The following is a 54255-nucleotide window of genomic DNA, read 5'->3' on the forward strand; positions in this document are numbered from 1 at the left end:
GCTCGGCCGCCACCGATATGACGGGGCGGGTGCGGCAGTCGGCTCAGGACCTGTTCCAGCGCGAACCTCTGGCAATGGCCGCGGTAGGCCTTGCCGTGGGCACCGCCATTGGCGTGATGCTGCCTCACACCGCCGCTGAGGACGCGCAACTCGGCCCCTACCGCGACAAGCTTCGTGACAGTGCCGAGGAAGTCTTTGAAGAAGGCGTGGAGCAAGCCAAGCAGGTCGCCGCCGAAGCATATGAGACTGTAAAGGAAGAGGCTGACCGACAGGGTTCCAGCGGCGACGCCGAGACGTTGGTCGACCGCGTCGAGAAAGTCGTGAAAAAGACGGCAAGCAAAACCGAGGAAGCCATTCGCGATCGTTTGCCGGAGACCGACGAGGCTCCCAAATCGAACGAGTCTCCCGAAACGACGTGATTTCGCTGCGGTCGTTCGTGGCGACTCCGACCGCGGTCGCCTCGCGGTTGGAACATCGAAGTCGGCTAGGAGCCCGCAACCTTCGGCTGACAAATGTGATCGCGGCGCTCAAGTCATTAGCCGAGGCGCTCCGGTCCGTTCCGATTCTTCGCTCTAAATCCGTTCGGTTCTTCGGCTCCATGAGGCGTGTCTGCCCACGGCGTGGCACGCAATTCTCAGCAGCACTGTCCAATTCTGAAAAAAACAACCACCCCGTCAATTCGACTGGGACGACGACGTCGAGATTGCACTCGGCCCACTCGCCAAAGAAGCTGATATCCGAGATGCCCGCGAAACAATCCGCACAGCAGATTACCGGCATAGCGGCGCTCGGCGATGTCCGACGTGATCGCGGGCAGCCTCGCCGATGCGGGCCGGTTCCGAAAGGTTCGTCGGCAACTAAGGCATCGAGCCGAAGGCGGTGACGATTGCCGGTCCCGGCAAACCGGCATCGGTAGACCGCTGGGAGGGTTTGATCTCGACTAGGCGAGCAACGATGTCATTTCATCGAATAGAGATAGGCGGCGATATCTCGCGCCTCCTGCTCGGAAATTCTGGTCGAAGGCATTGCCGTGTGCGGATTGATCTCTCTTGCGGCGCGTATCCAACGGACCATGTTTCGCGGGTTGTTGGACAATACGCCGCCGATATAGACCCGGGTGGCCAAGCTGGCGTCGAGGCGTGGACCGACCAGTCCCTGCGCGCCGGGCACGCCGGTGATCGTGTGGCATCCGGCACAGCCATTGGCCATGATGATTGGTATGGCGCGGGCGCCAACACCGCCGGTTGCATTGTCGGCCTTCTGCTCCACTCGACGGCTTTGCTCGAAGTACAACGCGATCCCGGCCAGGGCTGCAACAAGCACGACAATTGCCGCGGCGCCGAGGATGGGTCCGGACGGAGTGAAGCGCGATGTTGCGCGCACGCCGATGCTGCTAGGAGCATTGTCCGTCTTATCCGCGACCCTGATGAGGCGCTCCGGCCACAACGTCAGCGCCGCCCAAGCTGCGGCCAGCACGGCAATTGCCGTCCCGGCACCAATGACCAGCTTAGACAGCCTGGAGCGCATGCGACGTCTCCCATCTTCTCTGTCCACTTGAGCGAATCCACAGACCGGCCAGCAGCAACGCGGCTCCGCCATAAATCAGGCCGGCCGGAACCCACATCACCAAGCCGGCGAGCTGCTGGTCCTCGAGCGGGCTAAGGCTCCACAATTCCGCGCCGGCTGCGTTTACCGGGTACCACAGCCTTGGCGAGACCAGCAGCAGCACCCCGAGCAGGCCGGTGTGCAGCGAGGTGAAAAAGAGGTGCATGACTGCGCTGCCGTAGGCTTGTTCGCGGCCTGAACGCGGCAGCAGCACCCACCAGAACAGCAGCCCCGTACCGAAGAAGCTGGCATGTTGCGCATAATGCAGGACACCCTGTGCAAGCGCCGCCTCGAACAGCGCCGGAACGTGCCACGCCCATATCGCGACGCCGTGCAGGAAGGTCGCGGCTAGAGGACGGCTGACGGCGGCCCAAACGGCTCGAAGCACCTTCGCCTGCCCGGCTGCGCCAAATGCCAGCCGCAGCTTGATCGGCAATGCCCACATCATCGCCGCCGCCGGACGGGAGGCGACCAGCAGGGGTGCCGCCACCGCCATCAACAGCTCGTGCTCGATCATGTGGGCGGTGAAAACGCGCTCACCCAATGCATGGAGCGGACTGACCAGTGCTGGCGCCAAAATGGCCCAGCCGGTCGCAAACAGCAGGGCTTGCCGCATCCGCAACGGGCGGCTGCGGGCGCTCCGCCGCCACAGCCGAAAGGCGCCTGCTGCGTAAAGCAGTGCGACCATGGTTAGCGGCAGCGTGATCGGCAACGCCAGCGTCCAGCCGGCCTGCGGGGCACCGGCACCGTAGCAGATCGAGGTCGAGAAAAGCGCGTCGAAGTTCATCGCAGACAGCCGTCGAGAATGAGCGAGGCGGCGCCTTGCATGACGATTACCAGCGCAAACAGCAACGCGCTGAGAATGCCGATATTGGCGACGAAACCTTCAGTGCCGCGCGCACGGTCCGGTTTAAAGGCGGCGCCACCTTGCTGTCGCGCCCGCCACGACAGCGCCCCGCCGAGCAAGGCCAGCACTGTCAGCATCAGCGCAACGACCGGTATGACAGGAATGCCGTGGGCGCACTGCCACTCCACGACCGCGTAATTCAGCTGCGTCGACACCGCCCAGGCCAAAGGCCCGGACAACAGCCCGCCCCATGATGTGCCCAAGCGAAGCGCACGCATCTCAGTCAAGCCTCGGCATCCAATAGATCAACAGATAGATCGGGATCCAGGTCGCGACCACGAAATCCCAGTAGAAGACGTTGTCGCCAACATCCCCGAAACGCCGCCCGCTATAGCCATGTCGCGTGAACATCAGGACCGTCAGCACCAGCGTGTCGCCGACGTCGGTGATCAGGTGTGTGGTGTGGAGGCCGAGCAGGACCCACAGCATTGAGCCGTACGCATTGGTATCCCAATAGATGTTGAGGGCCGGAAATTCGAACCACCGCACGACAAGCGGTGCGATACCGAGCAGCGTCATGACGATCAGGCCGATGCGCACGGGCACCATGGCACACGCTTCGGCGTAGCGGTTCAGTATGTGATTGGGCACCACGCTGGCGAGCAGCAACAGCGTGACGATGGTGCCCGGCCAATGGTTGGGCGGCGGCACGCCCAATGGCCATTCGGGCGACAGATAGGCGAGGTAAAGATAGGCGCCTGCGGCGAGCGCGAAGCCGGTGCCCTCCAGCGCCATGAAGGCGAGAGTGCCCCACCAGGTCGGGCTGCGCGGTCCGATCCCGAAGGTCGGGAGTTTGGAAAGATCGGCGGCAGGACGCTGTTTCATTCCTCATCCTCCGGATCGCCTTTCGGCCAGAACCAACCGATCAAAGTGATGGCGATTGGCCCGGCTCCCCAGACCACCGCCCACGGGCTGAAGATCGAATAAAGAAAGGTGGCGCCGACGGCGAGCGCGGCGAACAATGGCCAGATCGACGGCGTCGCCGACTTCTCGCGCACATCTGGATGCGCTTCTGCCACAGTCGAAATGACAAGTTCGCGCGCGTCGACGCGAAGCCCGGTCGCGACAGGCAGCGTGTCACGTTCGGCCCAGAGCGGCTCGGAGTGGGTAACCACCGGAATCCGAGCGAAATTATAGCTCGGCGGCGGAGAGCTTGTCGCCCATTCAAGCGTGCCCGCATTCCAGGGATTGTCCCCGGCCGGGGCGCCCCTCGAGGCGCTGTACACCAGGTTTATGGTGAACAGAACGAAGCTTAGGAACAGAACGACCGCGCCGGCTGTGATGAACAGGTTGATGTTGCCCCAGCCGACCTCCACCGGATAGGTGTAGACTCGGCGCGGCATGCCCCACAGGCCGACAATGTGCATCGGAAAGAACGCCGCATTGAAGCCTATGAAGGCAAGCCAGAAATGCCAGCGTCCAAGACGCTCGCTCATCATCCGGCCGGTGATCTTGGGGAACCAGAAATAGGTCGCGCCGAGCAGCGGGAATACGGACCCGCCGATCAGCACGTAGTGGAAATGCGCGGTAACGAAATAGGTGTCGTGTACTTGCAGGTCCAATGGCACCGACGCCAGCATCACGCCGGTCAGGCCGCCCGCGACGAACGTGAAGAAGAAGCCGAACACGAACAGCAGCGGCGTCCTGATTATCGGGCGTCCGTCCCACAATGTCGCCAGCCAGCAGAAGATCTGCAGCCCGTTCGGGATGGCGATCAGCATGCTCGAGGCGGTGAAGAAGCTCGCGCCGAGTTTGGGCAGGCCAGTTGCGAACATGTGGTGAACCCACAGGCCGAACGACAGGAAGCCGACCGAAATCAGCGACAGAACCATGCCCAGATAGCCGAATACCGGACGCCGGGCGAAAGCGGCGATGATCGAGGACACCATGCCGGTGGCCGGCAGGAAAATGATGTAGACTTCGGGGTGGCCGAAGAACCAGAACAGGTGCTGGAACAGCAGGACGTCGCCACCCTCGGCGGGATTGAAGATATGGGTGCCGACCAGACGGTCGAGGATCAGGAAGGTCGACGTGATCATGACTGCCGGCATGGCGAACACGATGACGAAAGAGGTGACCAGCATCGCCCAGACATAGAGCGGAATCTTGTCCAGCGACATGCCCGGCGCGCGTTGCTTCAGCACGGTGACGATGGTGGCAACCGCGACCGCCAACGACGACACTTCGGTATAGGTGATCATCTGCGCCCACACGTCGGAGCGTTTGCCTGGCCCGAATTCAGGACCGGACAGCGGCACGTAAGAAAACCAGCCGACGTCGGGCGCCATGTCGAGTGCAAACGACACCCAGGCGAAGAGGCCACCGGAGAGATAAATCCAGAAGCTGAATGCATTGAGGCGCGGAAAGGCGATGTTGCGGGTGCCGACCATCAGCGGCACGAGATAGATGCCGGTCGCCTGAACGATCGGCACTGCAAACAGGAACATCATGGTCACGCCATGCATTGTGAACAGCTGGTTGTAGCGGTCCGGCCCGATCAGCCCGCGCTCCGGCCCCGACAGTTGGATGCGCATGGCAACGGCGCTGAGGCCACCGAGGCACAGGAAGACGAAAGCGGTGATCAGGTACCGCCGCGCGACAATTTTGTGGTCGACGCTCGAGAGCGCACCGATGATGCCCGGCACGGTCTGCCATGTCCGCGCCAGCCAGCGCTCGAGGCTGGCGTCGTCGAGGCCGGTATCGCGAGGGCCGTCGCGCTCGGGAGCCAGGTCACCCTTTTGTGCTGCGGCGCGTTGCTGGGCGAGGTCTCGCCCATGGGCTAGGTCGGCGCTACTCATTTCAAGCCCTCGAGATAGGCTACCATCGCATTCAGCTCGTCCCCGTTCAGTCCCACCACGGGCATGTGGGCACCTGGCTTGATCCCTTGCGGATCGGCTATCCAGGCTGCGAGATTGCCGCGGCTCATCGCCAGCGTTCCGGCAGCGAGCGTCCGCCGGCTTGCGATATGTGTAAGGTCGGGAGCGACCGTACCGCCGGCGATGGTGCCGCCGATCTTGTGGCACATCACGCATGGCCGTTTAAGGAACAGATCGTGGCCGGTTTTGGCCTCGGTCGACAAGGGGGCAGCTGCCGGCCGCAGCTGATCGTTCAGCCACGCGTCGAAGACGGGCCGAGGTTCGGCGATGATGAAGGTGCTCATATTGGCGTGCTGCGCGCCGCAGAACTCGGCGCACTGGCCGCGATAGACGCCGGGCTTGTCAGCCTTCAGATCGAGAACGTTCTCGTGGCCTGGAATGAGGTCCAGCTTGCCGGAGAGGTTCGGCACCCAGAAGGAATGGATGACGTCGGTCGAGGTTACTACAAGCCGCACCGGCTCGCCCGCCGGGATGTGGATTTCATTGGCGGTCGTCAGGATGCGGTTCGGCTGATCGTTTTCGTAGCGCACCTCCCACCACCATTGATGCCCGGTCACCCGGATCGTCAGCGCCGCATCCGAGCCGATGGCGGCGAGCGTCCGGTTAGCAAAGTAGCTCAGCAGCGTCAGGCCGACCAGGATCAGGGCGGTAGCGGCGAGTGCGGCGACGACAATTCGCATCTTGCCGCGCTCGGCGGCAGCGTCGAGGACAAGCGGATCGCCGATCGGCGCGGGGCGTCGGGCCAATGGCAGGATCAGCACGGCCATCACCAAAAGCCAGACCACCGTGCACAGTGCTGTGAAGAACCAGATCAGCCATGCAAGCTCGCCCGCGGCCGGGCCTTTTGGGTCAAGCGCGGATTGCCAGCCGCTGCATCCTGCAAGGAGCAGCATGCAGGCTGCGCCGCAGCACACGCTGCAAACAAGGCGGTTCACGGCGACTTCCCCAGAGTCGCGGCATCCGGCAGGCGATTTTCGGACGGATGGGGCATCATGTCGTCGTCGCGGCTCGGCGCAGCCGATTTTGGCGCGTTGCCGCTCAACGCGCGGACGAAGGCCGCAAGCTCCCAGATCTGGTCGTCCGGGATCTTGTCCCGGAAGCTCGGCATGCCGTTTGGCCGACCGTCCCTGATCGTGGCGTGGATGCTTTCGATCGAGCTGCCATAGAGCCACTTCTGGTCCATGAGCGCCGGGCCCATGCCGCCACCGCCATTGGCATGGCAGCCGGAACAGTTAAACCAGTTGAACAGACGCTTGCCCTCGCTGAGGTGGAAGGCGTTGGCCTCGAACACTCCGGCCTTGTTGTTGGACGAGGCTGGCCGCTGGCCGCCCGGCTCGAGGGCCGTTACGGCTGCCGGTTGGTCGCCCGAGCCGAGCGCCGACTGTGGACGCGTGTCGCGTTCCTCACGCTGGCAGGCGGCAAGAACGAGCATCGCCGACAGCACGCATGGAAGGCCGCGGTTCATCGCGCTGCCGCCCCGGCGATGTCGAGGCGAGGCACGTCATATGTCGCCAGGATTGCATCGATCTCGGCGCGGTGTTTGGCGAGCGCTGCGTCTACCTCGCTGCGCAGCGCATCGTCGTCGTGGCGCACGCCCATCGAGATGTCGTAGATCATCGGCAGCAGCGGACCGTCGATGCGCGGTGCAACCGGCGTAATCCGCAACGGTACTTTTTGCCTGGCACCGAAGTAGCCGGCCAACGGCCCCCAGACGACGGCCATATCGATGTCGCCATTCGCGACCGCCTCAATGATGCGCGCTGGCGGGTTTGGCGCCGAATAGTCGCCATAGACGGGGAAACCGACGAGATGGCCGACGATGCCGCGACTGCCGAGCGCCTGGACGGGTGGCGAGTTGGCGCCGTCGTCGCCGATCAGCTGGACGCCGATGTGCAGATCGCGCAGGCGAGGATCGTTGAAGGACGCGATTTCCGGCGCATCTCTGCGTGTCACGAAGACGTAGGAAGACCGGTAGTAGGGCGCGGTGGTGCGCAGCATCTCGAGATTGGTGGGCGTGCCGGGCACCAGATCGCACAGGCCGGCTTTCAGCGTGTTGCGGACGAAGCCGCGCCGCTGTGCCCACCACGTGTAGGAAACAGTCGCACCCAGCTCCCGGGCGACGAGTTCGGCAATCTTGTTTTCAAAGCCTTCCCGGGCGGCATTGGAGAACGGCATGTTGTTGGGATCTGCGCAGATCCTCAACTCGCGCGCATCGGCAACGGCGGCCACAAGCGAGAGCGCCAGTGCGCCAACCGCGGCGGCAAGCCGCCGCGAACGCGTTTTCCGTGAGCACATAACGCGGCCGATCGTCTCAAGGCAGCCGGAACACATACAGCGTACCTCCCGCCGTGGTTACATCCTTCAGATCCTTCATGACGTTGACGAAGCCGAGCGCAGCGGTGGCGTCGCGCGGGTCGAGATCGCCGGATACGATCGCACCGGCCCAGCCGCCGACGCCCGAAAGAACCGCAACATATTGGTGCCCGTCCGGGCCGCGATAGGTGATCGGCTGGCCGATGATGCCGGACGACGTCTTGAACTGCCAAAGCAGTTCGCCGGTCCTGGCGCTGACCGCCTTGAACCAGCCTTCCATCGTGCCATAGAATACGACGTTGCCGGCGGTGGCGACCGCGCCGCTCCACACCGGAAAGTTCTCCTTCAGGCTCCACGCCGGCTTGGCGGCGGCGACATCCCAGGCAGTAAATGCACCGCGATTGCCGCCCGGCCCGGGAATCATGCGCACGTTCATGCCGACATAGGGCGTGCCGGCGATGTAATTCACCTCGACGCCTTCTTCGTCCATGCACATGTTATTATGCGGGATGTAGAGCAGGCCGGTCTTGGGCGAGAACGCCGAAGGTTGCCAGTCCTTGAGACCCGATGCGGTGGGACAGATGTCGCGGACGACCTTGCCGGTGCCGGTCTTCTTGTCCGGATTTACAATCAGCCGGCCGGTCTTCAGGTCGACGCCCTTGCTGGAATTGACAGGCCCGAACGGCACTGCCGACAGTACTTCGCCCGTAGTGCGGTCCAACAGATAGACGTAGCCGTTGCGTTCCGGTCGGACCAGCACCTTGCGGGGCTTGCCCTGCCAGGTCATGTCGAGCAGCACCTGTTCGTTGATGCCGTCGTAGTCGTGCAAATCGTGCGGGGTCCATTGATAAAACCATTTTGCTGCGCCGGTGTCGGGATCGCGGGCAAAGATGCCGGCGGTCCATTTGTTGTCGCCGGGCCGCAGATCCGGATTCCACGGACCGGGATTTCCGGTGCCGTGGAAGATCAGGTTGAGGTCCGGGTCATAGGAAATCCAGCCCCACACATTGCCGCCGCCGATCTTCCAGGCGTCGGGCGGCCACGATGTCACCCCGAGATCCTTGCCCTTGTCCATGTCGTAATGCGGCTTGAAATCGGGGCCGATCAGCACGTCGGCGTCCGGGCCGGTATTGTAGGCCGTCCAGACGACGTGCCCGTCGCCGGCGTCGAGCGCCTTGATCCAGCCGCGTACGCCCATTTCGCCGCCGGAATTGCCGACCAGTACCTTCCCCTTCACCACCAGCGGCGCCATGGTGATGGTCTCGCCGATATTGATGTTGCCGATATGGGTGTTCCAGACCGGTTTGCCGGTGGCCGCATCGACGGCGATGGCATGACCATCGAGCGTGTTGAAATAGATGTGCCCGTCGAAGAAGGCCGCACCACGGTTGACCACGTCGCAACAGGCAACGCCCTGCGCGGCGGGCTCGGGATTGGGCTCGAATTTCCACTTCATCGGCGCGCCGGGCTTGGTAAGGTCAAGCGCATAGAGGATGTTGGGAAACGGCGTCACGATGTACATCGTGTTGCCGACGACCAGAGGCGCAGCCTCCTGGCCCTTGTTGACGCCGGTCGAGAAGGTGAAGGCCACCTGCAGGTTTTTGACGGTGTCTTCGGTGATCTCCGCAAGTTCGCTGTAGCGGGTCGAGGCGTAGTTCTTTGCCGGCATCGCCCACTGGCCGTCGTCGGGCGGAGCAGCCGCGGCCGGCGGATTTATCGCAGGGCCTGATAAAGACTGAGCAAACGCCGCCGTCATCAGTGCAAACCCCGCCAGCAGCGTCCATCCCAGCCTCGCAGCCATTGGCCTGTTTCCGCCTTTGGCTGACACACGAGTTTTCGCCGCCACTTGTCGCCCTTTCCTCATTTGCGTATCGAGCCGCCGACCCCGGCGCCAAGCTCCGCCGCCACGTCCGCCTCGCTTCCGGCACACAATGGATGGCCCCAGCCGGAAGCGCTCTTGCCGCCGGGATCGAGGTCGAAAATGATAGCGTCCTTGCGGTTTGGGTTGACGCCTGCCGGTACCTTGTCCAGCCCGAGCGCGGCGCGCACACGCCAGGCGACATTGTGGTCGGCACAGGGGGAATCGCCGCTTATCCCGAGGGCCCCGACGATCCCCTTGCCGTCGTAGAGAGCCAGGCCGCCGCCAAACACGACGACACCGCCGATAGGCTTTCCCAGCAATGGATCGCTGGAGCTTCCAAACGTCGAAGGATCGCCGGCATAGGCCACCGCTGGATTGACCGGATTGGTGGCCTGCAGGCCGAATAGAGGACCGCCGGGCTGCACCGGCGCATAGAGGTTCGCGGTGGACAACGCCATGTGGGCGAGGCTGAGCCCGTTGGCGGTATTGGCTTTTTCGGCGGCGATCAGCCGGCTGCCAGGCCACTGGGCGTCGGCGGTAGGCCCACTGAAGGCGACGGCGCAGACAGTTCCGTCGCGAGCCACGACTGCCGCCCATTCATTAGTGTCGAAGCCGCCATTGCCGGGACCGCCGCTGGATTTGACGTTGGCCTTGAGGGCGGCCAGCAACTTGTCATGGTCGGCCGGGCAAGGTGCTTGAGCCCAAGCCTTTTGCTGGACGGCGCCGATCGTAAGCAGGAACAGACATAATGCTACCGAGACAATCCGATGGCGATCCATTAGCTGCGCCGTCTTTGTTGAACACTCTCCAACGCGTAGGAGGCGCAGAAGTGCCAAAGGGAACGAAATAAATATCGGATTCGGTCGGACAAACTCGGGCGACCGGAACTCGGGACAGCCGATCTGGGTGTTGGCACTCAACCGGAAATCGGAGTTATTCTTGCGATGGTCCAGGCGCCGTCGGAACAGAGCAGCACTTCTGGCAGTTGTGTCGAATGCTGTCCGCAGTCGAGCAACTGGCTCAATCGGTGAAAGAGCGACGAGCTATCTTGTTCGTTGGAGCCGGGGTGTCGATGAGCGTCGGCTTGCCGTCTTGGCAAAAGCTCATCGAACACATGCAAAACGAGCTCGGCCTTGACGAGGACATGATCGGCGCACCGGAGGCCAGCTATCAGGCGCTTGCCGAATATTACCGGCTGAAGCAGGGGAGCCTCGGCCCTTTGCGCAGTTGGATGGATCGTGAATGGAGCGTCTCGCGGGAAGAAGTGCAGCGGTCGGCAATCCACAAGCTCATCGTATCGCTCGATTTTCCGATCATCTACACCACCAATTATGATCGCAACCTCGAGGTTGCCTTCGAGATTCATGGCCGGCCCTTTGTGAAGGTGGCCAACGCAAAGGACTTGCCCAAGACGACCGGCGAGGTGACGCAGATTATCAAATTCCACGGCGATTTCGACGACGACAAATCGCTGGTCCTGGCGGAGACCGACTATTTCGACCGGCTTTCGTTCGATTCGCCGCTCGACGTGAAGTTTCGCGCCGACGCACTGGGGCGCACCCTCCTGTTCATCGGCTACAGCATGTCTGATATGAACATCCGTCTGCTGTTGCACAGGCTTTGGCAGACCTGGCGGCGGTCGGGCTACGAAAAGAGCCGCCCGAAATCCTTCATCTTCATGTCGCAGCCGAGCATCGTCCAGGAGGCTGTTCTCGGCCACTGGGGCATCGATATGCTGACCGAAGAGGCCGACGATCCTGAGGACGCGCTGCTCGCGTTCCTGAACGAACTCAAGGATAGGGTGGGCCGGCCAGACAGCGCGTGAGAAAACCTGCGGAAAGTGGATTGGTCCGGCAGTGGAACCGACTGATCCGATGTGAGTTCGGGAAGACTAACGTATCCGGGACCGAGCCTGAATGGGCGCACGCAAACACAAGCGAAGAATGCATGCCAAACACGACCTGTCGGCCGAGTTGGCCTATGAGATCGATTTTTTTGCCCGCAGGTGCGGCCTGACGAGGGACGAAGCACTCAAGACGATGCGAGATGCCGGCCAGTTGAAGGACAGCGCGAAGGCATCTTACGAAACCGGGGCGAAGTAGCGGCGTGGATCCCGCTTCGTGGACGGCTTTTGTCGGAACGGTCATCCTGATGCAGATGCCGCCGGGGCCCGACAGTCTGCTGGTGATTGCGCGCGGCATCGGGCAGGGCCGTGATATTGCCCTGTTCACCGTCCTCGGAATGACCCTCGGCGCCGGTATGGTCCAGCTGCCGCTCCTTGCCCTCGGCATATCGTCGCTGCTCCAGGCATCGCCGCTTGCCTTTGCCATGCTTCGCTGGGCGGGTGCAGCTTATCTCGTTTGGCTTGGATCGCGTCTGGTGCTGTTGCCGTCAGCCAGCGTCGCCGTCGAGGAGGCGCGCAATGTCGGACCGCTTGTGGCCGCACGCGAAGGAATGATCGCCAATCTGATAAATCCTTGGCCGATAACCTTTATGGTGGCATTCCTTCCGCAGTTCGTCGATCCTGCTCGCGGATCGGTCACGCTGCAATTGCTGCTGCTCGGTGGCACCCAGAAAATGACCGGTGTGCTGGTGCTGGGCACATATGCACTCGCATCCGGCACGCTCGGGGCCTGGATTATGAAACGACCGAAGGTAAGGCTCTGGCAGCAGCGGGTGGCAGGCTGCGTCGTCGTCGGTCTCGGTATCCGCATGGCAGTCGGTGGTGGCGCGCACCGCTGAGGATCGAGCGATGCAGCGGCCGCCGATGGAACATCCGCCGACAATTTTCGTTGACATGCTCCACAAGGCGAAGAGGTCGAGCATGTCGAAGTTCCAAGCCGCTACCCCGGAGCGTTTGCAGCAGCTCAGGCTTGAGGCAACGGCGCACTTTGCGCCACTCATACTGCGCCAGGCGCTGGTGCGTCTCTGCCGGGCCTGCGGAAGCGATAGCCTCGAACGTTTCGAGAAGACCATGGTCGACCAAATCGAGGCATTGCGTGACGAAAAGGCCGATTTCGACACGATGAAGGAATTTGCCATCGAACAGCTCTATGGCTGGATTCGAGAAGTCAGGTCTTCGCCGGACATGACACAGCCGCTGGAGAGCGTAGATACCCGAAGGACCCCCGGCCGCTCTGAAGAGCCGCAAACGCTGGAAGACCAATTGCAGGCAGGCCTGGAAGATTCCTTCCCGGCAAGCGACCCACCGGCGGTCGTCTCCACCGCGATCCCGGGCGGATCGAAGAAGCTCGTCGGAACCGACGAAATCCTCAGGCAGCAGCGCGAGAAAAAGGCCGAGGACGCCAATCATTCGCGATAAACCAAGCTTTGGGCGGAACTTCAGGGAGGCAGCCTGCCGCTTCACCCGCAGTCCGATATGAAGGCTGTCGTGGCATGCCCATCATGCGGCTCGCCTTCGACAAGAATGTTTGCCTCCCACGCGGCGTCGACAAACGCTTGCCGCGCTTTGCCGGCCGTAATTTCACCGGTTCGGGCGCGATTCAATACATCAGCGGCCGCCAGCGCCAGTGGGGCATTGCGCGCCGGCCATTTCTCGCTTTTCAGGCAATGTACTGCTTCGAAAACGGAACTGACCAATCGCGATCGCCCGGGCTTGCCGAAATAGATGCAAACAGGTGTATCGAACTCTATTCTCTGCACCGTATTCCTCCCGGTTCAAGCAAGGTGTCGCTTCAAGCAAGCTGCGTGTCTTCAGGGTCTACACGACTGTCCGACGGGCGTTTCAGCCAAACGTCGTAGGCCTTCGCAGCTGTTTTGGCGCGTGCTGGTGTTTCGGCTGCGATATCGTAGGCCAGAATGCCCACCTTGCGGGCGAATTTATCGAACGCCGCGCGCACCGTCTCAACGTCGACCTCGTCAGCCAGCCCGGCGCGACAGGCGTCGAACGCCGCCTTGTGCGCCGGACCGCGGCTCGGCCATTCATTTAAGACGTCATAGGCCTGCCAGATATTTTCGACATAGCGGGGGAAACCAAGGCCGACGAGAATTGGAACCGGGCGGCCAAACAATTTTTTTGTCATCTGTGTCTCCGCGAAAGAGCCTGTCGCATCAACGCCCGGGGCGGACCCGAGGCTCATGCTCTTTAACGCGGGATTGCTGCACGGGTTGCAGCAGGTTTGTTCGATCGTGCGCGGCCGGTCACTTGTTGGTCCGCATCTTTTGCCGAGGATTGATACCGCCTTGCGGCGTCGTGTCGTTCTCGACATCGCCTTCGAACGTATTGGTGCCCTGATCGAGCCGGTCGCCCTCCTTGATCGTGCCCCTGGAACTCCCGATGCCGGGATCGTTGGCAAGATCGCTATCGGCCGGCGTTTTTCCTTTGGCGTGCTTGTTTCCTGTCATGGACTCCTCCTGTTTCTTGAGGTGGCAGGCCGCCCTTGAGGTCGCGGCCAAGGCTCGCTGCGACATCGCATTTCGACGCGCCAAATGGCGGCCCCCGAATTGTCGGACGACCTTGATTTTGAACTCCGCGATCCCGATGGTTGTTCCGTCAAAAATATCGCCGTCGGCCGGGATTGCTCAGCCAAGCCCTCTCCGGTTTTCTGGAGCCGGGTGATTTTCGCCAACCGGAACGATCTTTCGCCCAATGCATTTAACTGGTCTGCGCTCGCGAACTCATTCTGGACGGGAGCTGGACCATTGCCACCCACAGCCTACGCCTTAGCGACCCGCGAAACCGAAGACGTTTCCATCGTCGACCTCATACCCGCTTTGAGGGCTTTCGCCCGCACCTTCTGCCGCACTCCCGATGATGCCGACGACCTGGTCCAGGAGACGCTGACCAAGGGCCTGGCCAACATTGACAAGTTCGAAGCTGGAACGCGTATGAAGTCATGGCTCTTCACGATCATGCGCAACACCTACTACACGCGTGTCAGGGCCGCCGTGAGGGAAGCGCCTGGCCTGCTCGACTGTGCTTCGCTGCGGCCGATCTCGGAAGCGACGCAGGAATGGTCCGTACAGGGCAAGGAAGTCCACCAGGCCATCCAGAGCCTTCCCGAGCATCAGCGCGAGGTTCTGATGCTGATAGGCGTGCTGGGCGTCAGCTATGAGGAAACCGCCGAAATATGCGGTTGCGCGGTGGGAACCGTGAAGAGCCGGCTCAACAGGGCCCGCGCCGGCGTGCTTGAATACCTAGGCGAAAGTTCCTCGCAAACCCTGATGGAAAGGCGCAGCTATCTGTCCGAAGGACAACTGGACTTCGAAGCCGAGAGGCGCCGCTAATATATGTCACGTTAGTTACTGGTTCCGCGCAAGCGTCTTTCGATAAGCGCATGCTGCAATTCGATCGCAAGTTTGGTCAGCCGGTCAGGAACCCTTTCCTGCTCGATTGCCGCAAGCAAGGAAGCGATTTCCCGGTCTATCGTCAGATCGGCGCGCGTGCCGACGGAATCTTCCCTTGCGCGAGACATCGCGTTCTCTTGGCAAATGTTGGTCCCTTCGTCTCACTCTGGTGGCAACAGTGCGAGTTTGCAAGAATTTGCAGGCCATCCATGCGACCGGCTTCGGTCCTTGCACAGCTTCGTCAGCGGTTGGGCTCTCGCTGCGTTTCAATTGCTCACCGGCTGCAAGCCATATGCTGCCGCAACGATCAGTCTTCAGGCCGCCGATCCGCTGAATGATCCTGGTACTGCTCGGATTTGACCCGATTGCCGTCGAGCCCACGCTCCTTGGTGTGCTGCTTCTTGTCTCTGTTGGACAGAACGGCGTTCTCTCCGATCTTGTCCTTGGGAAGATCGGTCATCGCGCCAGCGCCGGCGCCTTTGCCGTGACTGCCGCGACCGATGTGCTTCTTGCTGCCGGACGCCATCTCGTCCTCCTTCCTGCTGTCGAATAGCGGCTTTTCCCGTTCGGCATCCGAACCTGCGTTGGGCCGCAATGTTCCGCCGGAAATCGTAAGCAGGAAGGCATCGCCATCCCAGTGCCGGAACGGCTTTTCGCCGTCGACGACAACTTGCATGCCATTTGCGTTGGCGAAGTTATGAACGTCGGCGCGATCCAGCGCCGGCGATTCGCGATATGAATAATTCAAAAGCACGGCCATGCCTGGCCTCTTCAGCACGCGTGCGATTTCCACGAAATGTCGTTCCGCGAGGCCGGCCAGCACCAGATAGGGAAAGCTGTCGACGGCCAGCACGCGGTCGAAGCTGGCATCCTGAAAATCGGCAAGATCGAAACCGCGGGTAGGGCGGAATTCTACATTGCCGAGCCCGGCGCATCGCCGGCGGGCGATCGAGATCATCGCCGGGGATATATCGCTGCCGACGATCCGGTGCGACAGAGCGGAGAGCGCCTGTTCGAACCGACCGATGCCACAGCCGATATCCAGTATGTCGCGGCCGATTCCGGTAAAGCCTCGCCTCTCCAACCATGCAACGATTTCAGCCGTAGCGGCCGCGAGCTTTTCCTCATCGCCCAGCGACGACAGCTGGACGCTCGCCGCCGGCGAGATCGCCGCCGCCGCGTCAAACCCTGCCGCCAGCCGCTTGACAACCGCATCGTCGGTCTCGCCACCGCCACGCTCATGCCGAACGGCAGCACCTGTTTTGCGCAGCGTGGCGAAGATCTCGGGCCTGCGCTGAAGCAGGTCCGCAATCCGTCGTAGTTTTGCCGTCTTTCGCGGATCGGCCGAATGCGTGTTTTGTGCAATCTTCGCCAGTTCTGCGGGTTCGATTCCTGTCTCGAAACGGAGAGCCAGCCTGGCGATGACGGCTTCGACGCTGGCACCGTCTGCCATGCAGTCCTCCAGCACCCGCCTTGCTGATGTCGACCGCCGAGGTCCTGACTGGGTCGCGCTCATTGACCTTTGCTCCGCGTCCAGATCTTGCGCATCGTCCACCGGTCGACGGCGCCCCAGCTGTATTTGTAGGCCTCTTGTCCGCGCAGAAAATCGAACTCTCCCGCGCCTTCGCAGATCGCCTGCCTTATCGCCTGGCCGATGAGCAGCGCGCCGGGACTTTCATCGGCATAGGCCGGATCGAAGCCACCGAGATAAGCGTAAGCGCGGCCCCGATCATGGAACCCGTAATAGGCGCCCACGATCACGTCACCGATGGTGATGAGCCAGCATCGGGCAAGCACTTGTACGACCAGCTGCGGCAGCGCCTGACGGTGGAATGCTTCCACGCGGGAATCGGACAGAACGCCGTCGCCGTGTCCGGCCCAGCGTGCGCGGTGAAGGCGGATCAGGTGATCGAGGAATGTCTGCGGATCGGACAAAGCGGGTTCGATGGAGACCCTGCCGCGTCTCGACGCGGCCCTGTGGGCGCGGCGCAATTGGCGCCTCCGCCGCGCCGGAACACAGCCTTGAAGCGTCTGGTCGCCGGCGAGAGCGAGCACCGGGCAAGCAGCATGACTGACGGCTTGGCACGATTCGAGCGCGGCATGCCTGATGGCAAGGCCGGCGCCGCCGGGAGGCAGGTCCTGCAAGATCCACTGCGACCAGCCGAGGGAAAGAACCGTGTCGGCGATGGCGACGGCGACCGGTTCGGCGGTTTCGGGAATACAAAGGACGTCCAGATAGTCGCTCAACGAAATGCCGAGCGGAAGCAGCCGCGCGCCGGCGTCCTGGCGTTCCAGATAGAGTGGCGCCAGGCCGACCAGATCGTCGCCACTCCAAACGGCGACGGTCGCTAGCTCGCCGGGAGCGAATGTCCGCCACCATGGCAGTAACCATGCGGGAGACTGGAACGGCGTCGCCGAGGGACTGCGCGACCAGAGTTCCCACCAGTGTGGCTCAAGGGCTTCGAGGCCGGCCGGATCGTCGATGATCTCACCGCGGAGCATGTCCCGCTCACTTCGCCGTCGCGAGCTGCCCGCTGTCTGTGCCGAGCCGTGCCAGCGCCCGATAGGCGTCCATGTAGGAGGAAACCATGCGGTCGAGTGAAAAGCGCCGCCGCGCCTCGGCCCGGCAGGTCTCGGGATCCAGGCCGGCCGCGGCAAGGATGGCTTGCGCCATCTCGTCGACATCCCCGACCAGATACCCGGTCTTGCCGTGCTCAACCACATCCGGCAGTGCGCCATTCGGGAAGGCCACCACGGGTGTGCCGCAGGCGAGCGCCTCCATGGCCACGAGCGAACTGGTTTCCGCGGCGAGGCTCGGGATGACCAGGCATCGGGCTGTGTTCAGCAGGTGCCGCTTGGCGACAAAGCCGACCGGACCAAGGAAGCGGCGCCGGTCGTCCAGCCGAGGTTCGACCTCGTCGCCAAAATACGCGGTGTGGGTTTCGTAAGGGTAGACTTTGCCGCCGATGACCAACGGCACACCGGCCTTCTTGGCTGCGTCCAGCGCCAGATGGATGCCCTTTTCCGGGCAGACGCGGCTGAGCACGAGGGCAAAGTCGCGCTTGGCCTGCCGCTCGCTGAGCGCGTCGATGTCCACTCCGTTCGGGATCGGTTCGATGAGCCTGGCTCCCGGCGGCGCGGTTCTTTGCTGAGCCGCTGATACCGCATGCAGCCACAGATCCTCCCGTGTCGGATTGAGAGCGTCGGCCGGATACCAGTCGAGCGGCAAGTGCAGGGTCACCAATGTCGGCCCGTCGCCCGGCAGATAGGCGTCGAAATCGATGCCGTGCAAATGAACCACGTCGATTGGCCAGCGAGCGCGTGCGGTAGCGATTGCAGCGCGATGAGCACGCTGCGCCCGGCGCTTCGCCGCTTCATCGAGCACGCCCGGTTCGGCCGGCGTCTCGATGAGAGTGCCCGCAGCGCTCGAGCCCTGGCAACCGATCACGATCGAGCGGTGTCCGGCCTGTACGAGCGCCTGGTCGAGCATCGACAGCACCTGCTCGGCACCACCGACCGCATCCGGCCCGACCGGGGCGAGGGGATAGGCGACGTTGAGGACGGTGAGCGTCATGGCGGGAGAGCCGAAGCTCCTCACGCCGCGGAGGCGCGTAGCCTGCCGACGGAGGGGGCAGCGATGCTGCCGGCATAGCGGCGCGTCATTGCCGCGCAGAACTCGGCGAATTCCTCCGGCACCAGCGGCGGACTGCTGTGGTGCGGCATCATTCCGCGATGCTCCGGCGTGAAGCAGAAAGTAACGGTAACGTCGAAGTCGGCCAACGCCTCCATCTGCCGGTCGAACCAGTCAAGCGCGTTCGGCCTGAAGCTGTCGGCCCAGGAAAGTCCGGTACGCAGATTGGTGACGCCGAGGCGTTTCATCCAGGCAACGGCGTCATCAAGCCGGTGATCTTCGAAATGGAACCACTGCACCAGTCCTAATGCCGGCGTGTGGTGCAGGAACTCCTCGAGCGCGGGCTTTGGCGTGCCGTCCTGGCGAAGCAGGCCCATGTAGAAATGGCGATAGTAAGACGAGCCTTCCGCCTCGCGATGGCGCGTCGTCGCTTCCCACTCGCGCGGCAGGTCGTAGAGGCTGTACCATTGGATGCGCGGTGCGTTGCCGATCAGCAATTCCGCGGTCCGGCGCAGGCCCCAGACCTGTACCTCCTCGGCGCCGAAGGTCGACACGCCGACCTCGCTGACCCATACCGGAAGATCGGTGACAGCCGAGATCTCGCCGACCTTCTGCGGCCATTCGTGGATCTGCCAGAGGTTCCAGTCGAGCGGAAAGCCGTGTACGGCGACCGCGTCGACGTGATCGAGCACGCCGAATTCCTTCATCCGGGTCATGAAGCCGGCATCGATCGGCGAGATGCCGCCCAGCACCTTGGTCAAGGCGGGATTCTCCGCCGCGATCGCGTCGGCGGCCAGGATTGCCGTAGCGGCGAAGCGGCTCCAGTCGGGGTCGAGCTCGGGATCCCAGTGGGATTTGTTGTTGGGCTCGTTCCAGATCATCGCGGCTTCAATCATTTATCTGTCCTTTCGACGGGTAGACGGCGCCGCCGCCGGCCGGCACGTCGGCGGTGCGGCAGAAATAGACCTCCTGTTCCGGTTGCAGCACGATCTTGAAGCCGGCGCTGCGAAGCATGGCTTCGGTGCAGGCGCGATTGGGAATCCACCAGTTGGTCGGGTCGTCGGCGTAACGATGCTCGATGAAATGCAGCTTTGGGAATTCCGGCCGGTCGAAAAGGTCGTGGGTCCAGAAATGATAGTTCTGCTCGAGCGCCGGCACGTTGGTGCTGCCGCGTTGCATCGACTGGAAGATCATCAGGTCGTCGGCGACGTGCTCCCGGATCAGATCGAGTGCGAGCAGAGGATGGCGCAAATGGTAGAGCACGCCCATGAACAGCACGATGTCGAACCGCTCATGCAGGGCGCCAACGTCGTAGACCGAGAGCTGCCGGAATTCGATGTCGCAGTCTGCGACCTCGGCGGCAAAGCGCGCCTGCGCCAGGTAAGCTTCATCGAAGTCGATGCCTAGCACGCGGCCGGCGCCGCGACGTTTCATCTCGATCGAGTAGAAACCCGCATTGCAGCCTATGTCGAGCACCGCCTTACCGGAAAGATCGGCGGGAATCGCGCCGGCGAATTTGCGCCATTTGATCAGCGGATAGTTGCCAAGGAAATGGTCGGGAGCGGTTTCGATGCCGGCCAGCTCCATATTGTGGAACCATGGGCCGAGCGCATTGATACGGCGGCGGATCTCGGCATCGGAATGCAGCATGGCTAGCCTCCTTCGCCTGCGAGGATAGGGACGTGCTGGTGGCCGGGCAGCGTAATGGCGGCTTGGTCGTCCTTGGTACCGGCGGCGCTTTCAAGCAGCCGCAATGCGGTGCGGTAGCCGTTGAAGGTGCCGACGTCGACATAGGCGGTGCCAGCCTTGATGCCATAGGCTTCGCCCCCGGCGGCGAGATAGGCGTTGACCAGTGTGCCGATGTATTCGTCGCACCGGTCCCGTTCCCGCCACAGCGCGGCGAGCTGATGAAGGGTGCGGCCGGGCATCTTGAACGCACCCCAGATCCAGTTCGATGCGGCATTCTGTTGCTTGACCTGGATTTGCTTCACCCGGCCGTCCGGGTCGACAACGACGGCATCGAAGAACTCCGGCTGGTCCACCGGAAACAGCAGGAAGGACAGGCCGTCGTCCGGGAGGGCCAGGAAGCCGTCTTCGGGAAACCAGATCGTGTCGGGCAACCCGACCAGAACGGTCTCGTCGGCTGCGACGAGCGGTGCGGCGCGGAAGATGGCGTCGCAAAGGCCGACCGGAGAGGGCTGCACCACAAACAGAGCGGCCGCGTCGGCATAGCCGGCAGAATAATATTCCAGGATATCCGACTTACCCGAGCCGATGACGAAGCAGATCTTGTCGGCCCCAGCGCGGACCATGCGGCGCACCAGGTATTCGCTGACCGCGCAAGGCCGCTCGGTGTTGCCGTCGATGCGGCTGCCGACCGGCAGAAGCTCCTTCGAAAAGCCGAGCGGCTGGATGCGGCTTCCCCGTCCGGCTGCGGGCACGATGCCCAACATCAAACTGCCTCCTTCAATGGCTCGCCATGCGTGGAGCCGTGCAGTGCATCGGACAGGATGCGGTCGAATTCCTTCGCGCGCCGCGCCGAGGTGTGTTCGTCCAGCACCCGCTCGCGCGCACGGCGGCGAATCGCGTCAAGCTCGGCGTCGGACAGGTCGAGCGCCGCGACCACGTCGTCGGTGCTGTTGGCCACGACGATCTCTTCACCGGGCCGGAAAAAGGCCTCCAGTCCGGGCCATGTGTCGCTCACCATCGCAGCCCCGCAAGCGGCGGCTTCGAACAGCCGGCCGGAAGGACACCAGCCCCGTTCGGCCATCGCCTCGCGGGTCACGTTCAGGGTCAGTCGTGAAGATGAAAAGAAGGCGGGGTGGTCGGCCGGCGGCAGATGCCGGACGAAGAAAATATTGTCGCTCCACGGGAATTCCTGCGGATATTGTGCGCCGCCAATAATGAAACGGCGATCCGGCAGGCGCGCAGCCGGGCTGACCAGCAACCTTTCGACCCCGGCCTGGCGGTCTGCCGCATAGGTTCCAAGATAGGACAGGTCACCGGCAAACTCCGGCCTGGGCGGGGCGGGCCGGTGTCGCTCTGGATCGACATGGCCGTAGAGCGGCATGACGCGGCGTGCACCCAGCGTCGACCTCAATGCGTCGATCGCGGTTCCTCCCGTGTAGCTCAGCACGAGATCGAAATCGCGAAGCCCTTCCGGCCCGAAATAGGCCGGAGGCTCGCCTTGTTCGATCCGCGCCAGCGTCACCGGCGTGTCCAGATCGTAGAAGACCTTCAGCCCGCGACAGGCCTGGTGAGCAAGGCGGGACGCGCTCACGGCATCGGGACAATAGGAGGTGACGATGACGACATCGGCCTCTTTCATCGCCTGCTCGGCAACGCGTTGGATGTCCTCCCAATCCGGGTAAAGGACAAGGTTGCCGCCATCCAACTGGTCGAGATCGCGTGTACCGGCATAATAGGGGGTGTTGCGTTCGAAGAAGGTGATGGACCAGCCCAGCCCGGCCATCGCCCGGATCAATCCGCGCCACAGCGTGGCGTGGCCGTTGCCCCACGACGATGTCACGGTAAGACCGAAAATGACCATGCGCATCCGGCAAATTCCTCGTCAGGCAGCTTCGTTGAGTCTGATCAGCTTCGACCCCCAGTCCCCCCAAACAACCGTGGTGATCGACGCTGGGTCGATATCGAAGCGAAAGCAGTTCCCCAGCGACAGGCCGAGCACTTTGCACACCGCGGCCTTGATGACGTCGGCATGGCTGACCAGTGCAACGCATTGGTTCTGGTAGGTGCCGCGGACCTGTTCGATCAGCAAGACGACGCGTTGCTGCACGTCTAGCATGGTCTCGCCGCTCGGCGTTCTCGCCTGCTGACGCTGGTCGTTCCACGCTCGCCAGTCGGCATCCTTGTTCAGCTCCTCGAAGGTCTTTCCCGACCAGGTGCCGAAGTCGATCTCATCGAGTTCCTCGCGGATCACGATTTCACCGGCATTACAGGCGAGCGCCATCGGAGTCGCAGTCTCCTGCGTGCGTTCGCGCGGGCTGCAGAAGATTGCCGCTACCGGCTCGCGTGCCATACGGTCAGCCAGATGCGAGGCCTGTGCCCTGCCGGCCTCGCCGAGGCAAACGCCGGCCATCCGCCCGGCAAGATAACAGCCGACATTGTCATGCGCGGCGTGGCGCACCAGAAAAAACGTCGTCGTCATTCCGCCGCATCGAGCATCGGCTCGTCCTTGCCAGCGATGAAAGAGAGTGTGCGCTGGCGGGCTTCCGCGTCGGTGAACTGCTCGGGCGGCGATTTCATGAAATAGCTGCATGGGCCGGTCAGCGCGCCCGCGATGCCGCGGTCGAGCGCCAGCTTGGCGCAACGCACCGCATCGATGACGACGCCGGCCGAATTGGGTGAATCCCACACTTCCAGCTTGAGCTCGGCATTCAGCGGCACGCCGCCGAAGGTCGTGCCTTCAACCCGGATATAGGCCCACTTGCGGTCGGTCAGCCACGGGACATGGTCGCTCGGCCCGACGTGAATGTTGCCGGGCTCCAGGGGAACGTCGATCTGGCTGGTGACGGATTGCGTCTTTGAGATCTTCTTTGATTCCAGCCGCTCGCGTTCCAGCATGTTGAGGAAGTCGGTGTTGCCGCCGAAATTGAGCTGGTAGGTGCGATCGATGCGCACGCCGCGCTCACGGAACAGGTTGGCGAGCAGCCGGTGGACGATCGTCGCACCGACCTGGCTCTTGATGTCGTCGCCGATCAGCGGCAGCCCGTGCTGCTCGAAGCGCCGGCGCCACTCCGGCCGCGAGGCGATGAAGACTGGTATGCAGTTGACGAAGGCGCAGCCCGCCTCGAGCGCGCACTCGGCATAAAAGCGTGTTGCCTCCTCCGAACCGACAGGCAGATAGGACACCAGGATCTCGGCGCCGCTTTCGGCGAGGATGTTGCCGACATTGGCGACCGGCTCGTCGGCCTCCTCGATCTCGTCGCGCAGATATTTGCCGATGCCGTCCAGCGTCGGTCCGCGTTCGACGCGAACGCCGGTAGGCGCAACATTGGCAAAGCGGAAAGTATTGTTGGGCGCGCTGTAGATCGCGTCTGCCACATCACGTCCGACCTTGCCCTTGGCGACGTCGAAAGCGCAGACCACCTCGATGTCCTTGACATGGTAGCCGCCAAGATCGGCATGCATCAGCCCGGGTATGGGCTCATTGCTCCTTGCGTCGCGGTAATAGGTGATGCCCTGAACAAGGGAGGAGGCGCAGTTGCCGACGCCGACTATTCCGATCCGAACTTTCTTCGATCCCACGAAACCGCTGCCTATGCTGTTGAAGGTAAGTTCTTCGTGCCAAACCGCCTGCCTCCCGGATTGTTCCTTGCCGGCTGTAAAAATCGTGCAACCGACGGTGGATCAAAGTAGCGCCCGCCGAGTTGTGCAGCCGGGGGGTGAGGCCAACCGGGACGAGACAATGATCGTCTATGGCGACCACAAGCAACCTGAGAGCGCGCGATATGTTCGCGCCTCGGCTCGAGACGCGGCCGGGCACATCGCGGACATGCCAAGCGGGATCGGACGGCACGCAGCGCTGGTCGGCCTGTTCATCAAGGTTTCGGAATTGGTCCAGGGCCTTGCCGATGCGGAATTCGCGGCCAAGGGCATGGACAGGAATTCCCCACAACGGATCGCTGGCGCAAATCTCCTGGTCGGCTTGGCCCGGGACGTGGGCAGATCGTGGAGAGCCGGATTCGCCGTCGACGGCCCGGTCGATGCCGAAGTGCCGCGAATGTTGGCCGAACTCGAATGCGATGGCGACATTCTGACCGGCGCGGCTGAGGGCTACGCTCACTACGCGCTTTATCCGGAGAGCTATTTCGTCGCCGCGCGGCAGTCGGGTCTCGATGCGAACACATGCGTAATCGGCATCCGCAGCATCGGCCTTGGGCTTGCAGCGATGGTGGCTGCAGCCATCGGCGCGCCAGCACCCGTCAGCGTCCGTCCGACCGGCCACCCGTTTCGCAGGCGGCTTGCCGCCGATCCGGAGCTGATCAGGGGCTGGATGGCGAAGCCGTCGGCCCGCTTTGCCATCGTCGATGAGGGCCCGGGTCTGTCCGGCAGCTCGTTCCATGCCGTCGTCGCATGGCTACAAGCGCTGGGCATCGATGCCAGGCGCATCCATCTGTTCCCAAGTCATTTGGGTGGCCCGGGCCCCGAGACGTCGGCGGACATCCGTGAGGCATGGACGGTGTGCCAAAAACACACCGCGGATTTCGAACGGACTTTCCCCGCTGGATCCGCTCTGCCGGCGCTGCGGGATTGGGTGGCTAGAATGATCGGCCGCACAGCGGTCAGCCTGATGGAAATATCCGCCGGAGAGTGGCGTCGCTTGCATTATGGCTCGCAGGATCAGTGGCCGCCCGTTCATCGCGGCCTCGAGCGGCGGAAGTTCCTCGCTTCCGCCGGCCGGGAAAAATGGTCGGTCAAATTCGTCGGCCTCGGTGAAATCGGAATGCACAAGGCCGAGACCGCCAGGAGGCTGCACGACGCAGGCTTTGGCCCGGAAGTCGCCGGGCTGTGCCATGGCTTTCTGGTCGAACGCTGGATCGACGGCACAACGCTGGACCGGGCAACGCTTTCGAAAGAAAAATTGGTCGCTCACCTGGCGCGCTATCTCGCCTGGCGCGCAGCCAATCTGCCCGCCTCGGAGCCAGGCGCCTCGCTGGAGGCGCTTGCCGACATGGCCGTGCGGAATACAAGTGAAGCGCTGGGCGAACGCCGCGCGGCGGAGCTGCAGACCTGGTTCTCGAAACAGGCTCCACCCAAGACCATGCAGCGGGTCGAGATCGACGGGCGGCTTCATCCGTGGGAGTTCATCCTTTCGCGCAGTGGAACGCTGGTCAAGACGGACGCCCTCGATCATTGCCGATCGCACGATCTGATCGGCTGCCAGGACATCGCCTGGGACATTGCCGGCGCCCGTGTCGAGTACAGCCTCTCCGACCCGGCGACTGGGGCGCTTTGCAAGGCTGTGGAAGTGAGAGCCTCACGTCCCGTCGATGCCAATCTGGTCCAATACTATGAGCCCTGCTATCTTGCGTTCCAGCTTGGCTTGTGGAGCATGGCTGCACGATCTGGCGATGATCGGGAACAGATCCGGCTGGCGGCCGCGGCAAGACGTTATACCTCGATGTTGCTTCGTTTCCTGGAGAACCAAGGGGAACTGCGGCCCTTCGACCAGGATCAGTCCAGCCGGCGAAGCATATCCGCTTCCTTTTCGGGATGGCGACTACCTCCTCGCGCTGAAGATGCGTCATCATCAGGCTCACGCAACATTCCAGATAGGTGATGGAGGCGCGCCGCAGGAAGGCAGCCGTCTCCTTTGCGGCCATTTGCTCGATGTCTTTGGCGGATCGCTTCGGATGCACAATCGTCTCCATGCCGGTACCTTGGCAGAACCAGAAGCTGGACGGGTTGTTCCCGCGACGAGAAAAAGTGACGAAATCCGAAACGACCGCGCGATCGTGCAGCGGCCAGACGCTCCCCGCCTCAGGCGGGCAGGTTTTGCAGCCGGCCTGAGGCAGAACGCACGGTGGCGGCAATTCGACGTCTTCTGTCGATCATCTGCGCCGTCTCAAGCTCGGCAAAATAGCCGATCGTGCGCATCAAACCTTGCCTGAGCGGCACTTTTGGCGACCAACCGAGAAGCTTCTTTGCGCGGGAAATGTCGGGTTGCCGACGACGAGGATCGTCTTGCGGCAGCGGCAGGAATTTCAGGCCCGATTTGGTTGCGGTCATGCTTCTCACCAGGCTCGCCAGTTGCAGGATGGTGAACTCCCCCGGATTGCCCAGATTGACCGGCTGGCGTGGATTGGGATCGACCTCCATCAACCGGATCAAGCCGTCGACCAGATCGGAAACGTAGCAGAACGACCTGGTCTGCAGCCCGTCGCCGAATATGGTCAGCGGCCGTCTCTCGAGTGCCTGCATGATCAGATTGGAAACGATCCGTCCGTCCGCAGGGTCCATCCTGGGGCCGTAGGTGTTGAAGATGCGCGCGACACGGATATCGGCTTTTCCCATTCTCAGATAATCGAAGCATAAGGTTTCGGCGGTGCGCTTGCCTTCGTCATAGCAGGCGCGGGGGCCGATGCAGTTCACGTGGCCGACATAGTCTTCCTTCTGCGGATGCTGTTCGGGATCGCCATAAATTTCGCTGGTGGACGCCTGCAGGAAGCGGGCGCCATCACGGGCGGCGAGCTCCAGCAGATTGAGCGTCCCGATGACACAAGTCCGCGTCGTGTGGACCGGGTCGGCCTGGTAACGCGGCGGCGAGGCCGCGCATGCCATGTTGAAGATGCGATCCACCGGTTCGCCAAGCTCCAACGGCCGGCAAATGTCTTGCTTGATCAGCCGAAAATCCGGACGATCGGCGATCGATGCTATGTTCTCCATGCGGCCGGTAAGGAAATTGTCGACGCAGATCACGCGCCAGCCGGCCTGGAGCATTGTCTCGCAAAGATGCGAACCGAGGAAGCCGGCGCCGCCGGCGACAAGCACGGTCTTGGTCCGTTGCGCCTTTCTTGATAGCTGCATCTCTATCTTCTCCCGTCTGCGGGTCATGCTGCGCTCTCGACGTCCAGATCGAGAACAGAACGTGGCGATTTGGCTTGCGCCAGCAGCGCAACGAATTCGCGGGCTCTTGCGATGCTTGTGTGAGCTGCCAGGATGAGCACGCGCGCCTGCTTGGCCATGGCAAGCCGGGCGCCGTCGGATTCTCCAGACAGGATACCGATTACGTCCTCGGTTCTGCGCGCCGTGTGGATCGTCCGCCCTGGAAACAAGCTGTCCAGTCCGGCCCAGCAATCGCTGATGATCGCCGTGCCGCAGGCGGCTGCCTCGAAGAGTCGCACGCTGGGCGACCATCCGGCCGCGATCATGGAACTGCGCGTGACGTTCAACGTGTAGCGTTGGCGGCTGTAAAAGGCGGCATGGTCTGCCGGCGGCAGGTGTTCGATGCGATCGACATTGTCCGGCCAGGCGATTTCGCGCGGATATTGCGAGCCGGCAACGACGAAGCGACGCTCAGGCATGCGACGCGCCGGTTCGAACAGCAGGGCCTCCAGCGTCGCCTGGCGGTCGGGGCTGTACGTGCCGAGATAGCCGAGATCCCAGCGGATTGGGTCACCGGTTCCGTGATGCCGTTCCGGGTCGACCGAACAGTAGAGCGGCTCGGCCCGCCTCGCGCCGAACTCCGCCGTCAGACGGACAAGCGTCGGCCCGCCGGTGAAGGAGAAGTAGACATCGAAATACGGGACCTGCCGTCTGGCAATATACTCGCAATCATCGGTTGAAAGCTTTGCCAGCGTGACCGGCGTGTCGATGTCGTAGAAGCAGAACTGACCTGTGCACAGCGATGCCACGACGTCGATGATTTCAGGACCTTCGGGGACGAATGAGCCGACGACCACGATATCGGCATCGCGCAGGCAGCGCGCAAAATTGCGGCGAAGATCATCGGTCGTTTCATAGTAGCGCAAGGCGCAGAAATCGGGGTCGCGCAGATCCCGGTGACTTGCGTACCACGGCACGTCGCGTTCGAGAAAGGTGACGCGGTGACCGAGTTCGTGGAGACCTTTAAGCAGCCCCCGAAAGGTGGTGGCGTGGCCGTTTCCCCAGGACGAGGAGAGCGACAGCCCAAGAAAGACGATGTCGAGCGGCTTCGTCATTCGGCCGCCTCCACGGTCGGACGCTCGAAATGGCGCCTGAAAATGGCGTCGGCCAAAACGGCCCGTGTCGTATAGGTATGTTCGCCAAGTACCCGCCGAAGCGCGGATGCCCCGATCGCCTTGGCCCGTTCGGCGCTAAGGCTTTGCATGATCTCGGCGACATCCTCGCCATCGCGCGCGACCAGGATTTCCTCGCCGGGTTTCAGGAACAGGTCCACACCGAGCCAGGCGTCGGTGATGAGGCATGCGCCGGCGCCGGCTGCCTCGAACACGCGCGTCGCCGGTGAGAAGCCATTGGCCGCCATGCTGTCGCGGCTGATGTTGAGCACCGCCTTGGCCGTGACGTTCAGTGCATTGTGGTCACGCGTGCCGACATGGCCGAGCCATCGGACATTGGCGGGCATCTGCTTGTCGCCCCAGCCAGATCCGCCGAGCAGGAAGCGCTGATCGGCCGAGCGGCCGGCCGGGTCGAGGAAGAAGGCCTCGACGCGCGCCTCGCGGTCCGGCAGCCGGTTGCCGAGGAAGGCGAGATCGCAGGCAAAACGCATATCCTTGCCGACCGGATGATGCGTTTCCGGATCGAGCGCATTGTAGATCGGCACGCATTCGGCCGCCCCCATGGCCCGATAGGCCCAGACCACCGGGTCGCCGCCGCCATAGGTCAGCACGAGGTCGATTTCCTGCAACGCGCGATGCAGCGGATGGTCGGGTTCATCGCGCAACTGGCCGAGCGTCGCCGGCGCATCGACATCCCAGAATACGGTCAGCGCATCGGCACGGGCGTGATCGAGCACCGCCCGCAACAGCGCGTCGTCGGCGAAACCGACGCCACTCGCCTTGACGACGATATCCGCCTCCGCCGCCCGCGCGGCCACCTGCATCATGGCATGCGGGGTGGCCTCGTAGACGACCACGGCACACCAGTCCGGCGCCTCCATGTCGCGGTTTTTCTGGCGATCGTAGACGTCCGGCTCGTAGAAGGTGATGTCATAGCCGAGCCTTGCCAGGGCCTTGAGCAATCCGCGGTAATAGGTTGCCGCGCCGTTCCAATAGGACGACAGCAGGCTCGATCCGTAGAATGCGATCTTCATTCGGCGGCCTCCTTTGCAAGGATCGTGTCGGCGGCTCGGCGGTGCCCGCATTCGGCGAGCACGCCGAACAATTCATCCGCCCGGTGCCGGCATGTGTGCCGCAGGCGGATGGTCTCGAGGCCCGACGTCGCCAGAGAAGCGGCGAGATCCGCATCGTGCAGCACGGCGCGAAGATGACGCCGCATCTCGAAGCCATCATTTGCAAACAGGAAATCGGTGCCGGGCCTGAACAAGCGTTCGACATCGGACCAAGGCGCCGAAACGAGCGGAATGCCGCAGGCGAGCGCCTCGAACATGCGGATGGTCGGGATGCCGGGCAGGCTTTCGCGGTATGGACGCCGCGGGATGTGAACCGTGATGCGGCTCGCCGCGAATGCCTTCGGCACGTCGGCATTGGCGATCCAGCCTTCGTAGCGCAGGCCGGCGGCCGCAAGGTCGGCGAGCGCCTCCCGCGGATAGCGAACGCCGTGGACGGTTCCGCTCAGGCCGAGCTCACGTACCGGGCCGACCAGGAACTCCCTGATTTCAGCGCTGCGCTCGTCGTCGCCCCAATTGCCGATCCAGATAAGGTCGGAACTACGCTCGATTTCAGGATGCGGCTGGAACAGGTGGTCATCGGCAGCCTCGTGCCAGGTGAAGACCCGCTTGCCCCATCCGGCGCGGAGATAGCTTTCCCGCAGCGCCTCGCCGAAGGCGAGCACGCCGTCATAATGTTCAAGCCGCAAGGAGGAGATCGCTTGCGTGGCCGATATGGCGCGATGGTGCGTGTCGTGGAACAGCAGCGTGAAACGCCCGCCATTCGCTTTCGCCCTGCCCAGCCGCGCGACAAGATCCGGCTCGGTCCACTCATGCACGATCACCACATCGGCATCGGAGATCCAGGCTTCGTGGTCGAAGGCGGCGTCATAGGTGACCGGCATCAACTCGGGAAAGTCCTTCCGGAATCGTTCGATCGCGAAGGATCCTTTCTCGGCCAGCAGGTTCGACCGGCTCCAGCCGTCGGCGGGCTCCAGCGCGATAGCCTGGTGCCCGCGCACGACCAGCTCACGCATGATGCCGCGCAGGAAATGTGCGTTGCCGTGGTTCCAGTCGGAAACGATCGAATGGGTGTAGAACAAAAACCGCATAATCAACTATCCGCCATGGTGGCCAGGGCCGCCTTGTCGTAGACGCCGCGCATGGCGGTCGCCTGTCTTGCCAATGAAAATCTGCGGCTTCGGCGGGCCGCTGCCTCACCGAGTTCTCGCCGGCGCTGCGCGTCGCTGCAAAGGCTGCTGATGCATCTGGCGAGATCGCCCGGATCGCGCGCGTCGTAAAACATGGCCGCGCCGTCCCACAGTTCGCGATAGGTCGAAATATCGGCGAGCACCAAAGGCGTCTTCGACATCGCGGCTTCCAGCGTGGCCAGGCCGAACGGTTCGTAGAGCGACGGCGATACGAAAATGCCGGCCCGCGCCATCAGCAAGCGCACTTCCTCATGCGGTACCGGCCCGACGGGAACGGCGTGGCTGAAGCCAACATGCTGGCCGTCCGGGCCTTGCAGCGAGCCGGCGACGAAGATCGGCCATTGCGTCAGGGAGGCGGCCCGGTCCAGCATCGCCGCATTCTTTCCTTCGTCCCACCAGCGCGCGGCGGCGAAAACGACCGATTCCCGCCTTTCGCTCTTCGGCCCGGGCTGTGCACCGTTGCCGACGACGCTTAGGCGGGCGATCGGCCCGTAGCAGGTTTCAAGCATGTCGGCATGGCTGCGGCTGGGTGCAACGACCATGCCTGCTTTGTCGAAACCGCGCCGGTTGCGGTCCTTCTGCCAGGCCCATTCGCCGTCCGCCGCCTGTCCCTTGACGGCGTGGAACCATGTCACCACGCAGGAATGCGACACCGCCACGACCGGGCAGGGCACGTCGAGCCCCGCAGCCTGCGTCGGCGCGTTGAGATGGACGATTTCGATGGCGTAGTCACGGATGAGCGGGAGCAGCTCCTGCTGCAATGTGTCGAGGTCGTGCTCGTCGCGGGTCATCCAGTCGGGCGGCGTGTTGAGCCAGGTCAGCGCCGCGAATGACTGGGCCTCCTCGGCCTGCTGCCTGGACGGTTCCGGACCAAGCCCGGCAAGCACGACGCTGTCGCCGCCGGCGACCAGTTGCCTGGCCAGATCGAGCGCATAGCGCCAGACGCCGCCGACGGCATCGACAGTCATCAGGATGCGACGCGGCGGGCTCAGTGTCCGCAACATGTGGCCTCCAATTCAGCCAGCGGACGCGGACGCTTCTCCTGGATGTCGCTGAACGTCCGGAAGGATGCGAGGTAATGTTCATGCGCGCGCTCCCAGGCGAGATCGTCCGGCTCGCCCCAAAGTTCGCGGTAGCTGGGCGAACTCGGATAAGGATAAAGCGGCACCGGTTCGTTGGCCCAAACGCCGTTGGCGATCAGGTGCTTTCGCCAATAGTCGACCAGCGCGGGATCGTCTTCGACCACGCCGATGAGATTGGCCTGAACGAACGGCACATGGCGCCTTGCGTCGACCAGCAACGCGGCCAGTTCCTCGGTGCCCAGCCGGCAGCGTTTTGCCAGCATGGCGCGGCCTTCCACCGTCAGGCTTTCGAGCCCCGCCTCGATCGAGACGCAGCCGGCGGCGCCGAGCAGTTTCAGCAGTTCCGGTTTCCAGAGATCGATGCGCGTCTGCACGCCGAACTTCACATCGCGATCGACCAGCGCTTCCAGCAATGCCTTTTGCGGCAGGAATATCTCGTCGATGAAGTAGATGTAGCCGACGCCCTGCGCGATCAGCCGGTCGATCTCGGCGATCACCGCTTCGTGGTTCCGACGGCGATAGGCGTCGCGGAAATCGATCTTGGCGCAGAAGCTGCAATTATACGGGCAGCCGCGCGACGCCTCGACCTCGGCGCCAAAGCCGACCTGGTTGTCGTCGAAGCGGTGATGGTGGTGCGAATGGGCGGCAATCCAGTCCGATGGCCATTCGAGCGCTGGGTGATCGATGAACGAGCTCGCATGCACGCCGCCGTTCGAAACCAGTTCTCCATCCTCAAAATGGGCGGTGGACGGCACAGCATTCCGGTCGTTGCGCCGGGCGAGTTCCGCGACCACTTCCTCGCATTCGCCGCGCACGACAATGTCGACGCCAAGCTTGCGCAAAGTCGGCGCCGGCGTCGCCGAGCCATGCGGCCCGACGGCGACGGTGCGGCCGCCGCGCCCGGCAAGATGGTTGAGGAACTCAGCTGGCACGCGCAACTCGGGCGGTGCGCAGCGCCAGAACAGGTAGGTCGGCGCGGTGCTGACGACGGTCATATCAGGCTCGAAAGCGGCGACGCGATCGGCAAGTGCGGCATTGTCGAGCTTCTGGATCTGCCCGTCCAGCATCAGCACCTCGTGGCCGGCGGCTTCGAGCAAGGCTTTCGAATAGCCGAGTTCGAGCGGCAGATGCGGCTGGCGGCAGCCGAAATAGATGCTGTCCTGGTAGGTCCAGGACGGATTGACCAGAGCGACCTTCATGCCACGTACCTCGCCGGTTCGGGATGCGGGTCGGCGCGATGACGCTGCAGCCAGTCGGCGAGGTCGCGGATGCCGTTTCGCCACGGGACATGCGCTTTCCATCCCAGCGCCGCCTCGATCGCGCGTGTGTCGGCGACGAAGAACGGTTGGTCGCCGGTGCGTTCGCGGTCGTAACGGATCGAAACGTCCCGTTTCGTTATGTCGCAAATCTCCTTCAGCAGCATGCGCAGGCTGACGGCGTTTTCCGGTCCGCCGCCGAGATTGAATGCCTGGCCCTTGATTTCCTCGATCCGGTCGAGCACCGCGCGGTAGGCCGCGACCGCGTCGGCAACATGCAGGATGTCGCGCACCTGCTTGCCGTCGCCATAGATGGTGATCGGCCGGTCGGAAAACGCGCTAAGCAGGAAATGGGCGACCCAGCCCTGATCCTCCGTCCCGAACTGGCGCGGTCCATAGATACAGCTCATGCGCAGCACCGCCGTCGGAAGATCGTATGACTTGGCGTAGTCGAGGACATACTGGTCCGCCGCGCCCTTGGAGCAGCCATAGGGCGTGCAGAAATCAAGGCCGCGCGTCTCGTCAATGCCGTGCGCCTGGATGCTGGCGTCGCAAGGCGCATATTTGCCGTCGTCTTCGCACATCGCAATGTCAGTGAGCCGCCCATAGACCTTGTTGGTGCTGGCGAAAACGACGGGGATGCGTTTGCCGCTGCGGCGAGCGGCTTCCAGGACGTTGAACGTTCCGCGCAGGTTGATGTCGAAATCCTCGTCCGGCCGAACCAGGCTCGTGGTGACGGCGGTCTGCGCGGCAAAGTGGAAAACCGCCTTCGAACCAGCCACCAGCGGCATCAGCGCCTCGGCCTCGCGGATGTCGACGATTTCAATGGTGAGACGGCTGCCGTGCTTTTGCGTCAGCCATTCGAGGTTCTGCTCGACGCCGGGACGGCTCAGATTATCGATGACCAGCACCGGTTCGCCATCCGACAACAGGCTGTCGGCGAGGTTGGAGCCGATGAAGCCGCTGCCGCCGATAACGGCGACGGGCGCTTCGCGAAAATCGGGTGAATCCGGTCTCATGATACCAGCCCTCGCGCTTCGAGTTCCCGCTTCATCTCGGCGCTGCGATCGATGGCGACGGTGTTGCGCACCCATGCGACGAAATCGCCGAGCGAATGCTCCAGCCGGTATTGCGGCTGGAAGCCGAGCAGTTCGCGCGCCTTCGATATGTCGGCAAAGCAATTGCGGATATCGCCGGAGCGTGCCTTGCCGAGGATTTCCGGCTGGCGGCCAGGCACGCCCATTGCTTCGGCGAGCAGCCGGGCGACGTCGCTGACTGCGTAGGCCCGCCCGCTGCCGATGTTGATGACGTGGCTGCGCGCCTGGGGCTGTTCCAGCGCCAGCCGGAAGGCGCGGGCAACGTCGCGCACGTGCACGAAATCGCGCTGCTGTTCGCCGTCCTCGAAAATCAGCGGTCGCTGGCCATTGGCGATGCGCGAGGCGAAGTTCGCCAGGACGCCGGTATACGGGTTCGAGAGCGCCTGTCCGGCGCCGAAGACATTGAACAGGCGCAGTGCCACCGCGTCGATGCCATAGGCTTCACCGAAGATCAGTACGGCGCGTTCCTGGGCGTATTTTGTCAGCGCGTAGATCGAGGCGAGGTCGACCGGTTTCTGCTCGTCCGTGGGCAGCGGCGACAGGACTTCGCCTTCCGGCGACAGGGGATTCCATTGGCCGCTGCGGATATCGTCCGGCTGCCGTCTTGCATTGTCGATGCGCCGGCCGTCCGGCGTGGCATAGAGACCCTCGCCATAGACGCTCATCGACGAAGCAACGACGATCCGTTCGATCGGGCGTTTGATCAGCACTTCCAGCAGCGTGGCGGTGCCGAGGTCGTTGGCGCCGACATAGCGGGCGATCTCGTACATGGACTGGCCGACACCGACTTCGGCCGCCAGGTGAATGATCGCGTCGACATCGTCGACCGCCTCTGCGATGGCCTCGCGATCGCGAACGTCGCCTTTGATCAGCTTGGCGCCTGGCGGCAGGCTGATTGCCTCGCCGCCATGCACCTGGTCCAGCAACGCATCGAGAATTGAAACCCCATAGCCATGTTCAACGAGTTCCTGGGCGACGTGGCGGCCGATAAAACCGCAGCCTCCCGTGACCAGTATACGTTTCACGACAACTCCTCATACGAATGGCTTTGCCGCCCCAAACTTCCGGGCGAAAGGTTTGTTCCCTTGCTTCAACAAAGTTCCCGAGCGCTGCGCTCCGGAAGCGACCGCCTTGGGCTGGGCACGGGAACATCGAAGCGCGCTTGGTGTTAGGAGCCATAATCGACCAACCGCGCGCATATGCTCGGCAGCAATGCATCTGCTGGTTGTACGAGGCAGACCGGGATCTCGCGGTGTGCGGTGGAATCGAAGGGAGATTGGAATGTCTGAATCGAAGACGACCACCGATCATGATGAAATCCGCCGTTGGGCTGAGGATCGCGATGGCCGGCCGGCGGTGGTGCGCACCAAGGGCGAGGGCGGCATACTGCGCATCGACTTCGGCGAGCCTGAAGAGACGTTCGAGCCTGTCGAATGGGACGAGTTCTTCAGGATATTCGACGAGAACGAACTGGCCTTCCTCTACCAGGAAGAGACCAGCGGCGGCAAAACCAGCCGCTTCAACAAATTCGTCGAACGCAACCGGAAAGGCTGACCTCGTCTGATTGCCGACAACTGCCGCGGTCAGTGCAGCAGGTTCGCTCCACGTGCCCTGACGATGTTTCGCATGATGCCGTTGAGCCAGTCCTCGGTGGAGGAGCCGGATGGTCTCCGGTCGATTTCGCCGATAGCCTGTTCGAGCGTCCGCTCGACCAGCCGGTCGGAGGCCTCGACATCTCCCAGCAGCAGGCGCGCCGCGAGCCTGAGCTTAGGCAGCAGCGAAAATACGTCGTCCGAGGGCTCCGACGCTCGACCTCCTGTCGATGCCGACGTCTCGGCTGGAAAGAGAGCGTCGAAAACAGCCTGGGCGTCCGAGGATTTTCGGAGGCTGCTGGCATACCGAAGCCGCTCGGGAATAACGATGTCTTCATCGCCGCTGAAAAACACGAACGGCACGCCACGGCGCATCAGTTCGTCGGCGATCGGAAATACCCGTCGTCCGTTGAGATTGATGTCCAGGATCGCGGCTTCGGCCTCGTCCGTATGTTTCGATGCCTGTTCCACCGTCGCTACCGGGCCAAGCACCACGGCGCCCATCTTGCTGAAATAACGTGCAAGATCCCCCGCCAGCATCCATTCGTCCTCGACGATCAGGATATGCAGGCCTTGCAGGTCGCGCACCTCATTGTTCCTTCTTTCTGCGGGATCTACGCTTGTCGGCGCGGACTTCTGCAAAGTGGCGCTCCAATACCTCTTGCAACCGTTCCGCGAGCGCGAGCAGGCGAGGCGGAATGTTTTCAGATACCGGGAACTTGGTCAGATCCGGCGAGGGCAACAGAATTCGCTTGGCCGGCTTTATTTCAGGTGATCGTTTTGCCATTGGAACCGCCTCCAAAGTCAAATGTTAATGCCCACCGGCGGTACTTTGTTCCGTTGGTGGACTATTTACTGGCCTCAGGCTCGGCCCGGTCTTAATCTGAGGCGCGATTTGGGTCTAAGGCCCGATTTGACGGCTTTGTGTTTGCGGCTGTTACCAGGGGCTTGGCGTGGCATCCCAGAATGGAAGATTTCCCATAGTCGGGGTCGGCGCATCGGCCGGCGGCATTCCCGCGATGGAGGGCCTGTTCAAAGGGCTGACCGGCGACACCGGCATGGCGTTCGTCGTCGTCACGCATCTCAGCCCGGAGCGGGAAAGCCTGCTGCACGAGGTCATCCGACGTTATACCGAAATGCCGGTCTTGGTGGCCGAGGAGGGGGCAGCGGTCCAACCCGACCAGGTCTATGTGATGCCGCAAAACGTTGTCCTCACCATCCGTAAGGGCGCGCTTTCGCTGCGCCGGCCGAACACGCTCAACCGCGAGCGCAAGCCGATCGATATCTTCTTCAGCGCATTGGCCGAGGACCAGGGCGAGTATGCCGTCGGCATTATTTTGTCGGGTGGCGATTCGGACGGCACGCTCGGCGCCAGGGCAATTAAGGAGCATGGCGGGCTGACCATTGCCCAGGCCTCCAACGGTTCCGGCCCCCGCAATCCAGATATGCCGCAGAGCGCGATTTCGAGCGGCCTGATCGACATAGCGGCGCCCGCCGAGCAGATCGGTGCAAAGCTTCAGGCGTTTGTCCGCGGTTTCGACGTGCTGAACGGCCTGACCGAAGCGGACGACGAACGCAAGGCCGAGATAGATCGAGCCCGCGATGAAATCTACGCCATTCTGCGCAGCCATTCCGGTCACGACTTTTCCGGCTACAAGGCCAAGACGTTCCTGCGTCGCGTAAAGCGGCGCATGCAGATAACGCAGCTACAGTCGATCAGCACCTACATAGAACGGCTGAAGAGGGATCCCGACGAGGTGGCGAAGCTGTTTCGCGACCTGCTCATCAATGTCACCAGCTTTTTTCGGGACGCCGAAGCGTTCAAATTGCTGGAGGACAAGATCATACCGCAGATTTTCGAGGGCAGGAACGCGTCCGATGCGGTGCGTGTCTGGGTGCCCGGCTGCGCCACCGGCGAGGAGGTGTTCTCGATCGGCATGCTGATGCGCGAGCGCATGGAGAAACTTCCCGCGCCGCCGCGCGTCCAGATATTCGCGACCGACATCGACGAGCCGGCGCTCGCGGTGGCGCGTGCGGCGCGTTATCCCGAAGCGCTGCTGCACGGGCTATCGCCACAGCGCAGGCAACGCTTTTTCCACAGCGACGGCGAGAGCTATGTGCTGGCCAAAGAGGTGCGCGAACTCTGCATTTTTTCCCCGCACAGCGTCATCCGCGATCCTCCGTTCTCGCGTATGGATATGATTTCGTGCCGCAACCTGTTGATCTATTTCGGCCCGCAGATCCAGAACCGCGTCGTCCCGATCTTCCACTATGCGCTGAGGCCGGGCGGTTATCTGTTCCTCGGCACCTCGGAAAGCGTCGGTCAGCACGGCGACCTGTTCGCCACGGTCGATAAACAGCAGCGGATATTCCAGGCGCGGGAACATGCCACGCCGCGACCGCCGGTCCTGATCGGCAATGGCTTCACAGCTGCCCTGCCGGCGGGACGCCGTGGCTCAAAAAACGATGGCGCGAGCCATTCGCTGCGCCAGGCAATCGAGGCTCAGGTGCTGGAGCGGTTCGCCCCGCCTCACGTGCTGGTCAATGGCGATGGCGACGTCGTCTACTATTCGGGGCGGACGGGTAAATATCTGGAAGCGCCGCAAGGTGCCCCGAGCCGGCAGTTGCTGACCTTGGCCCGCCGCGGGCTGAGACTTGAGATGCGCGCCGCGTTGCGGGAAGCAGCAACGACGCGCCGCACGGTCGTGCGGGAGAACATAGCGGTCGAAGAAGACGACGGACAGCTTCAGTTCATTACACTGACAGTCGAGCCGTACACGGAACGCAGCAATGGCGAGCCCCTCTACCTCGTCCTGTTCAATCCGGTGGGGCAGGCCCAGATACGCTCCGATCCGGCCCGCGAAAGCCGCGGCACAGACGACGCGGCCGATCTCGAACGGGAGTTGCGCGACACGCGCGAGCGGCTGCAGTCGACCATCGAGGAGTACGAAACCGCGCTGGAGGAAGTAAAATCTTCGAACGAGGAACTCGTCTCCGTCAATGAAGAGGCACAGTCGACGAATGAGGAGCTTGAGGCCTCGAAGGAGGAAATGCAGTCGCTCAACGAAGAGCTCAACACCATCAATGCGGAACTGACCGGCAAGATAGAGGAACTCGATCGCGCCAACAGCGATCTCAGAAACTTGTTCGAAAGCACGGAAATCGCCACCATCTTCCTCGACCGCAACCTTGTGGTGCGAACCTTTACTCCTGCCGCGTCGTCGTTCTTCAACTTGCGTCCGTCAGATGTCGGCCGACCGCTGACCGATCTTTCGAGCCAACTCGACTACCCCGAGTTGAAGCGGCACATCCAGGCGGTGTTCGAGACGGGAGAGACCCTGAACCATCACCTTGCGCGCGACGACAAGGGCCGGTTCTACCTGGTCCGCATCAACCCTTACCGGGACAAAGGCGGCAGCATCCAAGGCGTGGTCGTGACACTGATCGACGTGACGACACTGGCGCAGGCGGAAGAGCGTCAGCAGGTGCTCATCTCGGAGCTGAACCATCGCGTCAAGAACATGCTGGCGGTTGTCGCCAGCATCACCAACCGGACGCGGGAATACTCGGCGTCAAAAGACGAGTTCGCTGAAGCTTTGATCGGCCGTCTGCATGCAATGTCACGAGCCTACAGTCTGCTCTCGCGCGAAAGCTGGACGGAAGCCTCCGTCGAGGAACTGCTGCGCCAGGAGCTTGGTCCCTTCGGGGCCGAACGGTTCGAGCTCGATGGCAAGCGGGTAAGCCTCAAGCCTGTACAGGGGCTTTCGTTCGGCATGGCAATCCATGAACTGGCGACCAATGCCGCTAAATATGGCGCACTGTCGAAGCCTGCCGGGCGGATAATTGTGAAATGGTCGGTGGTGGATGGAACCTTCAAGCTCGTCTGGCGCGAGAAGGGCGGCCCCCGCATCAAGGAGCCAACCGACAGCGGCTTCGGCCTTACCCTTCTGCGCGGAGAAATCGGCTACAGGCTGGGCGGAAAAATTGAAACAACTTTCCGCTCAAATGGTTTGGAGGCGGAAATTGCATTCCCTCTGACCCGCGAGGGCTCGTCGTGACCGGAAAGGTGCGTGTGCTGATCGTCGAGGATGAATGGCTGATCGCCGACGACGCGGCGGCTTACCTGCGCAAAGCCGGCCATCAGGTGGTTGGACCGGTTTCGTCGGTAACGGCAGCACTTCGGCTCGTTGGCGAAGGCGGCATCGACGCGGCGTTGTTGGATATCCAGTTGAACGACGAAACCAGCTATCCGATCGCGGAAGCGTTGCAAACGCGCGGTGTTCCGTTCGCCTTCCTCTCCGGGTACGGCGAACGCGAAATTCCAGCCGGGTTCCGCGCTTGCAGGATCGTGCAGAAGCCGGCGAGCCAAAGTGCGATTTTGAATGCCGTAGATGAACTCGCGCGCGCCGGCTGAATTCCTGTCGTTCCAGCGGGCCCGCCTTTTCAATCCAGCGGCTTGTCGGTGGGGCAGCGAGGTGCCAGCCTGCCGCCGCCGATTCCGGGTCGAGGCCTTCCGGAACCATTTCCGCCATCGTTTGTTCGGCTCGAAGAAAGGAGCCGCGCGAAATGGAGCGACGTAACGCGTTAATTGCGATGGTGATTTCGGCCATCATCATCGTCGGCTTTCTCATAGGCTTTTTGTACGGCGATATGGGCTGGCAAACCTCGCCGCTCAAAAGAGCCCCTGAACAGAACCAGGGTGGCAATGCTCCGGCCGATACCTCGCCTGCCGCCGGCATCAAGAAGAACCCCAAGGAAAATACCGAAATGCCAGGCCAGCAATGAAGGCCGGTCCAGCAATGAAGTTAACCAATGCCACGAACTGAAACGGGCTCCTGTTTTTGCGGCGCCATAACGGCGGAGATGCGCGGCGAGCCTTTCTGGATTTGCTCCGATCACGATGACGACTGTCGCAAGGCGATAGGAAGCCCTCTGACGGTGTGGGTCGGTTATCGGCCTTCCGAATTCACGTTGCTCACCGGCACGCCGAGGACATTTTCGAAAACCTCCGGCGTGCTCCGGTCCTTCTGCGCGGATTGCGGGACATCGATCGGCTATGTCGACCAAGGGTTGCCCGACGAACTCTATCTGGCAATCGGCTTTCTCGATCACCCCGAACGGTTTCCGCCACAGGCCCATGCATACTGGGACATGAGGTTGCCCTGGGTCGACTTTCCAGACGAGCTGCCGCGGGTGGGGACGTATTCGAGGCGGCGAGATCCGACCTTCGGAAATCCGGCGGAACGCTAGCCTGGGGTCCGTTGCAAGTTGGAAGACGTGCCATCGGGGCTGCGTACGAAAACGACAGTTGGCGCGGGGCCGAAAACGCGCAATTATCGGCCGATGAGCCGCCGTTTGGATGACAAGCTCGATTGCAAGGCGTGCGGGACGATCCTGATGGATATTCCCGACGACCCGAAGGATTCGACGCCGATCTATTGCAGCAATTGCGGCGCCTATCTCGGCGAATGGGGCGAGCTGCAGGAGGATTTCTATAAACAGGCTTTCGGTGCCCAGGCCTTCGATCTGAACAACGGAACCATCATCAAGAAATAATCCTGGATTGCGCAGGCCTTCCGCCGGCCCAAGCCACGGCCTGCTGGCCCGGCTATTCGCAGCAATTGCCGTTCGGACCGGGCCATCTGGAACTTTTCTCCCGACCCGCTTGTTTGGGTGGCGGAAGGAGAAACGCCATGAGCACAAAACCTCCCCCTGTTCCACCGGAGAATCTGAGCCCAAAAGGAGCCGGTGACAAAAAACCGGTAGCCGCCGACCAAGCACCGCACGGCCAATCGACCGTGCCGGATCCCGACAAGCAGGGCCAGCAAGGCAATACGAAGGTCAACACCACCCATCAAGGCAACGTCCAGGATCGCTAGGTCATGTCCACGTCGAAGAAGACTCCTGCCAGCATCCGCCAGGGTGGTCCCGGCGCGGCGCACGAAAACGCCAAGAAGCCGCTGAGCGTCGAAAAGCCGCCGGCCGATTCCGACCGGCGCAGCCACAGCAAGGTCTCCGGGGGCGGCGGCGAACGCGACAGCCACCATACCCACGACCCCGAAAAGAAAGGCGACACCCGGCCTGCGCGTCAGGGCAAGTGAAATCGGGTGGCGACGCGAAGATCGGTGGCTCGAGCGAAATTTCAGCGGGGACGGCGCGCCGAGGCGAACGGCACGACATTGTCGACATTTGCCGCCGGCAAATCAAACAGCATCGGAAGCCCTCGCGTCGCGGCCATCTCCACGATCAGCTCTTCGATGGAGTGATTGGTCAGACGCGTCTCCACGCCCAGCCGGATCATCGCCGCCAGCTTGTGCACCGGCACCGGCACGGACTTCGCCCGGTCGTCGAGCAGCTTGCTGATTTCGATCACGACGTCTGCGTCGATATCCCTGGGCAAGTCTCGCATAAGCGCCTCCCGCCAAACGAAACGAAAAGCCCGCCGCACCTTTCGATACGGCGGGCGATCCAGTAATGCGCACCGGCGAGGGGATCGGGTGGGCGTGCCGGCGCGCGCAGATCGCAAGTATTTTAGTTAAATCCGCCAGCCTCGATGTGTCACGCGAAAACGTCTGTACGTTTTTACCGAACCGCGCGGATCGCTGGCTCTCCCCGCGTCGCGCGGCGCGACCGCACGGATGGCGTGACCCTCTGCCCTCCGGACAACGAACCTAAACAGTATACATTATAAACTTAAAACATCTTGCCAGGCGATCCAGCCTGTGCTCCACTTCGCATTGGAACGTGGCCTGCAGGTCGAATTCTCTCGATATGTAGCTGCATTTCAACGGATACTGCGAGAACACCAGCCCTCAAACGATATACGAAATCTTCGCATGGGAAGGCGTGGATGACGGAAACGATAGAGCTCAAACGGGTTGGCGATGGCAATCTGCGTGCCCAGGTCTATCAACAAATCCGTCTGACCATACAGCATGGCGAATTGGCGCCTGGCCAGAAGCTCGTAGATGTCGACATCGCCGCCCAGCTCGGCATTTCCAGAATGCCTGTCCGCGACGCCTTGATGCAGCTGGTGCATGAGGGCTATCTCGTCGGCACCACACGCGGCTTCACGCTGCCCACGCTTACCGCAACGGATGTCGCCGACATCTTCGAGGTCCGCCGCTTGCTCGAGCCGCGGGCCGCCGCACACGCTGCGCGGACACTCGACGCCGCTGGCCTCAAGACGCTTGCGGCCGCGCTTCGGGAGGCGGAGGCTGCGGCCGCCGCCGGCGATGCCGACCGCTTCTTCCAGGCCAATTCGGCATTCAGGAATTGTTGGCTCGGCGCTGTCGAGAACCAGCGCCTTTCACAAACCATTGCAAGGTTCGCCGACCATGTCCTCGTCGTCCGTCTAAGGACGCTGTCGCACCAGCCGACGCAGGCCGTCGTCGTGGCCGGCATGCGCGCAATCTATGAGGCATTCGTCAAGCGCGACGCCGTCGCCGCTTACGACCGCATGACCCACTTCATTCAGAACGCCGAGGAGCGTTTCATGAAGCTGAGCCCACCGTCTCAACATTCCACCGGTGAAGGTGAGAGCATGTCGCAGCCGGGGAAACCATGATTAGGAAGCAGCACCCGCTGAAAGGGCCGAACAGGTTCAAGCTCGGCGTCTTTTCCATGAACGCCGATGGCGGCCTGGCAATGACCACCGTTCCCGAGCGCTGGCGTGCCCGCTGGGAAGACAACCTCAATTCCGCCTGCATCGCCGACCGCGCCGGCCTCGAGTTTCTGCTGCCGATCGCCCGCTGGCGCGGCTTCGGCGGTTTGACGCATGTGCGGGAATGGTCGTTCGAGACGTTCACCTGGGCGGCGGGTCTTGCTGTCGCCACGGAAAACATCGGCCTGTTCATGACGGTGCATGTGCCGCTGGTTCATCCGCTGCAGGCTGCCAAAGCGCTTGCGACGGTCGACCACATCTCCAACGGGCGTGCCGGCTTGAACATCGTCTGCGGCTGGAACCCGGACGAGTTCGCCATGTTCGGGCAGACGGTCGGCGAGCGGACCTACGATCAGGCCGAGGAATGGATCAACATCATCGTGCGTGCCTATCAATCGAGGGAGCCGTTCGACTTCAGCGGCGAGTTCTATGATCTGAAGAGTGTCGTTAGCCGGCCGCCAAGCTTGCAAGTGCCACGACCGGTGACCATGAACGCCGCCTTCGGCGCGCCGGGGCGCAACTACGCGGCGCGCCACTGTGACTATCTGTTTTCGACTTTTTCCGAAATTGCCGACGGCCGTGCGCATGTGGTCGACATTACCAACCGCGCGGCCGAAGTCGGGCGCGAAGTCGGCGTCTATACGGTCTGTCACGTCGTCTGCCGGGAGACCCAGCAGGAAGCCGAGGACTACTACCGGCACTACGCGCTGGAATGCGCGGACGAGGGTGCCGTCGACGAGCATATGCGCAAGAAGAAGGAATTCGCGAACTCGCATGACGCGAAGGCCTTCACCGAATATCGGCAGAGGTTCGCCGGCGGTGCCGGGACCTTCCCGCTCATCGGCACGCCGGAAAAAATCGTCGACGACCTCACCGAGATCATGGAACAGGGCTATTCCGGCGCCGCCCTCACATTCGTCAACTACACCTACGAACTGCCCTTCTTCTGCGACCGCGTGCTGCCGCTGATGCGCCAGGCCGGGCTTCGAGTAAATTGATGCCGGCCGCCGCCATTCCGACGCTATGGGTGGATGGGCACAACGCCATCGATCCGCGCGCGTTCAAGCAGGCTATGCGGGCCGTGGCGGGCTCCGTCGCCATCCTCGCGTCGGAGCATGACGAGATCGGCTTTTGCGGCATTACGGCGACCGCTCTCTGCTCGTTCAGTGCCGAGCCGCCTTCGCTGCTTGCCTGTGTCAACCGCGGCAGCACCTTTGCCTCGGCCATTCGCGAAGGTTTGCCTTTTTCGGTCAATCTTCCCGCCGGCGACCAGGAGAACGTTGTGCGTGCGTTTGGCGGCATGACCAAAGCCAAGGGCGCCGCGCGGTTCTCGTCCGGATCATGGGTGCGCGGCGAAACCGGCGCGCCCTTGCTTGTCGGCGCGCGGGCAATGTTCGAGTGCGTGGTGGCCGAAATCATCGTGCGGGCGTCGCACATGATTGTCATCGGCATCGTCTCGGGCGTTGCGCTGGATCGCGCTCACCGATCGCCGGTCTTCTACGCGCATGGGCGGTTCCTGACAGTAGGAGATGATGTCAACTAACCGCCGTTCGTGTGGCGGCGAAGCGTGCAATTTCAGATCGGCCCGATGATTGGGCCTCCGGCTAAGTGAATCTATCAGAGGGAATACGGCAATGCGCATTTGGAAATCCCTTGTTCTGGCTGCACTCATGTCGGGTGTGGCGGGTATCGCCATGGCCGACGAGGTCGTCCTCAACGCCGTGCATTTTACGCCGACGCAGAACGGCTACGCCCAGAGCTTCCTGAAGTTCGTTCAAAAGGTGAACGAAAAGGGCAAGGGCGTGGTCCAGATCAACGTGCGTGGCGGGCCGGAGGTCATTCCACCGATCCAGCAGGGCGCGGCGCTCAGGAGCGGCCTGATCGATGTGATCGACACACCGGCAGGGCAGTTCCTCGAACTCGTGCCCGAAGGCGAGGTTTTCTCCGCATCGACGAAGACGCCCTGGGAGGTTCGCGACAATGGCGGCTGGGACTTCATCAGCGGGATTTTCGAGAAGAAGGCCAATGCCCATCTGCTGGCGCATGTCGACGCGGGCTCGGGCTTCAACGTCTTCACCGTCGACGAACCCAAGCTCAACAGCGAAGGCAGCATCGACTGGGGCAGCCTGAAGATCCGCTCGTCGCCGCTCTATCGCGATTTCCTCGAATCCCTGGGCGCGACAGTGATCGTGCAAGCGCCGGGGGATGTCTATACCTCGCTCGAGCGCGGCGTCGTCAATGCCAACGCCTATACCGTATTTGGCTATGCATCCTTCGGCTGGGACAAATTCACCAAATACCGTGTCGATCCGCAATTCTTCAAAACCGACGTGCTGATCTCGATCAACAAGGCCAGATGGGACACGCTGTCGCCCGAGGCGCAGAAGCTGCTGGCCGACACGGCCGTCGAATACGAGCGCGCGAGCTATGACGCCAACCTTGCCGAGTCCGAAAAACAGGCACAGGCGATGATCGACGGCGGGCAGAAGGTTGTCAGCTTGACCGGCGCCGGCCGCGACAAATTCCTGGCGGCTGCCACGCAGGCGAGCTGGGCGAGAATGGCCAAACGCGATCCCACCAACATCGATCAGTTGAAGAAATTCTTTCAGTAGCCGAGCCGAGGGTGCCTTGTGCGCCCTCCATCAAAGCTGGGCCAAGGGCAAAGGGGACATGAGGGTCGTCGGGCATGGACAGATTGTTTGCAGCGATTGGGAAGCTGAGCCTTGCGTTGGCGGCGGCGGCAAAATTGGTGCTTGGCCTCATCATTGTCGCGGTGGTTGCTGATGTGTGCGTCCGCAATCTGGGCCTGAGGCCGCTTGCCTGGGCAGTATCCGCGACGGAATACGGCTTGCTTTACGCGGCATTTCTGCCGATGCCCTGGCTGGTCCACAGCAAGGGCCATGTCTTCGTCGAGTTCCTGCGCAAGGCGCTGCCGGTGCGGGCACGGGCGGTGCTTGAAAAGCTGGTCTATCTCGCCTGCATTGCCGTCAGCCTCTACCTCGGCAGCGTCGCTCTGTCGTCCCTGACCAGTGCCGTGGCGGGCGGCGAATATGAAACGCGCAGCTTCGACATGCCGAAATGGCTGGTCTTTCTGCCCATCATGCTCGCCTTCTACCTCTCAGCGCTGGAATGGCTCAGATATCTGCTCGGCCGTGACACGCTGTACACGCTGGATCCTCTGGAAATGGAAGGGCTCTGACCGGTGGCCTGGCTGTTTCCATTCGCCGTGCTCGTTGGCACCATCCTGGTGTTAATGGGGCTGGGGCTGCCGGTCGCCTTCGCGTTCTTCGTCACCAATGTGATCGGGCTGTACCTGTTCTTCGGCGGTTCGATCGGCGTGACGCAGATGGTCGCCAACTTCTCCGACGCTGTCTCGACCTACGCGCTTGCCCCGCTGCCGATGTTTCTTGTCATGGGCAGCCTGTTCTTCCGCTCCGGCCTCGGCGAGAAGGTCATCTACGCGCTCGACCTGTGCATCGGCAATCTGCGCGGACGCCTCGCCTATGTCGTCCTCGCCGCCGGCACGATCTTTTCCGCGCTGTCGGGCTCGAGCCTCGCCAATACCGGCATGATGGGCTCGCTGATGGTGCCCGAGATGCTGAAGCGGGGCTACAAGCCGCATATGGCCTACGGCCCGGTGCTTGGCGCCGGAAGCCTTGCCGTCATCATCCCGCCATCCTCGCTGGCCGTCTTGCTCGGCTCGCTTGCCCAGATCGATGTCGGCGCGCTGCTCATAGCGGGAGCTCTGCCCGGGCTGCTGCTCGTTGTCATGTACGCAGCGCTGATCTTCGCCCAGACGAAGATCGACCCGGACGCCGCTCCGCACTATCCGGTGCCCGCCGTTCCCGCGGCCGAGAAGGTGAGGGCGGTCGCCGTCAACATCATTCCGATGAGCGTTATCGTGTTCATGGTGGTCGGCACGATCATCCTTGGGATAGCGACGCCGACGGAATCGGCGGGACTCGGCTGTGCCGCCGTTTTCGCCTTGTTGTTTGTCTACCGACGGTTCAGCTGGTCGGTTGTCTGGAAGTCGCTGGACGACGCGATGAAGGTCACCGGCATGACCTTCCTGATCATCTCGGCTTCGACGACGTTCTCGCAGATATTCGCATTCTCCGGCGCCTCCAACGGCTTTATCCAGTTCATCGTCGGCTACGATCTTGGACCGTATCCCATGCTGCTCATGATGGTGCTCGTCATCCTGCTGCTCGGCATGTTCATGGATCAGGTCTCGATGATGCTGATCACGCTGCCGATCTTCCTGCCGATCGCCCAGCAATTCGGCTACGAGCCCGTATGGTTCGGGCTGATCCTGCTGCTCGCCTACGAGGTCGGCTTCACCACGCCGCCGTTTGGCCTGCTGCTGTTCATCATGATCGGTGTCGCGCCTAAAGGGACGTCGCTCAAAACGGTTGCCATGTCAGCGGCGCCTTACATCGCGCTGACGCTTCTGCTGATCCTGCTGATTGTCCTCTTTCCGCAGATCGCTCTCTTTCTTCCGAATTTGATCTAGCCGAACTCGATCCAGAGGGTCTCCACATGCGCTTTGCCTATCTTGCCTTCTTCCATGACGACCGCGAGGCAAATTTGGCCACCGCCGGTGAAGACGTTGACGCTGTGCGGCGTGTGATTGCGTCGACCCCGGGTCTTGCGCTTGCCAACATCTATCTGCCCGAAGTGGCGACGGACATGTTCAACAACGATGGTCCACCGCCGGTCTTTGGCTTCCAGCTCTATTTCGACGAATTGGCGGACATGGAGGCGGCGCTGGCGCCGTCCGGCCATCTGCAGGCACTTGCCGCACCTGGTATGCTGTCGAGCATCGCCGGTTCGAGGCCGACGCAACAGGCAATGTGCGTGCGTCCGTTTCCCGTCGATGACGCTGGCGTCAAGACGTCCGGGCTGCCCTGCAGCTATCTTGTCCACTATCCCGGGCCGGCCGAAGACATGAGTGTCTGGCTCCACCACTATGTGACGCATCATCCGCAATTGATGCGGGGCTTCCCAGGCATTCGCCACATAGAAGTTCTGTCGCGACTGGATTGGTGCGGTTCGCTGCCCTGGCCGCGGATCGACCATATGCAGCGCAATCGTGTCATGTTCGACAGTCCCGCTGCATTGACGCACGCGCTGCAATCGCCGGCGCGGCTGGAGATGCGCGCCGACTACAAGACTTTTCCGCCGTTTTCAGGCGGCAGCCGGCATTTTCCGATGTCGACGGAAGCCGTGCATCCTTCGTCAAGGGCCACATAGGCAAACAGGTTTTGCCGACGCCGAAAATTTCTGGAGATTTCATGTACGACTTTCGCAAGAAATGTATCTCTCTCGATCGCCTCATCGGCACCTTCTGCGCCATCCCGCACCCTGTGGCGGTCGAAGTGGCGGCCGCGAGCGGGGTCGATTTCCTGTGCATCGACTGGGAGCATTCGCAGATCGGCCGCGAACGGCTCGAGGATCTGATCCGCGCCGCCGATGTCCACAAGGTTCCGGCGATGGTGCGCGTTCCCGGCCACACGCCGGAGTGGATCGCGGCCGCGCTCGACGCCGGCGCGTCGGGCGTCCTGGTGCCGCGCGTCTCCACGGCCGAGCAAGCCCGCATGGCGGTCATGGCCTGCCGTTACCCGCCGGTCGGCGCACGCGGTGTCGGCCCAGGCCGCGCCGCCGGTTATGGCTACAGCATTCCGGACTACCTCAAATCGGCCAACGAGGTCCTGACGGTCGCCATCCAGGTCGAGACGGCGGAAGGCCTCGCCAACATCGACGACATCGTCCAGGTCGACGGCGTCGACGTGATCTTCATCGGCCCCGGCGACCTGTCGGTCTCGATCGACGCCATGGGGCCGGCCGGCCAGGACAAGCTCAATGCCGCGATTATGAGGATCGCGGCCCCGGCGCGCGCGTCCCGCAAGGCCGTCGGCATCTTTCGCCCTTCGGCGGATGATGTCGGCAAATGGTCGCGGCACGGCATCAGCTTCCACGTGCTGGCCAGCGACACGATGTTTCTCGGCGCCGGCCTTTCCGCCGGTGTCGCGTCGGCGCGCAGCGCCTCATAGCAAGAGTTTGGCATGAAGATCATCAAGACCGACGGCGTGTTGTCAGTCGAGGAAGAGCAGTTGCGCTACCTCGACGGCTTGAGCGCCGAGTTTGTCGAAAAGACGCTGCTCACGGAAGATGCCCTGATCGAACACTGCCGCGACGCCGACGCATTGATGGTATTGCGAGAGCCGATCACGGCTCGCGTTTTGGCGGAACTGAAGAGGCTCAAGGTCGTCGGACGGTTCGGCGTAGGGCTCGACTCGATCGACGTCGAGGCCGCCAGCCGTGCCGGTGTTCAGGTAACCTACGTGCCGGACGCCAATCTGGTTGAAGTCAGCACCCACGCCATGGCCCTGATCCTGGCCTTGACGCGCAAGCTGAAGCAGTTCGACAGCGCGGTGCGCGCCGGCCGCTGGGCTGCAATGACCGATGGCGCCGGCATCACACGGCCCGACAGGCAGATCCTCGGCCTGATCGGCTTCGGCCAGATCGGGCGGCTGACTGCCGAGCGGGCGCGTGTCTTCGGCTACCACATCATCGCCTACGACCCGTACATGCCGGCCGAGCGCATCACCGCCGGTGGTGCTGAACCGGTCGGCTTCGACGAGTTGCTTGCCAGCGCCGACATCGTCTCGCTGCACGTTCCCGCGACACCGGAGACCAGAAACATCATGTCGGCGCAAGCCCTGTCGCGGATGAAGGAAGGCGCGATACTCATCAACGTGTCCCGCGGCGGCCTCGTCGACGAGGTCGCCTTGGCGGATCTGATCCGGCGTCGCCATCTGGCTGGCGCCGGCATCGACACTTTCGAGCGGGAGCCGCCTTCGCCCGACAATCCGCTGCTGGCGCTGGACACCGTCCTGGTCAGTCCACACGCGGCGCACTACTCGACCCAGTCTTACGCAGAGGTTCGCAACAAGGTGTTTGCCGATGTCGCGTCGGTCCTGCGCGGCGGCAAGCCGGTATATCCGGTCAACCGGATATGACCAATTCCCGATGTCGGCACCATCCGCTGCCTGTCGATTCCACCTTAACGGTCCGGGGCAGGCGCCCGCTGAGCGCGACCTCGGCAAGCGGATAAAGACGGGAACGGGTGAAGAGCGAATTCGCATTTTTTGCCGACAGCGCCACATTTTGTTCTTGCTTTGTGCCGGCAGCTATGCTACTAATTTGTGTATGGTGCTGATTCGCACCGAGGACCCGTCGCAAGGCGGGTTTTTTGTCTTTAGGTTTCAGCGCCATCCATCGAGGCCCTGCTCGGCTTGTCGCGACGCTCGACGATGTAGATGTGGTCGGCGACCAACACCACGTCGCCATGCTGGTTGATCACCTCGCAGCGCTCGATGACCCGGCCTGAATCGGGTCGCTTCGGGTCGTCTTCCCTGGCCGAGATGGTGGTGCGGGTCCGGATCGTATCGCCGATGAACACCGGCTTGATGAAGCGCAGCCTGTCGTAGCCATAGGAGAAGGCAACCGGGTTGACGACGCTTGCCGTCAGTCCGACGCCGACCGAAAAGACCAGCGTGCCGTGGGCGATGCGCTGGCCAAACGGCGTCGTCTTCATGAACTCGGCGTCCATGTGGTGGGGAAAGAAATCGCCGGTATGGCCGGCATGGACGACGAAGTCGGTCTCGGTGATGGTGCGCCCGCTGGTCATGCGCGACGACCCGATCTGATAGTCCTCGAAGTAGATCGTCTGCTCCATGTCAGGGCCTCGCCGCTATCGGTGTTGCCGGCGCCGCGCTCGATTGATAGGCGGCTTCGACCAGCGCCATGGTGCTCCAGCCGTCCTCGACGGAACTGACAAGCTCGGCGTCCTCGCCCGACGCGTAGCGCTGGACATTGGCCATGCGGCCGGCAAAGGCGTCCGGAAACCATGAGCCGACGAGTGGAACCGCAATCCAGTCCTTGCCGCCTTTGGGGTAGATTTCGAGAATGTCCGGCTCGCCGCGCGGATAGTCGAGGTTGACGCCTAATTTGAGGTAAGCGGCGCCCTCGGTGCCGCAGATGCGGAATTCGCAAGCCTGGTGTTTTCGACCGAATTTGTGATCGTGGTTGATCGACAGCGCACAGCGCACGGTGTCGCCATAGTCGAGGATCGCGCTGGTTCGCGTTTGCGCAACCTTATGGCCGGGGTGGCCGAGTGTCTTGGCGTGAACCCCCTTGGGATCGCCGAGCAATTGCCGGATCAGGTCGAGATAATGGATCGAATGCATGGCGATCTCGACACGCGGCGCCTGCAACAGGAATTCCCAGAGCTGCCAGGGTGTCGCCAGCGCCAGCCATGCGTCGAAGTCGACCACTTCGCCCAGCCAGCCCTTGGCGATCGCATCCTTCAGCGCCAGCATCATCGGCGCAAAACGGAGTTGGAAATTCACAGCGGCCCTTAGGTCTTTGGAGCGGGAGATTTCGAGGATCTCGGTCGCCTCGGTGAGATCGCTGCCCATCGGCTTCTGGATCAGCGCCACCGCACCATCGGGCAGCGCCCTGAGCACGCCGGCATGATTAGCCGGCGGTGTCGCCAGGTCGAAGACGGCGTCCTTGATTGACGCAGCTTCTTCGAGCGACCGGTAAGCGGTGACGCCCCATTTCTGCGCCAGTTTTTCCGCCTTGGTCAGGTCGGGGTCGAAAAGCCCGGCAACCGGGAAACCGGCTTGCCCATAGGCCGGGAAATGCGCATCGCCGACGATCGAGCCGGCGCCGAAAATCACGATCCGCCTGGGCTTTGACGGTTGTGCCCAGGCCTGGGAAAGCGAGGCAGGATCGAAAATGTCATCAGTCATAGTGGAAGACTTCGTCCATCGACGCCCACCACTCGCCCTCCTTGCGGGTCGGCAGCGGCTCCTGGCATGGCATGCACAGCGCCCACCATTCCTGCGTCGGGGGATCGGCAGCCATCTTCGCCATGTCGGCGGCATAGTCGGTGCCGTGGTACTCGAAGGTGCTGAACAAAAGGTGCTCCGGCTCCCTTAGATAGATCGAATAATTCTTGATGTTGCAGGCGGAAATCATCTTGAGGACGTCCGGCCAGACGGCAGCGTGAAGCCGCACATACTCGGCGACTTTCTCCGGCTTGAGACCGAGCACCATTCCCATTCGCTGCATGTCCGCCTCCTATTTCATTATCGCCACGGTGAATTCCGCTATGCTCTTCGACTTGATCGCATCCCAGTCCCAGTCGATGCCGATGCCGGGCTCGTCCGGCGCCAGCGCGTGCCCGTCCTCGATACGCATTTTCTTGCCGGTCAGCTCGTCGAGCTGGGGAATATACTCGACATATCTGCCGTTCTGAACGGCGCATGTCAGGCTGACATGCAGTTCCATCAGGAAATGCGGGCAGACCGGTATGTCGAACGCCTCGGCTGCATGCGCCACCTTCAGCCACGGCGTGATGCCGCCGATGCGACCGACATCGACCTGCACGATCGAACACGCGCCCTTTTGCATATATTCGCGGAAATGCCGGATCGAATAGAGCGACTCGCCGATAGCGATCGGCGTCGATGTGGCACTCGACAGCCGCACATGACCGTCAATGTCGTCGGCCGGCAGCGGTTCCTCGATCCAGGCGAGGTCGAGTTCACGCAAGCGCTCGGCCCGGCGGATCGCCTCGTCGACTGAAAAGCCCTGGTTGCAGTCGGTCATGATCTCGTAGGAGTCTCCAACCGCCCGGCGCACCGCCGTCAGCCGGGCAAGATCCTCGGAACCGTGCGGCTTGCCGATCTTGACCTTCGAGCCGCGAAACCCCTTGGCCTTGGCGGCCAGCGCATCCTCGACCAGTGCCTCGGTTCCGATATGCAGCCAGCCGCCTTCGGTGGTGTAGAGCGGGCAGCGGTCCTTGGCGCCGCCGGCAAGCTTCCACAGCGGCAGGTTTTGCTTCCTCGCCCGCAGGTCCCAAAGCGCAGTGTCGATGGCCGCCAGCGCGATTGCCGTGATCGCGCCGATCGTCGTGGCATGGGTGGCGAACTCCAGCTCGCGCCAGATCGCCTCGATCATGTCGGCGTCGCGGCCGATCAGCCGCGGCGCAAGGTGGTCGGCCAGGAGCCGCATCACCGAGGAGCCGCCGGTGCCGATCGTGTAGCTGTAGCCGGTGCCGACCGCGCCGTCGGCGTCGGTGATGGTGACGATCGGTGTTTCCTGGCTGACAAAACTCTGGATGGCATCGGTGCGCTTGACCTTCGGCACCAAGTCGACCATGCGGAGTTCGACTTTCTCGATCTTTGCCATGATTTTAACCTCGCAATGTTTTGCCCGTTTCGGCAGAAAACAGATGGGCCTGCGACAGGTCCAGGCTCATCCTGACCCGGTCTCCGGCCCTGAGCGGCTTTGGATTGAGCATGCGGGATATCCAGTCGCTGCCGTTGAATTCGGCAAACACCAGCGTCTCGTTGCCAAGCGGTTCGGTGACGGTCACCGGCAGTTCCACCTGGTGGACGTCGACCTCTTCGCCGGAGCTGATGCCGTGTCCCGTCGGATAGATGTCGTCGGGCCTGAGGCCGAATACGACCTTGTCGCCGGTTCCGACATTTGCCTTGAACTGGCTGGGCAGAGGCAGTCTCTCGCCGCTGGCGAACAGCAACTGTCCGTCGTCGACGTCAGCCTCGTGCAAATTCATCGGCGGTGAGCCGATGAAGCCGGCGACGAAGCGCGTCTGCGGCCGGCGGAAGACCTCGTCGGGTGTGCCGACCTGCTCGATGAACCCGTCACGCATGATGACGATGCGGTCGGCCAATGTCATCGCTTCGACCTGGTCATGGGTGACGTAGATCACCGTCGACCGGACCTTGGCATGGAGTTTCTTGATCTCGGTGCGCATCTGCGTCCGAAGCTTGGCGTCGAGATTGGAAAGCGGCTCGTCGAACAGGAAGACGTCGGGATCGCGCACGATGGCGCGACCCATGGCGACGCGCTGGCGCTGTCCGCCCGACAGCTGCGACGGCCGGCGGTCGAGCAACTGGTCGAGGCCGAGAATGCCGGACGCTTCGGCGACGCGACGGTCCATTTCTTCCTTCGCGGCGCCGGCTATCTT

General features: G+C 62.6%; 63 protein-coding genes and 2 pseudogenes (1 of these 65 only partly in view). 24 read left to right on the forward strand and 41 right to left on the reverse strand.

What is annotated here, in order from left to right; translation table 11 throughout:
- Nucleotides 1–419, forward strand: a pseudogene (locus NKJ17_RS12480) (hypothetical protein); the annotation flags it as partial.
- Nucleotides 420–957: 538 nt separating this feature from the next.
- On the opposite strand, the gene NKJ17_RS12485 reads toward NKJ17_RS12480, so the two are convergent.
- The 10 genes from NKJ17_RS12485 to NKJ17_RS12530 form a co-directional block, all read right to left on the reverse strand.
- Nucleotides 958–1527 (reverse strand): c-type cytochrome, encoded by a 570-nt coding sequence (locus NKJ17_RS12485; RefSeq protein ID WP_352688558.1) that lies wholly within the window; start codon nt 1525–1527, stop codon nt 958–960.
- Nucleotides 1508–2392: a cytochrome c oxidase assembly protein gene (locus tag NKJ17_RS12490; protein WP_352688560.1), complete on the reverse strand. Its 885-nt coding sequence runs from the start codon at nt 2390–2392 to the stop codon at nt 1508–1510. Before NKJ17_RS12490 ends, NKJ17_RS12485 begins: the two co-directional genes overlap by 20 nt.
- Nucleotides 2389–2730, reverse strand: coding sequence for a hypothetical protein (locus NKJ17_RS12495; RefSeq protein ID WP_352476765.1), 342 nt, complete (start codon nt 2728–2730; stop codon nt 2389–2391). The genes NKJ17_RS12490 and NKJ17_RS12495 overlap by 4 nt, the downstream gene beginning before the upstream one ends.
- Nucleotide 2731: 1 nt before the next feature.
- Nucleotides 2732–3337 (reverse strand): cytochrome c oxidase subunit 3, encoded by a 606-nt coding sequence (locus NKJ17_RS12500; RefSeq protein ID WP_254818826.1) that lies wholly within the window; start codon nt 3335–3337, stop codon nt 2732–2734.
- Nucleotides 3334–5310 carry a cytochrome c oxidase subunit I gene (ctaD, locus tag NKJ17_RS12505; protein ID WP_352688562.1) on the reverse strand — a complete coding sequence of 659 codons (1977 nt, stop codon included), beginning with the start codon at nt 5308–5310 and terminating at the stop codon, nt 3334–3336. Before ctaD ends, NKJ17_RS12500 begins: the two co-directional genes overlap by 4 nt.
- The gene (gene coxB, locus NKJ17_RS12510) at nt 5307–6281 is read right to left on the reverse strand and encodes a cytochrome c oxidase subunit II (RefSeq protein ID WP_352688563.1); all 975 of its coding nucleotides are present in this window, start codon (nt 6279–6281) and stop codon (nt 5307–5309) included. The genes ctaD and coxB overlap by 4 nt, the downstream gene beginning before the upstream one ends.
- A gap of 38 nt (nt 6282–6319) precedes the next feature.
- Nucleotides 6320–6853, reverse strand: a complete 534-nt coding sequence (locus NKJ17_RS12515) for a c-type cytochrome (protein ID WP_254818823.1) — start codon at nt 6851–6853, stop codon at nt 6320–6322.
- The gene (locus NKJ17_RS12520; RefSeq protein ID WP_352688565.1) at nt 6850–7683 is read right to left on the reverse strand and encodes a substrate-binding domain-containing protein; all 834 of its coding nucleotides are present in this window, start codon (nt 7681–7683) and stop codon (nt 6850–6852) included. Before NKJ17_RS12520 ends, NKJ17_RS12515 begins: the two co-directional genes overlap by 4 nt.
- A gap of 16 nt (nt 7684–7699) precedes the next feature.
- On the reverse strand, nt 7700–9457 hold the full coding sequence (locus NKJ17_RS12525) for a methanol/ethanol family PQQ-dependent dehydrogenase (protein WP_352688730.1): 1758 nt from the start codon (nt 9455–9457) through the stop codon (nt 7700–7702).
- A 104-nt stretch (nt 9458–9561) separates the two neighbouring features.
- On the reverse strand, nt 9562–10341 hold the full coding sequence (locus tag NKJ17_RS12530) for a heme-binding protein (RefSeq protein ID WP_352612095.1): 780 nt from the start codon (nt 10339–10341) through the stop codon (nt 9562–9564).
- A 215-nt stretch (nt 10342–10556) separates the two neighbouring features.
- On the opposite strand from NKJ17_RS12530, the gene NKJ17_RS12535 reads away from it, so the two are divergent.
- The 4 genes from NKJ17_RS12535 to NKJ17_RS12550 all read left to right on the forward strand — a co-directional run bounded on the left by NKJ17_RS12535 (nt 10557) and on the right by NKJ17_RS12550 (nt 12884).
- The gene (locus NKJ17_RS12535) at nt 10557–11387 is read left to right on the forward strand and encodes an SIR2 family NAD-dependent protein deacylase (protein ID WP_352612097.1); all 831 of its coding nucleotides are present in this window, start codon (nt 10557–10559) and stop codon (nt 11385–11387) included.
- 91 nt (nt 11388–11478) lie between these two features.
- Nucleotides 11479–11664 carry a hypothetical protein gene (locus NKJ17_RS12540; RefSeq protein WP_352688568.1) on the forward strand — a complete coding sequence of 62 codons (186 nt, stop codon included), beginning with the start codon at nt 11479–11481 and terminating at the stop codon, nt 11662–11664.
- Between the two features lie 4 nt (nt 11665–11668).
- Nucleotides 11669–12304: a LysE family translocator gene (locus tag NKJ17_RS12545; RefSeq protein ID WP_352476452.1), complete on the forward strand. Its 636-nt coding sequence runs from the start codon at nt 11669–11671 to the stop codon at nt 12302–12304.
- A gap of 82 nt (nt 12305–12386) precedes the next feature.
- Nucleotides 12387–12884 carry a hypothetical protein gene (locus NKJ17_RS12550; protein ID WP_254818816.1) on the forward strand — a complete coding sequence of 166 codons (498 nt, stop codon included), beginning with the start codon at nt 12387–12389 and terminating at the stop codon, nt 12882–12884.
- A gap of 41 nt (nt 12885–12925) precedes the next feature.
- Here the strand turns inward: NKJ17_RS12550 and NKJ17_RS12555 are convergent, their stop codons facing one another.
- From NKJ17_RS12555 to NKJ17_RS12565, 3 genes are all read right to left on the reverse strand, one after another.
- Nucleotides 12926–13225, reverse strand: a complete 300-nt coding sequence (locus NKJ17_RS12555; protein WP_352476454.1) for a DUF982 domain-containing protein — start codon at nt 13223–13225, stop codon at nt 12926–12928.
- 32 nt (nt 13226–13257) lie between these two features.
- Nucleotides 13258–13605, reverse strand: a complete 348-nt coding sequence (locus NKJ17_RS12560) for a DUF982 domain-containing protein (protein WP_352688572.1) — start codon at nt 13603–13605, stop codon at nt 13258–13260.
- A 118-nt stretch (nt 13606–13723) separates the two neighbouring features.
- Nucleotides 13724–13927 carry a hypothetical protein gene (locus tag NKJ17_RS12565; RefSeq protein WP_254818814.1) on the reverse strand — a complete coding sequence of 68 codons (204 nt, stop codon included), beginning with the start codon at nt 13925–13927 and terminating at the stop codon, nt 13724–13726.
- A gap of 297 nt (nt 13928–14224) precedes the next feature.
- On the opposite strand from NKJ17_RS12565, the gene NKJ17_RS12570 reads away from it, so the two are divergent.
- Nucleotides 14225–14809 carry a sigma-70 family RNA polymerase sigma factor gene (locus NKJ17_RS12570; protein ID WP_254818908.1) on the forward strand — a complete coding sequence of 195 codons (585 nt, stop codon included), beginning with the start codon at nt 14225–14227 and terminating at the stop codon, nt 14807–14809.
- Nucleotides 14810–14820: 11 nt separating this feature from the next.
- Here the strand turns inward: NKJ17_RS12570 and NKJ17_RS12575 are convergent, their stop codons facing one another.
- The 11 genes and pseudogenes from NKJ17_RS12575 to NKJ17_RS12625 form a co-directional block, all read right to left on the reverse strand.
- Nucleotides 14821–14997, reverse strand: coding sequence for a hypothetical protein (locus NKJ17_RS12575; protein WP_352688573.1), 177 nt, complete (start codon nt 14995–14997; stop codon nt 14821–14823).
- A gap of 179 nt (nt 14998–15176) precedes the next feature.
- Entirely contained in the window at nt 15177–15395 is a 219-nt protein-coding gene (locus NKJ17_RS12580; protein ID WP_023676213.1) for a hypothetical protein, read from the reverse strand.
- A 192-nt stretch (nt 15396–15587) separates the two neighbouring features.
- Nucleotides 15588–16385, reverse strand: a pseudogene (locus NKJ17_RS12585) (class I SAM-dependent methyltransferase); the annotation flags it as partial.
- A complete protein-coding gene (locus NKJ17_RS12590; protein ID WP_352688576.1) occupies nt 16382–17371 on the reverse strand; it encodes a GNAT family N-acetyltransferase in 990 nt (329 codons plus the stop codon). The pseudogene NKJ17_RS12585 and the gene NKJ17_RS12590, both read right to left, overlap by 4 nt.
- A 7-nt stretch (nt 17372–17378) precedes the next feature.
- Entirely contained in the window at nt 17379–18443 is a 1065-nt protein-coding gene (locus tag NKJ17_RS12595; RefSeq protein WP_352688578.1) for a glycosyltransferase family 4 protein, read from the reverse strand.
- A 20-nt stretch (nt 18444–18463) separates the two neighbouring features.
- Nucleotides 18464–19396, reverse strand: a complete 933-nt coding sequence (locus NKJ17_RS12600) for a glycoside hydrolase 5 family protein (RefSeq protein ID WP_352505431.1) — start codon at nt 19394–19396, stop codon at nt 18464–18466.
- A complete protein-coding gene (locus NKJ17_RS12605; protein ID WP_352505430.1) occupies nt 19389–20150 on the reverse strand; it encodes a TIGR04290 family methyltransferase in 762 nt (253 codons plus the stop codon). Before NKJ17_RS12605 ends, NKJ17_RS12600 begins: the two co-directional genes overlap by 8 nt.
- Before the next feature lie 2 nt (nt 20151–20152).
- On the reverse strand, nt 20153–20953 hold the full coding sequence (locus NKJ17_RS12610) for a nucleotidyltransferase family protein (protein ID WP_352505429.1): 801 nt from the start codon (nt 20951–20953) through the stop codon (nt 20153–20155).
- Nucleotides 20953–22056: a CgeB family protein gene (locus tag NKJ17_RS12615; protein ID WP_352688582.1), complete on the reverse strand. Its 1104-nt coding sequence runs from the start codon at nt 22054–22056 to the stop codon at nt 20953–20955. The genes NKJ17_RS12610 and NKJ17_RS12615 overlap by 1 nt, the downstream gene beginning before the upstream one ends.
- Before the next feature lie 15 nt (nt 22057–22071).
- Complete coding sequence (locus NKJ17_RS12620) at nt 22072–22668, reverse strand: histidine phosphatase family protein (RefSeq protein ID WP_352505426.1); 597 nt, start codon at nt 22666–22668, stop codon at nt 22072–22074.
- Nucleotides 22665–23768 carry an inositol-3-phosphate synthase gene (locus NKJ17_RS12625; protein WP_352505425.1) on the reverse strand — a complete coding sequence of 368 codons (1104 nt, stop codon included), beginning with the start codon at nt 23766–23768 and terminating at the stop codon, nt 22665–22667. The genes NKJ17_RS12620 and NKJ17_RS12625 overlap by 4 nt, the downstream gene beginning before the upstream one ends.
- 160 nt (nt 23769–23928) lie before the next feature.
- Between NKJ17_RS12625 and NKJ17_RS12630 the strand changes: the two genes are divergently transcribed.
- Nucleotides 23929–25803 carry a hypothetical protein gene (locus NKJ17_RS12630; protein ID WP_352688584.1) on the forward strand — a complete coding sequence of 625 codons (1875 nt, stop codon included), beginning with the start codon at nt 23929–23931 and terminating at the stop codon, nt 25801–25803.
- Between the two features lie 200 nt (nt 25804–26003).
- Here the strand turns inward: NKJ17_RS12630 and NKJ17_RS12635 are convergent, their stop codons facing one another.
- From NKJ17_RS12635 to NKJ17_RS12670, 8 genes are read right to left on the reverse strand one after another with little or no spacing between them, the layout of a single operon-like run.
- Nucleotides 26004–27050: a UDP-glucuronic acid decarboxylase family protein gene (locus tag NKJ17_RS12635; protein WP_352505423.1), complete on the reverse strand. Its 1047-nt coding sequence runs from the start codon at nt 27048–27050 to the stop codon at nt 26004–26006.
- Nucleotides 27051–27073: 23 nt separating this feature from the next.
- On the reverse strand, nt 27074–28183 hold the full coding sequence (locus NKJ17_RS12640; RefSeq protein ID WP_352505422.1) for a CgeB family protein: 1110 nt from the start codon (nt 28181–28183) through the stop codon (nt 27074–27076).
- The gene (locus tag NKJ17_RS12645) at nt 28180–29274 is read right to left on the reverse strand and encodes a CgeB family protein (protein WP_352688586.1); all 1095 of its coding nucleotides are present in this window, start codon (nt 29272–29274) and stop codon (nt 28180–28182) included. The genes NKJ17_RS12640 and NKJ17_RS12645 overlap by 4 nt, the downstream gene beginning before the upstream one ends.
- Nucleotides 29271–30401 (reverse strand): CgeB family protein, encoded by a 1131-nt coding sequence (locus NKJ17_RS12650; protein WP_352505420.1) that lies wholly within the window; start codon nt 30399–30401, stop codon nt 29271–29273. The genes NKJ17_RS12645 and NKJ17_RS12650 overlap by 4 nt, the downstream gene beginning before the upstream one ends.
- Before the next feature lie 2 nt (nt 30402–30403).
- A complete protein-coding gene (locus tag NKJ17_RS12655) occupies nt 30404–31504 on the reverse strand; it encodes a glycosyltransferase family 4 protein (protein WP_352688588.1) in 1101 nt (366 codons plus the stop codon).
- Nucleotides 31489–32781 (reverse strand): TIGR04295 family B12-binding domain-containing radical SAM protein, encoded by a 1293-nt coding sequence (locus NKJ17_RS12660; protein WP_352688590.1) that lies wholly within the window; start codon nt 32779–32781, stop codon nt 31489–31491. Before NKJ17_RS12660 ends, NKJ17_RS12655 begins: the two co-directional genes overlap by 16 nt.
- Nucleotides 32778–33857 (reverse strand): NAD-dependent epimerase/dehydratase family protein, encoded by a 1080-nt coding sequence (locus tag NKJ17_RS12665; RefSeq protein WP_352688592.1) that lies wholly within the window; start codon nt 33855–33857, stop codon nt 32778–32780. The genes NKJ17_RS12660 and NKJ17_RS12665 overlap by 4 nt, the downstream gene beginning before the upstream one ends.
- Entirely contained in the window at nt 33854–34960 is a 1107-nt protein-coding gene (locus tag NKJ17_RS12670; RefSeq protein ID WP_352645253.1) for an NAD-dependent epimerase/dehydratase family protein, read from the reverse strand. Before NKJ17_RS12670 ends, NKJ17_RS12665 begins: the two co-directional genes overlap by 4 nt.
- Before the next feature lie 256 nt (nt 34961–35216).
- Between NKJ17_RS12670 and NKJ17_RS12675 the strand changes: the two genes are divergently transcribed.
- Entirely contained in the window at nt 35217–35489 is a 273-nt protein-coding gene (locus NKJ17_RS12675; RefSeq protein WP_352505415.1) for a hypothetical protein, read from the forward strand.
- A 29-nt stretch (nt 35490–35518) separates the two neighbouring features.
- Here NKJ17_RS12675 and NKJ17_RS12680 read toward each other — a convergent pair whose 3' ends face one another.
- Nucleotides 35519–36115 (reverse strand): response regulator, encoded by a 597-nt coding sequence (locus NKJ17_RS12680; RefSeq protein WP_352505414.1) that lies wholly within the window; start codon nt 36113–36115, stop codon nt 35519–35521.
- 1 nt (nt 36116) lies between these two features.
- A complete protein-coding gene (locus tag NKJ17_RS12685) occupies nt 36117–36314 on the reverse strand; it encodes a hypothetical protein (protein ID WP_352645256.1) in 198 nt (65 codons plus the stop codon).
- 166 nt (nt 36315–36480) lie between these two features.
- On the opposite strand from NKJ17_RS12685, the gene NKJ17_RS12690 reads away from it, so the two are divergent.
- The 7 genes from NKJ17_RS12690 (at nt 36481) to NKJ17_RS12720 (ending at nt 41628) form a co-directional block, all read left to right on the forward strand.
- Nucleotides 36481–39585 carry a CheR family methyltransferase gene (locus NKJ17_RS12690; RefSeq protein ID WP_352688594.1) on the forward strand — a complete coding sequence of 1035 codons (3105 nt, stop codon included), beginning with the start codon at nt 36481–36483 and terminating at the stop codon, nt 39583–39585.
- A gap of 14 nt (nt 39586–39599) precedes the next feature.
- On the forward strand, nt 39600–39941 hold the full coding sequence (locus NKJ17_RS12695) for a response regulator (RefSeq protein ID WP_352505411.1): 342 nt from the start codon (nt 39600–39602) through the stop codon (nt 39939–39941).
- Between the two features lie 152 nt (nt 39942–40093).
- A complete protein-coding gene (locus NKJ17_RS12700; RefSeq protein WP_254818791.1) occupies nt 40094–40312 on the forward strand; it encodes a hypothetical protein in 219 nt (72 codons plus the stop codon).
- 27 nt (nt 40313–40339) lie between these two features.
- Nucleotides 40340–40777: a GFA family protein gene (locus NKJ17_RS12705; protein WP_352505410.1), complete on the forward strand. Its 438-nt coding sequence runs from the start codon at nt 40340–40342 to the stop codon at nt 40775–40777.
- Between the two features lie 105 nt (nt 40778–40882).
- A complete protein-coding gene (locus tag NKJ17_RS12710) occupies nt 40883–41083 on the forward strand; it encodes a hypothetical protein (RefSeq protein WP_352645260.1) in 201 nt (66 codons plus the stop codon).
- Nucleotides 41084–41220: 137 nt separating this feature from the next.
- A complete protein-coding gene (locus NKJ17_RS12715) occupies nt 41221–41406 on the forward strand; it encodes a hypothetical protein (protein WP_254818788.1) in 186 nt (61 codons plus the stop codon).
- 3 nt (nt 41407–41409) lie between these two features.
- Nucleotides 41410–41628, forward strand: a complete 219-nt coding sequence (locus NKJ17_RS12720; protein ID WP_352645263.1) for a hypothetical protein — start codon at nt 41410–41412, stop codon at nt 41626–41628.
- A gap of 41 nt (nt 41629–41669) precedes the next feature.
- Here NKJ17_RS12720 and NKJ17_RS12725 read toward each other — a convergent pair whose 3' ends face one another.
- Entirely contained in the window at nt 41670–41936 is a 267-nt protein-coding gene (locus NKJ17_RS12725) for a hypothetical protein (RefSeq protein WP_352505406.1), read from the reverse strand.
- A 441-nt stretch (nt 41937–42377) separates the two neighbouring features.
- Here NKJ17_RS12725 and NKJ17_RS12730 point away from each other — a divergent pair, with 441 nt between their 5' ends.
- The 9 genes from NKJ17_RS12730 (at nt 42378) to NKJ17_RS12770 (ending at nt 50212) form a co-directional block, all read left to right on the forward strand.
- Nucleotides 42378–43094, forward strand: coding sequence for a GntR family transcriptional regulator (locus NKJ17_RS12730; RefSeq protein WP_352688596.1), 717 nt, complete (start codon nt 42378–42380; stop codon nt 43092–43094).
- Nucleotides 43094–44188 carry an LLM class flavin-dependent oxidoreductase gene (locus tag NKJ17_RS12735; RefSeq protein ID WP_352476768.1) on the forward strand — a complete coding sequence of 365 codons (1095 nt, stop codon included), beginning with the start codon at nt 43094–43096 and terminating at the stop codon, nt 44186–44188. The genes NKJ17_RS12730 and NKJ17_RS12735 overlap by 1 nt, the downstream gene beginning before the upstream one ends.
- Nucleotides 44188–44733: a flavin reductase family protein gene (locus tag NKJ17_RS12740; RefSeq protein ID WP_352688599.1), complete on the forward strand. Its 546-nt coding sequence runs from the start codon at nt 44188–44190 to the stop codon at nt 44731–44733. The genes NKJ17_RS12735 and NKJ17_RS12740 overlap by 1 nt, the downstream gene beginning before the upstream one ends.
- A 91-nt stretch (nt 44734–44824) precedes the next feature.
- A complete protein-coding gene (gene dctP / locus NKJ17_RS12745) occupies nt 44825–45802 on the forward strand; it encodes a TRAP transporter substrate-binding protein DctP (RefSeq protein ID WP_352688602.1) in 978 nt (325 codons plus the stop codon).
- A 74-nt stretch (nt 45803–45876) separates the two neighbouring features.
- A complete protein-coding gene (locus NKJ17_RS12750) occupies nt 45877–46389 on the forward strand; it encodes a TRAP transporter small permease (protein WP_352688604.1) in 513 nt (170 codons plus the stop codon).
- A gap of 3 nt (nt 46390–46392) precedes the next feature.
- Nucleotides 46393–47703, forward strand: a complete 1311-nt coding sequence (locus NKJ17_RS12755) for a TRAP transporter large permease (RefSeq protein WP_254818782.1) — start codon at nt 46393–46395, stop codon at nt 47701–47703.
- A gap of 26 nt (nt 47704–47729) precedes the next feature.
- A complete protein-coding gene (locus NKJ17_RS12760; protein WP_352688607.1) occupies nt 47730–48443 on the forward strand; it encodes a hypothetical protein in 714 nt (237 codons plus the stop codon).
- A 41-nt stretch (nt 48444–48484) separates the two neighbouring features.
- Nucleotides 48485–49243 carry an HpcH/HpaI aldolase family protein gene (locus tag NKJ17_RS12765; RefSeq protein WP_352688609.1) on the forward strand — a complete coding sequence of 253 codons (759 nt, stop codon included), beginning with the start codon at nt 48485–48487 and terminating at the stop codon, nt 49241–49243.
- A 12-nt stretch (nt 49244–49255) separates the two neighbouring features.
- The gene (locus NKJ17_RS12770) at nt 49256–50212 is read left to right on the forward strand and encodes a C-terminal binding protein (RefSeq protein ID WP_352688611.1); all 957 of its coding nucleotides are present in this window, start codon (nt 49256–49258) and stop codon (nt 50210–50212) included.
- Here NKJ17_RS12770 and NKJ17_RS12775 read toward each other — a convergent pair.
- The 6 genes in view from NKJ17_RS12775 to NKJ17_RS12800 are tightly spaced (at most 9 nt apart) and all read right to left on the reverse strand, a layout consistent with a single transcriptional unit that may run on beyond the window.
- Entirely contained in the window at nt 50199–50468 is a 270-nt protein-coding gene (locus NKJ17_RS12775) for a hypothetical protein (RefSeq protein WP_352688613.1), read from the reverse strand. The two genes, NKJ17_RS12770 and NKJ17_RS12775, sit on opposite strands and share 14 nt — an antisense overlap.
- Complete coding sequence (locus NKJ17_RS12780; protein WP_352688616.1) at nt 50452–50931, reverse strand: MaoC/PaaZ C-terminal domain-containing protein; 480 nt, start codon at nt 50929–50931, stop codon at nt 50452–50454. The genes NKJ17_RS12775 and NKJ17_RS12780 overlap by 17 nt, the downstream gene beginning before the upstream one ends.
- A gap of 1 nt (nt 50932) precedes the next feature.
- The gene (locus tag NKJ17_RS12785) at nt 50933–52009 is read right to left on the reverse strand and encodes a Gfo/Idh/MocA family protein (protein ID WP_352688618.1); all 1077 of its coding nucleotides are present in this window, start codon (nt 52007–52009) and stop codon (nt 50933–50935) included.
- A complete protein-coding gene (locus NKJ17_RS12790) occupies nt 52002–52331 on the reverse strand; it encodes an L-rhamnose mutarotase (protein ID WP_352688621.1) in 330 nt (109 codons plus the stop codon). Before NKJ17_RS12790 ends, NKJ17_RS12785 begins: the two co-directional genes overlap by 8 nt.
- Nucleotides 52332–52340: 9 nt before the next feature.
- The gene (locus NKJ17_RS12795; protein ID WP_352688623.1) at nt 52341–53453 is read right to left on the reverse strand and encodes a mandelate racemase/muconate lactonizing enzyme family protein; all 1113 of its coding nucleotides are present in this window, start codon (nt 53451–53453) and stop codon (nt 52341–52343) included.
- A gap of 4 nt (nt 53454–53457) precedes the next feature.
- Nucleotides 53458–54255, reverse strand: the 3' portion of a protein-coding gene (locus NKJ17_RS12800; RefSeq protein WP_352688625.1) for an ABC transporter ATP-binding protein. The gene runs 300 nt beyond the window's last position; only the last 798 of its 1098 coding nucleotides appear in the window; its start codon lies beyond the right edge, outside the window — the gene reads right to left on this strand; the stop codon is at nt 53458–53460.

It is taken from the genome of Mesorhizobium sp. M0208 (assembly GCF_040322015.1).
Classification (GTDB): Bacteria; Pseudomonadota; Alphaproteobacteria; order Rhizobiales; family Rhizobiaceae; genus Mesorhizobium.

Excerpts from the sequence above, each read along its gene's own strand:
- NKJ17_RS12660 (WP_352688590.1), bottom strand. The coding sequence starts at position 32,781 with ATGAAGGTCGCTCTGGTCAATCCGTCCTGGACCTACCAGGACAGCATC.
- NKJ17_RS12780 (WP_352688616.1), bottom strand. The coding sequence starts at position 50,931 with ATGGAGCAGACGATCTACTTCGAGGACTATCAGATCGGGTCGTCGCGC.
- NKJ17_RS12635 (WP_352505423.1), bottom strand. The coding sequence starts at position 27,050 with ATGCAGCTATCAAGAAAGGCGCAACGGACCAAGACCGTGCTTGTCGCC.
- NKJ17_RS12590 (WP_352688576.1), bottom strand. The coding sequence starts at position 17,371 with ATGCTCCGCGGTGAGATCATCGACGATCCGGCCGGCCTCGAAGCCCTT.
- NKJ17_RS12595 (WP_352688578.1), bottom strand. The coding sequence starts at position 18,443 with ATGACGCTCACCGTCCTCAACGTCGCCTATCCCCTCGCCCCGGTCGGG.
- NKJ17_RS12645 (WP_352688586.1), bottom strand. The coding sequence starts at position 29,274 with ATGAAGATCGCATTCTACGGATCGAGCCTGCTGTCGTCCTATTGGAAC.
- NKJ17_RS12605 (WP_352505430.1), bottom strand. The coding sequence starts at position 20,150 with ATGCTGCATTCCGATGCCGAGATCCGCCGCCGTATCAATGCGCTCGGC.
- NKJ17_RS12630 (WP_352688584.1), top strand. The coding sequence starts at position 23,929 with ATGATCGTCTATGGCGACCACAAGCAACCTGAGAGCGCGCGATATGTT.
- NKJ17_RS12720 (WP_352645263.1), top strand. The coding sequence starts at position 41,410 with ATGTCCACGTCGAAGAAGACTCCTGCCAGCATCCGCCAGGGTGGTCCC.
- NKJ17_RS12665 (WP_352688592.1), bottom strand. The coding sequence starts at position 33,857 with ATGAGACCGGATTCACCCGATTTTCGCGAAGCGCCCGTCGCCGTTATC.
- NKJ17_RS12750 (WP_352688604.1), top strand. The coding sequence starts at position 45,877 with ATGGACAGATTGTTTGCAGCGATTGGGAAGCTGAGCCTTGCGTTGGCG.
- NKJ17_RS12760 (WP_352688607.1), top strand. The coding sequence starts at position 47,730 with ATGCGCTTTGCCTATCTTGCCTTCTTCCATGACGACCGCGAGGCAAAT.
- NKJ17_RS12700 (WP_254818791.1), top strand. The coding sequence starts at position 40,094 with ATGGAGCGACGTAACGCGTTAATTGCGATGGTGATTTCGGCCATCATC.
- NKJ17_RS12560 (WP_352688572.1), bottom strand. The coding sequence starts at position 13,605 with ATGACAAAAAAATTGTTTGGCCGCCCGGTTCCAATTCTCGTCGGCCTT.
- NKJ17_RS12530 (WP_352612095.1), bottom strand. The coding sequence starts at position 10,341 with ATGGATCGCCATCGGATTGTCTCGGTAGCATTATGTCTGTTCCTGCTT.
- NKJ17_RS12485 (WP_352688558.1), bottom strand. The coding sequence starts at position 1,527 with ATGCGCTCCAGGCTGTCTAAGCTGGTCATTGGTGCCGGGACGGCAATT.
- NKJ17_RS12610 (WP_352505429.1), bottom strand. The coding sequence starts at position 20,953 with ATGTTGGGCATCGTGCCCGCAGCCGGACGGGGAAGCCGCATCCAGCCG.
- NKJ17_RS12575 (WP_352688573.1), bottom strand. The coding sequence starts at position 14,997 with ATGTCTCGCGCAAGGGAAGATTCCGTCGGCACGCGCGCCGATCTGACG.
- NKJ17_RS12490 (WP_352688560.1), bottom strand. The coding sequence starts at position 2,392 with ATGAACTTCGACGCGCTTTTCTCGACCTCGATCTGCTACGGTGCCGGT.
- NKJ17_RS12520 (WP_352688565.1), bottom strand. The coding sequence starts at position 7,683 with ATGTGCTCACGGAAAACGCGTTCGCGGCGGCTTGCCGCCGCGGTTGGC.
- NKJ17_RS12550 (WP_254818816.1), top strand. The coding sequence starts at position 12,387 with ATGTCGAAGTTCCAAGCCGCTACCCCGGAGCGTTTGCAGCAGCTCAGG.
- NKJ17_RS12500 (WP_254818826.1), bottom strand. The coding sequence starts at position 3,337 with ATGAAACAGCGTCCTGCCGCCGATCTTTCCAAACTCCCGACCTTCGGG.
- NKJ17_RS12685 (WP_352645256.1), bottom strand. The coding sequence starts at position 36,314 with ATGGCAAAACGATCACCTGAAATAAAGCCGGCCAAGCGAATTCTGTTG.
- NKJ17_RS12515 (WP_254818823.1), bottom strand. The coding sequence starts at position 6,853 with ATGAACCGCGGCCTTCCATGCGTGCTGTCGGCGATGCTCGTTCTTGCC.
- NKJ17_RS12650 (WP_352505420.1), bottom strand. The coding sequence starts at position 30,401 with ATGCGGTTTTTGTTCTACACCCATTCGATCGTTTCCGACTGGAACCAC.
- NKJ17_RS12765 (WP_352688609.1), top strand. The coding sequence starts at position 48,485 with ATGTACGACTTTCGCAAGAAATGTATCTCTCTCGATCGCCTCATCGGC.
- NKJ17_RS12795 (WP_352688623.1), bottom strand. The coding sequence starts at position 53,453 with ATGGCAAAGATCGAGAAAGTCGAACTCCGCATGGTCGACTTGGTGCCG.
- dctP (WP_352688602.1), top strand. The coding sequence starts at position 44,825 with ATGCGCATTTGGAAATCCCTTGTTCTGGCTGCACTCATGTCGGGTGTG.
- NKJ17_RS12790 (WP_352688621.1), bottom strand. The coding sequence starts at position 52,331 with ATGCAGCGAATGGGAATGGTGCTCGGTCTCAAGCCGGAGAAAGTCGCC.
- NKJ17_RS12495 (WP_352476765.1), bottom strand. The coding sequence starts at position 2,730 with ATGCGTGCGCTTCGCTTGGGCACATCATGGGGCGGGCTGTTGTCCGGG.
- NKJ17_RS12525 (WP_352688730.1), bottom strand. The coding sequence starts at position 9,457 with ATGACGGCGGCGTTTGCTCAGTCTTTATCAGGCCCTGCGATAAATCCG.
- NKJ17_RS12565 (WP_254818814.1), bottom strand. The coding sequence starts at position 13,927 with ATGACAGGAAACAAGCACGCCAAAGGAAAAACGCCGGCCGATAGCGAT.
- NKJ17_RS12730 (WP_352688596.1), top strand. The coding sequence starts at position 42,378 with ATGACGGAAACGATAGAGCTCAAACGGGTTGGCGATGGCAATCTGCGT.
- NKJ17_RS12600 (WP_352505431.1), bottom strand. The coding sequence starts at position 19,396 with ATGATTGAAGCCGCGATGATCTGGAACGAGCCCAACAACAAATCCCAC.
- NKJ17_RS12615 (WP_352688582.1), bottom strand. The coding sequence starts at position 22,056 with ATGCGCATGGTCATTTTCGGTCTTACCGTGACATCGTCGTGGGGCAAC.
- NKJ17_RS12620 (WP_352505426.1), bottom strand. The coding sequence starts at position 22,668 with ATGACGACGACGTTTTTTCTGGTGCGCCACGCCGCGCATGACAATGTC.
- NKJ17_RS12770 (WP_352688611.1), top strand. The coding sequence starts at position 49,256 with ATGAAGATCATCAAGACCGACGGCGTGTTGTCAGTCGAGGAAGAGCAG.
- ctaD (WP_352688562.1), bottom strand. The coding sequence starts at position 5,310 with ATGAGTAGCGCCGACCTAGCCCATGGGCGAGACCTCGCCCAGCAACGC.
- NKJ17_RS12655 (WP_352688588.1), bottom strand. The coding sequence starts at position 31,504 with ATGTTGCGGACACTGAGCCCGCCGCGTCGCATCCTGATGACTGTCGAT.
- NKJ17_RS12725 (WP_352505406.1), bottom strand. The coding sequence starts at position 41,936 with ATGCGAGACTTGCCCAGGGATATCGACGCAGACGTCGTGATCGAAATC.
- NKJ17_RS12785 (WP_352688618.1), bottom strand. The coding sequence starts at position 52,009 with ATGACTGATGACATTTTCGATCCTGCCTCGCTTTCCCAGGCCTGGGCA.
- NKJ17_RS12640 (WP_352505422.1), bottom strand. The coding sequence starts at position 28,183 with ATGACGAAGCCGCTCGACATCGTCTTTCTTGGGCTGTCGCTCTCCTCG.
- NKJ17_RS12740 (WP_352688599.1), top strand. The coding sequence starts at position 44,188 with ATGCCGGCCGCCGCCATTCCGACGCTATGGGTGGATGGGCACAACGCC.
- NKJ17_RS12715 (WP_254818788.1), top strand. The coding sequence starts at position 41,221 with ATGAGCACAAAACCTCCCCCTGTTCCACCGGAGAATCTGAGCCCAAAA.
- NKJ17_RS12535 (WP_352612097.1), top strand. The coding sequence starts at position 10,557 with ATGCTGTCCGCAGTCGAGCAACTGGCTCAATCGGTGAAAGAGCGACGA.
- NKJ17_RS12775 (WP_352688613.1), bottom strand. The coding sequence starts at position 50,468 with ATGGCGCTGAAACCTAAAGACAAAAAACCCGCCTTGCGACGGGTCCTC.
- coxB (WP_352688563.1), bottom strand. The coding sequence starts at position 6,281 with ATGCTGCTCCTTGCAGGATGCAGCGGCTGGCAATCCGCGCTTGACCCA.
- NKJ17_RS12705 (WP_352505410.1), top strand. The coding sequence starts at position 40,340 with ATGCCACGAACTGAAACGGGCTCCTGTTTTTGCGGCGCCATAACGGCG.
- NKJ17_RS12675 (WP_352505415.1), top strand. The coding sequence starts at position 35,217 with ATGTCTGAATCGAAGACGACCACCGATCATGATGAAATCCGCCGTTGG.
- NKJ17_RS12540 (WP_352688568.1), top strand. The coding sequence starts at position 11,479 with ATGGGCGCACGCAAACACAAGCGAAGAATGCATGCCAAACACGACCTG.
- NKJ17_RS12580 (WP_023676213.1), bottom strand. The coding sequence starts at position 15,395 with ATGGCGTCCGGCAGCAAGAAGCACATCGGTCGCGGCAGTCACGGCAAA.